57 protein-coding genes, 3 tRNA genes and 1 pseudogene (2 of these 61 running past the window's edge) are annotated in these 54,790 nt (G+C 69.7%); 30 read left to right on the top strand and 31 right to left on the bottom strand.

Annotated features, from left to right (window positions below; all coding sequences use genetic code 11):
• The 4 genes from ACIP6U_RS22255 to pdhA all read right to left on the bottom strand — a co-directional run.
• Window positions 1–1,021 carry the 5' portion of an NTP transferase domain-containing protein gene (locus tag ACIP6U_RS22255; protein WP_401720373.1) on the bottom strand. The gene continues 50 nt to the left of window position 1, outside the view, so the window shows 1,021 of its 1,071 coding nt (coding positions 1–1,021); its start codon is at window positions 1,019–1,021; its stop codon lies beyond the left edge, outside the window.
• Between the two features lie 313 nt (window positions 1,022–1,334).
• Window positions 1,335–2,786, bottom strand: coding sequence for a dihydrolipoamide acetyltransferase family protein (locus tag ACIP6U_RS22250; RefSeq protein WP_401720370.1), 1,452 nt, complete (start codon window positions 2,784–2,786; stop codon window positions 1,335–1,337).
• On the bottom strand, window positions 2,786–3,790 hold the full coding sequence (locus tag ACIP6U_RS22245) for an alpha-ketoacid dehydrogenase subunit beta (protein ID WP_401720367.1): 1,005 nt from the start codon (window positions 3,788–3,790) through the stop codon (window positions 2,786–2,788). Before ACIP6U_RS22245 ends, ACIP6U_RS22250 begins: the two co-directional genes overlap by 1 nt.
• Window positions 3,790–4,923, bottom strand: coding sequence for a pyruvate dehydrogenase (acetyl-transferring) E1 component subunit alpha (gene pdhA, locus ACIP6U_RS22240; RefSeq protein ID WP_401720364.1), 1,134 nt, complete (start codon window positions 4,921–4,923; stop codon window positions 3,790–3,792). Before pdhA ends, ACIP6U_RS22245 begins: the two co-directional genes overlap by 1 nt.
• Window positions 4,924–5,097: 174 nt before the next feature.
• On the opposite strand from pdhA, the gene ACIP6U_RS22235 reads away from it, so the two are divergent.
• Window positions 5,098–5,616 carry an Lrp/AsnC family transcriptional regulator gene (locus ACIP6U_RS22235; protein ID WP_401720362.1) on the top strand — a complete coding sequence of 173 codons (519 nt, stop codon included), beginning with the start codon at window positions 5,098–5,100 and terminating at the stop codon, window positions 5,614–5,616.
• 13 nt (window positions 5,617–5,629) lie between these two features.
• Here the strand turns inward: ACIP6U_RS22235 and ACIP6U_RS22230 are convergent, their stop codons facing one another.
• Both ACIP6U_RS22230 and ACIP6U_RS22225 read right to left on the bottom strand, forming a co-directional pair.
• On the bottom strand, window positions 5,630–6,220 hold the full coding sequence (locus tag ACIP6U_RS22230) for a TetR/AcrR family transcriptional regulator (RefSeq protein WP_401720359.1): 591 nt from the start codon (window positions 6,218–6,220) through the stop codon (window positions 5,630–5,632).
• Complete coding sequence (locus ACIP6U_RS22225) at window positions 6,217–7,734, bottom strand: 3-hydroxyacyl-CoA dehydrogenase (protein ID WP_401720358.1); 1,518 nt, start codon at window positions 7,732–7,734, stop codon at window positions 6,217–6,219. Before ACIP6U_RS22225 ends, ACIP6U_RS22230 begins: the two co-directional genes overlap by 4 nt.
• Window positions 7,735–7,904: 170 nt before the next feature.
• Here ACIP6U_RS22225 and paaN point away from each other — a divergent pair, with 170 nt between their 5' ends.
• Entirely contained in the window at window positions 7,905–9,596 is a 1,692-nt protein-coding gene (paaN, locus tag ACIP6U_RS22220) for a phenylacetic acid degradation protein PaaN (RefSeq protein WP_401720355.1), read from the top strand.
• Between the two features lie 90 nt (window positions 9,597–9,686).
• On the opposite strand, the gene ACIP6U_RS22215 is transcribed toward paaN, so the two are convergent.
• From ACIP6U_RS22215 to ACIP6U_RS22205, 3 genes are read right to left on the bottom strand one after another with little or no spacing between them, the layout of a single operon-like run.
• Window positions 9,687–10,448 carry a TrmH family RNA methyltransferase gene (locus ACIP6U_RS22215; RefSeq protein WP_401720352.1) on the bottom strand — a complete coding sequence of 254 codons (762 nt, stop codon included), beginning with the start codon at window positions 10,446–10,448 and terminating at the stop codon, window positions 9,687–9,689.
• Entirely contained in the window at window positions 10,445–11,674 is a 1,230-nt protein-coding gene (locus tag ACIP6U_RS22210) for an HTTM domain-containing protein (protein ID WP_401720350.1), read from the bottom strand. The genes ACIP6U_RS22215 and ACIP6U_RS22210 overlap by 4 nt, the downstream gene beginning before the upstream one ends.
• Window positions 11,671–12,528 (bottom strand): DUF5819 family protein, encoded by an 858-nt coding sequence (locus ACIP6U_RS22205; protein WP_401720347.1) that lies wholly within the window; start codon window positions 12,526–12,528, stop codon window positions 11,671–11,673. Before ACIP6U_RS22205 ends, ACIP6U_RS22210 begins: the two co-directional genes overlap by 4 nt.
• A gap of 290 nt (window positions 12,529–12,818) precedes the next feature.
• On the opposite strand from ACIP6U_RS22205, the gene ACIP6U_RS22200 reads away from it, so the two are divergent.
• Window positions 12,819–13,952 (top strand): acyl-CoA dehydrogenase family protein, encoded by a 1,134-nt coding sequence (locus ACIP6U_RS22200; protein ID WP_401720344.1) that lies wholly within the window; start codon window positions 12,819–12,821, stop codon window positions 13,950–13,952.
• 23 nt (window positions 13,953–13,975) lie between these two features.
• Here ACIP6U_RS22200 and ACIP6U_RS22195 read toward each other — a convergent pair whose 3' ends face one another.
• The 5 genes from ACIP6U_RS22195 to ACIP6U_RS22175 all read right to left on the bottom strand — a co-directional run bounded on the left by ACIP6U_RS22195 (window position 13,976) and on the right by ACIP6U_RS22175 (window position 17,891).
• Window positions 13,976–14,305 (bottom strand): rhodanese-like domain-containing protein, encoded by a 330-nt coding sequence (locus ACIP6U_RS22195; protein ID WP_401720611.1) that lies wholly within the window; start codon window positions 14,303–14,305, stop codon window positions 13,976–13,978.
• A 92-nt stretch (window positions 14,306–14,397) separates the two neighbouring features.
• On the bottom strand, window positions 14,398–15,243 hold the full coding sequence (locus ACIP6U_RS22190) for a J domain-containing protein (protein ID WP_401720341.1): 846 nt from the start codon (window positions 15,241–15,243) through the stop codon (window positions 14,398–14,400).
• A 155-nt stretch (window positions 15,244–15,398) separates the two neighbouring features.
• Window positions 15,399–15,872: a hypothetical protein gene (locus ACIP6U_RS22185; RefSeq protein WP_401720339.1), complete on the bottom strand. Its 474-nt coding sequence runs from the start codon at window positions 15,870–15,872 to the stop codon at window positions 15,399–15,401.
• A gap of 28 nt (window positions 15,873–15,900) precedes the next feature.
• Window positions 15,901–17,337, bottom strand: a complete 1,437-nt coding sequence (locus ACIP6U_RS22180; RefSeq protein ID WP_401720608.1) for a DUF2252 domain-containing protein — start codon at window positions 17,335–17,337, stop codon at window positions 15,901–15,903.
• A gap of 191 nt (window positions 17,338–17,528) precedes the next feature.
• Window positions 17,529–17,891 (bottom strand): winged helix-turn-helix transcriptional regulator, encoded by a 363-nt coding sequence (locus ACIP6U_RS22175; protein WP_401720336.1) that lies wholly within the window; start codon window positions 17,889–17,891, stop codon window positions 17,529–17,531.
• Between the two features lie 102 nt (window positions 17,892–17,993).
• Between ACIP6U_RS22175 and ACIP6U_RS22170 the strand changes: the two genes are divergently transcribed.
• Window positions 17,994–18,647: an FMN-dependent NADH-azoreductase gene (locus ACIP6U_RS22170; RefSeq protein WP_401720334.1), complete on the top strand. Its 654-nt coding sequence runs from the start codon at window positions 17,994–17,996 to the stop codon at window positions 18,645–18,647.
• Between the two features lie 112 nt (window positions 18,648–18,759).
• Here ACIP6U_RS22170 and ACIP6U_RS22165 read toward each other — a convergent pair.
• Window positions 18,760–18,846 (bottom strand) — tRNA-Leu (locus tag ACIP6U_RS22165).
• 524 nt (window positions 18,847–19,370) lie between these two features.
• Between ACIP6U_RS22165 and ACIP6U_RS22160 the strand changes: the two genes are divergently transcribed.
• The 7 genes from ACIP6U_RS22160 to ACIP6U_RS22130 all read left to right on the top strand — a co-directional run bounded on the left by ACIP6U_RS22160 (window position 19,371) and on the right by ACIP6U_RS22130 (window position 28,120).
• Window positions 19,371–20,246: an FhaA domain-containing protein gene (locus tag ACIP6U_RS22160; RefSeq protein WP_401720331.1), complete on the top strand. Its 876-nt coding sequence runs from the start codon at window positions 19,371–19,373 to the stop codon at window positions 20,244–20,246.
• Window positions 20,247–20,256: 10 nt separating this feature from the next.
• The gene (locus ACIP6U_RS22155) at window positions 20,257–20,769 is read left to right on the top strand and encodes an FHA domain-containing protein (protein WP_123998936.1); all 513 of its coding nucleotides are present in this window, start codon (window positions 20,257–20,259) and stop codon (window positions 20,767–20,769) included.
• 91 nt (window positions 20,770–20,860) lie between these two features.
• Window positions 20,861–22,423, top strand: a complete 1,563-nt coding sequence (locus tag ACIP6U_RS22150) for a Stp1/IreP family PP2C-type Ser/Thr phosphatase (RefSeq protein ID WP_401720605.1) — start codon at window positions 20,861–20,863, stop codon at window positions 22,421–22,423.
• Between the two features lie 27 nt (window positions 22,424–22,450).
• The gene (locus ACIP6U_RS22145; protein ID WP_401720327.1) at window positions 22,451–23,893 is read left to right on the top strand and encodes an FtsW/RodA/SpoVE family cell cycle protein; all 1,443 of its coding nucleotides are present in this window, start codon (window positions 22,451–22,453) and stop codon (window positions 23,891–23,893) included.
• Window positions 23,890–25,380: a peptidoglycan D,D-transpeptidase FtsI family protein gene (locus ACIP6U_RS22140; protein ID WP_401720324.1), complete on the top strand. Its 1,491-nt coding sequence runs from the start codon at window positions 23,890–23,892 to the stop codon at window positions 25,378–25,380. The genes ACIP6U_RS22145 and ACIP6U_RS22140 overlap by 4 nt, the downstream gene beginning before the upstream one ends.
• 169 nt (window positions 25,381–25,549) lie before the next feature.
• Window positions 25,550–27,529, top strand: a complete 1,980-nt coding sequence (pknB, locus tag ACIP6U_RS22135; protein ID WP_401720321.1) for a Stk1 family PASTA domain-containing Ser/Thr kinase — start codon at window positions 25,550–25,552, stop codon at window positions 27,527–27,529.
• A 63-nt stretch (window positions 27,530–27,592) separates the two neighbouring features.
• On the top strand, window positions 27,593–28,120 hold the full coding sequence (locus ACIP6U_RS22130; RefSeq protein ID WP_401720318.1) for a restriction endonuclease: 528 nt from the start codon (window positions 27,593–27,595) through the stop codon (window positions 28,118–28,120).
• 6 nt (window positions 28,121–28,126) lie between these two features.
• On the opposite strand, the gene ACIP6U_RS22125 is transcribed toward ACIP6U_RS22130, so the two are convergent.
• Genes ACIP6U_RS22125 through ACIP6U_RS22100 form a run of 6 tightly spaced genes read right to left on the bottom strand, consistent with a single transcriptional unit; the run spans window position 28,127 to window position 32,357 of the window.
• Window positions 28,127–28,882: a class E sortase gene (locus ACIP6U_RS22125; RefSeq protein ID WP_401720315.1), complete on the bottom strand. Its 756-nt coding sequence runs from the start codon at window positions 28,880–28,882 to the stop codon at window positions 28,127–28,129.
• A 6-nt stretch (window positions 28,883–28,888) separates the two neighbouring features.
• Entirely contained in the window at window positions 28,889–29,998 is a 1,110-nt protein-coding gene (locus ACIP6U_RS22120; RefSeq protein ID WP_401720312.1) for a class E sortase, read from the bottom strand.
• A complete protein-coding gene (locus ACIP6U_RS22115) occupies window positions 29,995–30,633 on the bottom strand; it encodes an aminodeoxychorismate/anthranilate synthase component II (RefSeq protein ID WP_401720309.1) in 639 nt (212 codons plus the stop codon). The genes ACIP6U_RS22120 and ACIP6U_RS22115 overlap by 4 nt, the downstream gene beginning before the upstream one ends.
• On the bottom strand, window positions 30,630–30,827 hold the full coding sequence (locus ACIP6U_RS22110; RefSeq protein WP_185146162.1) for a hypothetical protein: 198 nt from the start codon (window positions 30,825–30,827) through the stop codon (window positions 30,630–30,632). The genes ACIP6U_RS22115 and ACIP6U_RS22110 overlap by 4 nt, the downstream gene beginning before the upstream one ends.
• Window positions 30,828–30,843: 16 nt before the next feature.
• Window positions 30,844–31,542 carry a class E sortase gene (locus ACIP6U_RS22105; protein WP_401720306.1) on the bottom strand — a complete coding sequence of 233 codons (699 nt, stop codon included), beginning with the start codon at window positions 31,540–31,542 and terminating at the stop codon, window positions 30,844–30,846.
• A 23-nt stretch (window positions 31,543–31,565) separates the two neighbouring features.
• A complete protein-coding gene (locus ACIP6U_RS22100; protein WP_401720303.1) occupies window positions 31,566–32,357 on the bottom strand; it encodes a DUF881 domain-containing protein in 792 nt (263 codons plus the stop codon).
• Window positions 32,358–32,499: 142 nt separating this feature from the next.
• On the opposite strand from ACIP6U_RS22100, the gene crgA reads away from it, so the two are divergent.
• Complete coding sequence (crgA, locus tag ACIP6U_RS22095; RefSeq protein WP_123998946.1) at window positions 32,500–32,754, top strand: cell division protein CrgA; 255 nt, start codon at window positions 32,500–32,502, stop codon at window positions 32,752–32,754.
• A 257-nt stretch (window positions 32,755–33,011) separates the two neighbouring features.
• Here crgA and ACIP6U_RS22090 read toward each other — a convergent pair whose 3' ends face one another.
• Together ACIP6U_RS22090 and ACIP6U_RS22085 are read right to left on the bottom strand one after the other, a co-directional pair.
• On the bottom strand, window positions 33,012–33,902 hold the full coding sequence (locus ACIP6U_RS22090; protein WP_401720602.1) for a rhomboid family intramembrane serine protease: 891 nt from the start codon (window positions 33,900–33,902) through the stop codon (window positions 33,012–33,014).
• A gap of 147 nt (window positions 33,903–34,049) precedes the next feature.
• A complete protein-coding gene (locus tag ACIP6U_RS22085; protein ID WP_123998948.1) occupies window positions 34,050–34,583 on the bottom strand; it encodes a peptidylprolyl isomerase in 534 nt (177 codons plus the stop codon).
• A gap of 253 nt (window positions 34,584–34,836) precedes the next feature.
• Here ACIP6U_RS22085 and ACIP6U_RS22080 point away from each other — a divergent pair, with 253 nt between their 5' ends.
• Window positions 34,837–35,541 carry a DUF5324 family protein gene (locus tag ACIP6U_RS22080; RefSeq protein WP_401720298.1) on the top strand — a complete coding sequence of 235 codons (705 nt, stop codon included), beginning with the start codon at window positions 34,837–34,839 and terminating at the stop codon, window positions 35,539–35,541.
• 317 nt (window positions 35,542–35,858) lie between these two features.
• Window positions 35,859–36,491 (top strand): annotated as a pseudogene (locus tag ACIP6U_RS22075) (ScbR family autoregulator-binding transcription factor); the annotation flags it as partial.
• 111 nt (window positions 36,492–36,602) lie between these two features.
• On the opposite strand, the gene ACIP6U_RS22070 reads toward ACIP6U_RS22075, so the two are convergent.
• Window positions 36,603–36,675, bottom strand: a tRNA-Ala gene (locus ACIP6U_RS22070).
• Window positions 36,676–36,856: 181 nt separating this feature from the next.
• Between ACIP6U_RS22070 and ACIP6U_RS22065 the strand changes: the two genes are divergently transcribed.
• Window positions 36,857–37,405, top strand: coding sequence for a DNA-binding protein (locus tag ACIP6U_RS22065; RefSeq protein WP_280876032.1), 549 nt, complete (start codon window positions 36,857–36,859; stop codon window positions 37,403–37,405).
• 470 nt (window positions 37,406–37,875) lie between these two features.
• On the top strand, window positions 37,876–39,501 hold the full coding sequence (locus tag ACIP6U_RS22060) for a serine/threonine-protein kinase (RefSeq protein WP_401720295.1): 1,626 nt from the start codon (window positions 37,876–37,878) through the stop codon (window positions 39,499–39,501).
• A 25-nt stretch (window positions 39,502–39,526) separates the two neighbouring features.
• Here ACIP6U_RS22060 and ACIP6U_RS22055 read toward each other — a convergent pair whose 3' ends face one another.
• Window positions 39,527–40,963, bottom strand: coding sequence for a hypothetical protein (locus tag ACIP6U_RS22055; protein WP_401720292.1), 1,437 nt, complete (start codon window positions 40,961–40,963; stop codon window positions 39,527–39,529).
• A 230-nt stretch (window positions 40,964–41,193) separates the two neighbouring features.
• Window positions 41,194–41,322 carry a DLW-39 family protein gene (locus tag ACIP6U_RS22050; protein WP_003999697.1) on the bottom strand — a complete coding sequence of 43 codons (129 nt, stop codon included), beginning with the start codon at window positions 41,320–41,322 and terminating at the stop codon, window positions 41,194–41,196.
• 329 nt (window positions 41,323–41,651) lie between these two features.
• Here ACIP6U_RS22050 and ACIP6U_RS22045 point away from each other — a divergent pair, with 329 nt between their 5' ends.
• Together ACIP6U_RS22045 and ACIP6U_RS22040 are read left to right on the top strand one after the other, a co-directional pair.
• Window positions 41,652–42,011 carry a DUF6344 domain-containing protein gene (locus ACIP6U_RS22045; protein WP_401720289.1) on the top strand — a complete coding sequence of 120 codons (360 nt, stop codon included), beginning with the start codon at window positions 41,652–41,654 and terminating at the stop codon, window positions 42,009–42,011.
• 236 nt (window positions 42,012–42,247) lie between these two features.
• Window positions 42,248–43,096, top strand: coding sequence for an alpha/beta fold hydrolase (locus ACIP6U_RS22040; RefSeq protein ID WP_401720286.1), 849 nt, complete (start codon window positions 42,248–42,250; stop codon window positions 43,094–43,096).
• A gap of 297 nt (window positions 43,097–43,393) precedes the next feature.
• Here the strand turns inward: ACIP6U_RS22040 and ACIP6U_RS22035 are convergent, their stop codons facing one another.
• Window positions 43,394–43,654 (bottom strand): hypothetical protein, encoded by a 261-nt coding sequence (locus tag ACIP6U_RS22035; RefSeq protein ID WP_401720283.1) that lies wholly within the window; start codon window positions 43,652–43,654, stop codon window positions 43,394–43,396.
• A gap of 854 nt (window positions 43,655–44,508) precedes the next feature.
• Here ACIP6U_RS22035 and ACIP6U_RS22030 point away from each other — a divergent pair.
• Complete coding sequence (locus tag ACIP6U_RS22030; RefSeq protein WP_401720280.1) at window positions 44,509–45,129, top strand: nuclease-related domain-containing protein; 621 nt, start codon at window positions 44,509–44,511, stop codon at window positions 45,127–45,129.
• 7 nt (window positions 45,130–45,136) lie between these two features.
• Here the strand turns inward: ACIP6U_RS22030 and ACIP6U_RS22025 are convergent, their stop codons facing one another.
• A complete protein-coding gene (locus ACIP6U_RS22025; RefSeq protein WP_401720277.1) occupies window positions 45,137–45,895 on the bottom strand; it encodes a GntR family transcriptional regulator in 759 nt (252 codons plus the stop codon).
• A gap of 190 nt (window positions 45,896–46,085) precedes the next feature.
• Here ACIP6U_RS22025 and ACIP6U_RS22020 point away from each other — a divergent pair, with 190 nt between their 5' ends.
• The 11 genes from ACIP6U_RS22020 (at window position 46,086) to ACIP6U_RS21970 (ending at window position 52,400) form a co-directional block, all read left to right on the top strand.
• Complete coding sequence (locus ACIP6U_RS22020) at window positions 46,086–46,415, top strand: hypothetical protein (RefSeq protein ID WP_401720274.1); 330 nt, start codon at window positions 46,086–46,088, stop codon at window positions 46,413–46,415.
• 2 nt (window positions 46,416–46,417) lie between these two features.
• Entirely contained in the window at window positions 46,418–47,764 is a 1,347-nt protein-coding gene (locus ACIP6U_RS22015; protein WP_401720272.1) for an FtsK/SpoIIIE domain-containing protein, read from the top strand.
• 82 nt (window positions 47,765–47,846) lie between these two features.
• Window positions 47,847–48,029, top strand: coding sequence for a hypothetical protein (locus tag ACIP6U_RS22010; RefSeq protein WP_401720269.1), 183 nt, complete (start codon window positions 47,847–47,849; stop codon window positions 48,027–48,029).
• A gap of 21 nt (window positions 48,030–48,050) precedes the next feature.
• Window positions 48,051–48,686, top strand: a complete 636-nt coding sequence (locus tag ACIP6U_RS22005) for a DUF2637 domain-containing protein (protein WP_401720266.1) — start codon at window positions 48,051–48,053, stop codon at window positions 48,684–48,686.
• 19 nt (window positions 48,687–48,705) lie between these two features.
• Window positions 48,706–48,891: a hypothetical protein gene (locus ACIP6U_RS22000; RefSeq protein ID WP_401720263.1), complete on the top strand. Its 186-nt coding sequence runs from the start codon at window positions 48,706–48,708 to the stop codon at window positions 48,889–48,891.
• Window positions 48,892–48,893: 2 nt separating this feature from the next.
• Window positions 48,894–49,079, top strand: a complete 186-nt coding sequence (locus tag ACIP6U_RS21995; RefSeq protein ID WP_401720260.1) for a mobile element transfer protein — start codon at window positions 48,894–48,896, stop codon at window positions 49,077–49,079.
• A 16-nt stretch (window positions 49,080–49,095) separates the two neighbouring features.
• Complete coding sequence (locus ACIP6U_RS21990) at window positions 49,096–49,383, top strand: hypothetical protein (protein ID WP_401720257.1); 288 nt, start codon at window positions 49,096–49,098, stop codon at window positions 49,381–49,383.
• Window positions 49,384–49,491: 108 nt separating this feature from the next.
• Window positions 49,492–49,659 (top strand): hypothetical protein, encoded by a 168-nt coding sequence (locus ACIP6U_RS21985; RefSeq protein ID WP_401720254.1) that lies wholly within the window; start codon window positions 49,492–49,494, stop codon window positions 49,657–49,659.
• 4 nt (window positions 49,660–49,663) lie between these two features.
• Window positions 49,664–51,058, top strand: coding sequence for a replication initiator protein RepSA (repSA, locus tag ACIP6U_RS21980; protein ID WP_401720251.1), 1,395 nt, complete (start codon window positions 49,664–49,666; stop codon window positions 51,056–51,058).
• Window positions 51,055–51,243, top strand: coding sequence for a helix-turn-helix domain-containing protein (locus ACIP6U_RS21975; RefSeq protein ID WP_189771361.1), 189 nt, complete (start codon window positions 51,055–51,057; stop codon window positions 51,241–51,243). The genes repSA and ACIP6U_RS21975 overlap by 4 nt, the downstream gene beginning before the upstream one ends.
• Window positions 51,243–52,400 carry a tyrosine-type recombinase/integrase gene (locus ACIP6U_RS21970; RefSeq protein WP_401720248.1) on the top strand — a complete coding sequence of 386 codons (1,158 nt, stop codon included), beginning with the start codon at window positions 51,243–51,245 and terminating at the stop codon, window positions 52,398–52,400. The genes ACIP6U_RS21975 and ACIP6U_RS21970 overlap by 1 nt, the downstream gene beginning before the upstream one ends.
• A 109-nt stretch (window positions 52,401–52,509) precedes the next feature.
• Here ACIP6U_RS21970 and ACIP6U_RS21965 read toward each other — a convergent pair.
• The 3 genes from ACIP6U_RS21965 to gyrA form a co-directional block, all read right to left on the bottom strand.
• A tRNA-Ile gene (locus ACIP6U_RS21965) sits at window positions 52,510–52,586 on the bottom strand.
• 134 nt (window positions 52,587–52,720) lie between these two features.
• On the bottom strand, window positions 52,721–53,545 hold the full coding sequence (locus ACIP6U_RS21960; protein WP_401720245.1) for a DUF3566 domain-containing protein: 825 nt from the start codon (window positions 53,543–53,545) through the stop codon (window positions 52,721–52,723).
• Window positions 53,546–53,563: 18 nt separating this feature from the next.
• A protein-coding gene (gene gyrA, locus ACIP6U_RS21955) for a DNA gyrase subunit A (RefSeq protein ID WP_401720243.1) crosses the window boundary here: on the bottom strand, window positions 53,564–54,790 show its end. 1,368 nt of this gene lie beyond the right edge of the window; 1,227 of the gene's 2,595 nt are visible here — the last part of the coding sequence; its start codon lies beyond the right edge, outside the window; its stop codon occupies window positions 53,564–53,566.

Raw genomic sequence — 54,790 nt, 5'->3', positions numbered from 1 at the left:
AGCGCAGGGCGAGCGCGGCGGCCTTGCGGGCGGCCTCGGCGACGGCTTCCGGACCACCCCCGGCCTGCGCGGCCGCGTACCCGACGAGAAACGTCGTCAGCGGCGCCGCGGGCCTGGCCACACCATGGGCGGCGTCACGGGCGAGGTCGAGCAGAACGCCGGTGTCGACGTCCAGATCGAGCCCCAGCTCGTCCTTGACAGCGGAAATCCATTCATCCAACACGTGCCCATGCTCCCTGATACGTGCCCTGGCGGCGGCGATGTCGTCCCAGGTGTCGCAGTCGAACGACGCGACGGGGTCGGGGACGCGGGTAAGACGAAGACCACTGACCAGACGCCGGAGGGGGAGGCCGGTCAGGGGGGTGGGATCGGTGGCGGTGGAATCGGTAGAGGTGAGATCGGTAGAAGTGCAATCGGTGGAGGGCGGCGAGCCCGAGGGCGCGGCCGAGCGGGCAGACGTCACCGGGCCGGTGGAAGGGTCTGGTCCGGCGGGGCCCACTCCTGCGGACCGGGCGTTCGGAGCGCCGGACCCGCTCACCCCCGCCCCGGCCAGCGCAGCGAGCTCGCGGTGCAGGGCGTCCGCGCGGTACGCGGCGACCAGGGGTTGGTCGCGGCCGTCGGTGTCGGTGAGGAGGGCGCCCTCCGTGCCGCCCGCCCGCAGGACCGCCAACAGCCGCTGCACGGTCGTCGGTTCGAGGAACGGGAGGTCGGCGGAGAGGACGACGACGTGTTCCGCCATGGTGTGCGCGAGACCGGCGGCGAGCGCGGCGACCGGGCCCCCGCCGGGCGGTTCCTCCCGCGCCCACAGCACGGGCCGGGCGGTGGGGCGGACATCGGCGACGACCACGGTCGTACGCGCGTCGGCGCAGGCGGCGAGCACCCGGTCCAGCAGTGCCCGCCCGCCGACCCGCACCCCGGGCTTGTCGGCACCACCGAGCCGCCGAGCGGCACCTCCGGCGAGCACGACGGCGTCGTAGGCCGGGTCGGCACCGGGGCGGCCCGGGGGCTCGTACGAGGTCACCCCCCGAGTATGCGTGCCGTCACGATCACAGGGAACGTGCGGGCGGTGACGCAATCACGGGGTTGCGGGGGTCAGGACGGGACGGGTGGGGCAGGCGCGGGCCAGGCGGTGACGCCACGGGCCGCGTCACCGGGTGCGGGACGGGAGGCGCGGCCGGACCCGACCACACATCCGCACCCGCACCACGCACCCCGGCTCAACGCGAGCGGGACGCGAGGCGGCGGCCCGGCTCAGGCCACGCACCCGCACCCGCGCCCGCACTCACCCTGCCCCTCGCCCAAGCCCCTCGCCCGAGCCCCACGCACGGGCCCGCTCACAACGTCCGCAGCAGCACCGCCGGTTGTTCCACGCAGTCCGCCACGTAGCGCAGGAAGCCGCCCGCGGTGCCGCCGTCGCAGACGCGGTGGTCGAAGGTGAGGGAGAGCTGGACGACCTGGCGCACGGCCAGTTCGCCCTCGTGCACCCACGGCTTGGGGACGATGCGGCCGACGCCGAGCATCGCGGCCTCGGGGTGGTTGATGATCGGCGTGGAACCGTCGACGCCGAACACCCCGTAGTTGTTCAACGTGAAGGTCCCGCCCGTGAGTTCACTGGGCGTGAGCGTGCCGGCCCGCGCCGCCTCGGTCAGCCGGGCGAACTCCGCGCTCAGCGACTCGGCGTCCCGCCCATCGGCGTCCCGCACGACCGGTACGACCAGACCCCGCTCGGTCTGTGCGGCGAAGCCGAGGTGGACGTGCTCCAGTCGGACGATCTCCCTGGCCTCCATGTCGACGGAGGAGTTGAGCTCGGGGAAGCGGGCGAGGGCGGCGGTGCAGACGCGGGCCAGCAGGGCGAGCACGGAGATCTTCGGCCCGCTCCCGGCGTTCATCGCGGCCCGCGCGCGCATGAACTCCGTCGCGTCGGCGTCCACCCAGCAGGTCGCGTCCGGGATCTCGCGCCGGCTGCGGGAGAGCTTGTCGGCGACGGCCCCGCGAACTCCCTTGAGGGGCACGCGAGTTCCCGCGCGCGTGACACCCGACGGGGTGGGTGCGGCGGTCTGCGCGACAGGCGTGGCGGTTTGCGCGAGGGGCGCGGAACCCGTGGCCGTGACCATGGTCGTCACCGTGCTCGGCGAGACCCCGGTACGCATCGCCTGCTCGACGTCCGCCCGCAGGATCAGTCCGTCGCGGCCGGACCCCGTCATCGCCCGCAGATCCAGACCGTTCTCGCGGGCGAGCCGCCGCACGAGAGGCGAGATGACCGGCACTGGCCCGTCGGAGCTCCGGCCGGTCGACCCGTCGGCGGTCTCGACGGTGCCGTCGATCCGCCCCGGCCCGGCCGCGCCATTGCGAACCGGCGCCGTCGAAGCCGTCGAAGCCGTGGACACCGCAGGACCCGGCGAAGCGGCGGCACCCGTCGGCTCCGCGGGCCGGACCCGCCGTCGCCGCGCGGGTGCCTCCGAAGTGCCGTACCCCACAAGGACGTTGCCCGAGCCCTCCGCCGAACCACCGGAGGCCTCCGCCGGACCGCCGGACGGCGACCCACCGACCGCCACCGTCAGCAGCGGCGCCCCCACGGGCAGTTCCGCGCCCTCCTCGCCGAAGCGGGCCGTGACCACGCCGCCGTAGGGGCAGGGCACCTCGACCATCGCCTTGGCCGTCTCGACCTCGACGACCGGCTGGTCGATGGCGACGACGTCGCCGACCTGGACCAGCCAGCGCACGATCTCCGCCTCGGTGAGCCCTTCGCCGAGGTCGGGCAGTTTGAACTCCAGCACCTGTGCCATCAGCCCTCGGCCTCCCACTGAAGTCGGGCCACCGCGTCCAGGATCCGGTCCACGCCGGGCAGATGGTGCCGCTCCAGCATCGGCGGCGGGTACGGGATGTCGAACCCGGCCACGCGCAGCACCGGCGCCTCCAGGTGGTGGAAGCAGCGCTCGGTCACGCGGGCCGCGATCTCCCCGCCGGGGCCGCCGTAGCCGCCCGACTCGTGCACCACGACCGCGCGCCCGGTCCGCCGGACCGACGCGCACACCGTCTCGTCGTCGAACGGCACCAGGGAGCGCAGGTCGACGACTTCGAGGTCCCAGCCCTCGGCCCGCGCGGCCTCGGCGGCGTCGAGGCAGACGGGCAGGGACGGTCCGTAGGTGATGAGCGTGGCACTGGTGCCCGGGCGGCGCACCACCGCGCGGCCGATCGGCTCGACGGGCGACGGGTCGTCCGGGTTCCAGGAGTCCTTCGACCAGTACAGCCGCTTGGGCTCCATGAAGACGACCGGGTCGTCGGAGGCGATCGCGGAGCGCAGCAGTCCGTAGGCGTCGGCGACGGTCGCGGGCGTGACGACGTGCAGGCCCGGGGTCGCCATGTAGTACGCCTCGGAGGAGTCGCTGTGGTGCTCGACGCCGCCGATGCCGCCGCCGTAGGGGATGCGGACGGTAATGGGCAGGGGCATCGCCCCGCGCGTGCGGTTGCGCATCCGGGAGACGTGGCTGATCAGCTGCTCGAACGCGGGGTAGGCGAACGCGTCGAACTGCATCTCCACGACCGGCCGCAGCCCGTACATCGCCATGCCGACGGCCGCGCCGAGGATGCCCGCCTCGGCCAGCGGGGTGTCCGTGCAGCGGTCCTCGCCGAACTCCTTGGCGAGCCCGTCGGTGACCCGGAAGACCCCGCCGAGGGTGCCGACGTCCTCACCGAGGACGTGCACGGTCGGGTCGGCGGCCATGGAGTCGCGCAGCGCGCGCGTGAGGGCCTGCGCCATGGTGGCCGGCTTGAGGGCGACGGTGGTCATCAGTGCGCCCCTTCCCGCTCGGCGGCCAGCTCCGCCGCCAACTGCTCACGCTGCTCGCGCAGTTGCGGGGTGGGTTCGGCGTAGACGTGCGCGAAGAGGTCCATCGGGTCGAGCGCCGGGTCCTGGTTCATGCGCTCGCGCAGGTCGGCGGCCATGGTCTCGGCCGCGTCCCGGGCGGCCTGGACGCCGGCCTCGTCGAGCAGGCCGCGCTCGGTCAGCTCGTGCTCCAGGAGCGCGATCGGGTCGTGTGCGCGCCAGGCCTCGACCTCGGTGTCACCGCGGTAGCGGGTCGCGTCGTCGGCGTTGGTGTGGGCTTCGATGCGGTACGTGATCGCCTCGACGAGCGTGGGACCGCCGCCCGCGCGTGCGTGCCGTACGGCGTCGGCGAGGACCGCGTGCACGGCCGCCGCGTCGTTGCCGTCGACCAGGCGGCCCGGCATGCCGTAGCCGACCGCCTTGTGGGCCAGGGAGGGTGCCGCGGTCTGCTTGGCGAGCGGGACGGAGATGGCGAAGCCGTTGTTCTGGACCAGGAAGACGACCGGGGCCTGCCAGACGGCGGCGAAGTTCAGCGCCTCGTGGAAGTCGCCCTCGCTGGTGCCGCCGTCGCCGACCATGGCGAGCGCGACCACGTCGTCGCCCTTGAGGCGGGCGGCGTGCGCGAGCCCGACGGCGTGCGGGAGCTGGGTGGCGAGCGGGGTCGAAAGGGGGGCGATGCGGTGCTCGCGCGGGTCGTAGCCGGTGTGCCAGTCGCCGCGCAGCAGGGTGAGCGCCTGGACGGGGTCCAGGCCCCGGGCGACGGCGGCGAGGGTGTCGCGGTAGCTGGGGAAGAGCCAGTCGCGCTCCTCCAGGACGAGCGCGGCGGCGACCTCGCAGGCCTCCTGGCCGGTGCTGGAGGGGTAGACGGCGAGGCGGCCCTGCTTGGTGAGGGCGGTGGCCTGCGTGTTGTATCTGCGCCCGCGGACCAGTTCGGCGTACAGCCGACGCAGCAGGGCCAGGTCGGCCTGCGCGGCGGCGTCGGTGCCCAGAACGCGGAACGGGTGCGCGTCGGGCAGCAGCGGCGCGGGGTCCGTGCGGGGCTGCCAGGCGGGCGGCGGCGCGGGCCGGTAGGCGCCCCGCTGCTCCAGGACCGTCATGACGGCACCTCCTCGTGCGAACGGCTGTGGACGCGTCACGAGAGTGATGCGCCTCACCTACCGATTGTTCGGTCGTCGGCACATTTTGGCTACAGGCACCTCCAGGCTGTGGACAAACGGTTCTGCACAACCTCAAATGAACGCAGTACGTCCATGGTAGGGAGGCGGGGGGATATGGCACCTGAACAAATGGCCGAAGGATCAGAGGGCAGCGGGAGCAGCGGGGCCGGCGGGCCCCAGCCGCCCGCGCGCCCCCTCGACGCGATCGATCTGGACATCCTTCAGATGCTCCAGGCGGACGGCCGCGCGTCGATACGGTCCGTCGCCGAACGGGTGCACGTCTCGCGCGCCAACGCCTACGCGCGGATCAACCGCCTCCTCGAAGACGGCGTCATCCGGGGCTTCGGCGCCCGCGTCGACCACGAACGCGCCGGTCAGGGCACCTCGGCGTACATCACCCTGAAGATCGTCCAGAACTCCTGGCGCACGGTGCGCGAACAGCTGAGACAGCTGCCCGGGGCCTCCCACATCGCGCTGGTGGGCGGGGACTTCGACGTGCTGCTGCTGGTGCACACGCCCGACAACAAGGCGCTGCGCGAGCTGGTGCTCACCCGGCTCCAGAACATGCCGGAGGTGCTCAGCACGCGCACGCTGCTGGTGTTCGAGGAGGAGGACCTGGAGCCGCAGGGCTGACCCGTGTGGCGTGTCAGTCCTGCTGGCGCAGCCCCGAGAAGACCAGCCGTACGACCGCGTCCGCGACCTCGCGTTCGTTCATGCCGCGCCCGTCGGGGCGGTACCACTCGACGATCGAGTTGATCATGCCGAAGACCAGCCGCGTCGCGAGCCGCACCTCCACGTCGCCGCGCACCTCGCCGGCGTCGGCCGCGGCCCGCAGCAGGTCGGCGACCCGGTGGTCGAAGTCCCGGCGCCGGTCCAGGGCCCACCGCTCGGTGCCCGTGTTGCCGCGCACCCGCAGCAGCAGCGTCACGTAGGGCAGCTCGGTGATCAGCACCTCGACCATCCGCCGCACGACGTACTCCAGCCGCCCCTCGGCGCTGCCCACGCGCGCGGGCTCCTCGTCGAGGATCTCGAAGAGGCCGTCCAGGGCCCGGCTCACGGCCCGGCGCAGCAGCTCCTCCTTGCCGGCCACGTGGTGGTAGATCGACGACTTGGAGATGCCGGCCGCCTTGGAGAGATGCTCCATGGAGGTGCCGTCGTAGCCGCGCTCGTTGAAGACCTGGACGGCGACGGACAGCAGCGTCTCCGGGGTGTACGTGTCGCGCTTGGCGGTGGTCATGACGTGCTGCCCTCCCGCTTGTCGGTGGCGTACGCGTGTCGGTAGAGCGCGAGGGACGGCGCGTAGCGTCCGGACGGGTCGCGCATGTGCAGGTCGTCCAGGAGGGCGTAGGCCCAGTTGCGGCCGAGCCTGCGGCTCCATTCGAACGGGCCCAGGGGGTAGTTGACCCCCTGGCGCATCGCGGTGTCGATGTCCTCCTCGGTGGCCACGCCCTTGGCGACGGCGTCGTGCGCCAGGTCGACGATGCGGGCGACCGTGCGGGCGACGATCATGCCGGGGACGTCCCCGATGAGGCTGACGTCCTTGCCGAGCGCCTGGAAGAGGCCGGTGGCCTCGGTGAGCGTCTGCGGCGAGGTGTCCTGGGAGGCGGACAGGGCGATGCGGGTGGCCTTGCGGTAGTCGAGGGCCAGGTCGAAGTAGACGACGTCGCGGAACTCCACCGAGGTCTGGCCGTCGGCTAGCGCCAGCTGGCCGCCGCCGGGCAGCACCAGGCGGGTGCCGTGGTCCTCCTCGTCCTCGCGGACCTGGATGCCCGCCTCGCGCAGCAGCGGGAGCAGTTCGGCGGCCGGGCCCAGGTCGCCCTCGACGACGACGTAGGCGGGCGCCCGCTGCGGTTCCGCGGTGTGCGGCTCGGCGGGCTCGGCGTCCTTGCCGTGGTCGTACCAGCCCTGTCCGCTCTTGCGGCCGAGCCGGCCGGACTCCACCAGGCGGCGCTGGGCGAGCGAGGGCGTGAAGCGCACGTCCTGGAAGAAGGCCTCCCACACCGAGCGCGTCACCGCTTCGTTGACGTCCTGCCCGATGAGGTCGGTCAGTTCGAACGCTCCCATCCTGAAGCCGCCCGACTCGCGCAGCACGGCGTCGATGGTGGCGGGATCGGCGCCCTGGGCCTCGTAGACCGCGAACGCCTCGGCGTAGAAGGGCCGGGCGAGCCGGTTGACGATGAAGCCCGGGGTGTCGGCGCAGGCGACCGGGGTCTTGCCCCAGGCGCGGGCCATCTCGTACGCGCGCGTGGCCGACGTGACGTCGGTGGCGAAGCCGGAGACGACCTCGACGAGCGGCAGCAGCGGGGCGGGGTTGAAGAAGTGCAGGCCGACGAGACGGCCGGGGTTGCGCAGGGCGCCGCCGATGGCGGTGACGGACAGGGACGAGGTGTTGGTGGCGAGCAGACAGTCCTCGTCGACCAGGTCCTCCAGCGCCCGGAACAGGTCCTGCTTGACGTCCAGCCGCTCCAGCACCGCCTCGACGACCAGCGTGCAGTCCGCGAGGTCGGCGAGGTCGGCGGCGGGCAGCAGCCGCGCACGGGCCGCGTCCCGCTCGTCGGCGGAGAGCCGGTCCTTCGCGACGAGCCGGTCGAGACGGACGACGATCGCCTCGGCCGCCTCCTGGGCGCGTCCGGGGACGGTGTCGTACAACCGCACGTGGTGGCCGGCGACCAGCGCGACCTGGGCGATGCCCTGGCCCATGGTGCCGGTACCGACGACGGCCACGGGGCTGCTGAGGTCCAGTGCTGTCATGTGCGCGATCCTCCCGCACGGGGTTTTCCACAGATGCGGCGGACCCCCTTGTCCCGACCGATCGTTCGGTTACTCTAACTCTGAGCGGGTGTTCCCGCGCCTTGTTACTGCCCAGGTCATGAGCCCGGCAAAGAGTCACAGTGTTCGCAAGACGAGGAGATGGTCCCCCCATGGCTGCCGAACCGACCGCGCACGAACTGATCGCCAAGCACCGGCCCACACTCGACCAGGCCCTGGAAGCGATCCGTACGCGCGCGTACTGGTCGCCCCACCCCGAACACCCCAAGGCGTACGGGGAGAACGGCAGCCTGGACATGGCGGCGGGCAAGGCCGCCTTCGACGCCCTCCTGGGCACCCGCCTCGACCTGGACCAGCCGGGCACGGACGGCTGGACGGGCGGCGAGGTCTCGCCGTACGGCATCGAGCTGGGCGTCGAGTACCCGCACGCGGACCTCGACGTCCTGCTGCCCGCCATGAAGGCCGGACAGCGCGCCTGGCGGGACGCGGGCGCGGAGGTCCGCGCGGTGGTGAGCCTGGAGATCCTCAAGCGGATCGCCGACCGGACGCACGAGTTCGCGCACGCGGTCATGCACACCAGCGGCCAGGCCTTCATGATGGCGTTCCAGGCGGGCGGCCCGCACGCGCAGGACCGCGCCCTGGAGGCGGTGGCCTACGCGTACGCGGAGCAGGTCCGCACGCCCGGCACGGCCCAGTGGACCAAGCCGCAGGGCAAGCGCGACCCGCTGGTCATGACCAAGGAGTTCACGCCGGTCCCGCGCGGGATCGCCCTGGTGATCGGCTGCAACACCTTCCCGACGTGGAACGGCTACCCGGGCCTGTTCGCCTCCCTGGCCACCGGCAACGCGGTCCTGGTCAAGCCCCACCCGCGTGCGGTGCTGCCGCTCGCGCTCACCGTCGAGATCGCGCGCGAGGTGCTCGCCGAGGCGGGCTTCGACCCGAACCTGGTGGCGCTGGCGGCCGAGCGCCCCGGCGAGGGCATCGCCAAGACGCTGGCCACCCGCTCGGAGATCCGGATCATCGACTACACGGGTTCCACGGCGTTCGGCGACTGGCTGGAGGCCAACGCCCGCCAGGCGCAGGTCTACACGGAGAAGGCCGGCGTCAACACGGTCCTCGTGGAGTCGGCCGCGAACTACAAGGGCATGCTCGCCAACCTGGCGTTCTCGCTCTCGCTCTACAGCGGCCAGATGTGCACCACCCCGCAGAACCTGCTGATCCCCCGCGACGGCATCGGCACCGACCAGGGTCACAAGACCTTCGACGAGGTGGTCGCGGATCTCGCCCGCGCGGTCGACGGTCTGCTGGGTGACGATGCGCGCGCCAACGGGCTGCTGGGCGCGATCGTCAACCCTGACGTGAAGGCCCGTGTGGAGGCCGCCGCCGGACTCGGCGAAGTCGCCCTCGCCTCCCGGGAGATCACGAACCCCGAGTTCCCGGACGCGGTGGTGCGTACGCCGGTGATCGTGAAGCTGGACGGGGCGAAGCCGGACGACGAGGCCGCGTACATGAACGAGTGCTTCGGTCCTGTCTCCTTCGCCGTCGCCGTCGACTCCGCCGCGGATGCGGTGGCCTTGTTGGGGCGGACGATTCGGGAGAAGGGGGCGATGACGGTCGGGGCGTACACGACCGATGCGGGGGTCGAGGCTGCGGTCGAGGAGGTCTGCCTCGAGGAGGCGGCGCAGTTGTCGCTGAATCTGACGGGTGGGGTGTACGTCAATCAGACGGCTGCGTTCTCGGACTTCCACGGGTCCGGTGGGAATCCGGCGGCGAATGCTGCGCTGGCCGACGGGGCGTTTGTGGCCAACCGGTTCAGGGTTATTGAGGTGCGTCGGGACGCCTAAGGGGGTGGGGGTGCGGATTCTGCGCGGCTGACGGTTCGTTGTGGCTGGTCGCGCAGTTCCCCGCGCCCCTAAAAGCACTCGGCGCTGCCGTTAAAGGGGTGCCCCTGTTCCGATGCTCCAGTGGTACAAGGTCATCGCCACGCTCGTCGCCAAGTTGTAGCTGGAGACCTGCGGGCGCATCGGCAGGGACAGCAAGTGGTCGGCTCGCGCGCGTAGTTCGGGCGAGAGTCCGGCGCGCTCGGAACCGAAGGCGAGGACGGCGTCGTCCGGGAGTTTGATGCCCCGGATGTCGTCGCCCTCCGGGTCCAGGGCGAACAGCGGGCCCGGCGGCAGTTCTTCGACCGGCAGGTGCTCGACCGTGGTCGCGAAGTGCAGGCCCGCGCCGGCGCGCACCACCGTGGGGTGCCACGGGTCGAGCGTGCCGGTGGTGATCACGCCGGTCGCGCCGAAACCGGCGGCCAGGCGGATCACGGCGCCCGCGTTGCCCAGGTTGCGCGGGTTGTCGAGGACCACGACGGGCGTGGTGCGCGGCAGCCGCGTCAGCTTCTCCAGCGCGGCCTCGCGAGACGGTCGTACGGCCAACGCGGCGACCTCGGTCGGATGCGGGCGCGGCACGAGGTTCGCGTACGTCCCCGGCGCCACCTCCGTCAGAAGGCCGGCCAGCGTGTCCCGTACGTCCGGGGCCAGGTCGTCCGCGAGGGCCAGTGCCGCCGCCCGGTCCACCGCCACCGCCACCGGGATGTCGGCCCCGAAGCGCACGGCGTGCTTGAGGGCGTGGAAGCCGTCGAGCAGGACGGAGGCGTCGGCCAGCCGGTGCCAGGTGCTGAGCAGGTCCGGGTCGGAGGCGGTCATGGCGTGAAGCCTACGGGCGCGTGCTCGGGGTTCTCCGGGGCCTCCGGGGCGCGGGGCGCCGGCAGCTCCGTACGACCGCGTCGGACCCGGGCGAGGACGCGGTCACGCGCGCGTGCCGCCCAGCCGCCCGTGCGGAGCAGGAACGACGTCGGCAGGAAGACCGCGTCCGCCGCGATCATCGCCAGCGAGAAGAACGGCAGCCCCAGGACCACCGCGATCACGGCGTGCTCGAACATCATCGCGGCCAGCAGGACGTTCTTGACCCGCCGGTTGAACAGCGTGAACGGGAACGCGACCTGCACGATCACGGTCCCGTACGTCACCAGCATCACCATCGTGCCGCTGGAGGAGAGCAGGTCGGCGAGGGCGGGCCAGGGCGAGAAGTAGTCCAGGTGGAGCGGGTAGTAGACGGCGGTGCCGTCCTGCCAGCGCGAGCCCTGGATCTTGTACCAGCCGGCCGTCGCGTAGATCAGACAGGCCTCGGCCATGATCACGAACAGACCGGCGTTGTGCACGATGTTGCCGATGACGTCGAGCAGGATCCGCGGCTCGCTGCCCTTCGCCAGCCGCCCGACCGCCCACCACACGCCCAGCGCCGACCACATGCCCCACAGGATCACCGGCACGGTCGGGTCGACGCCGTCGAGCCGCCCGCCGGCGGTCACCGCGACCAGCGCGAAGCCGAGCACCGACCACAGGACGGGACCGGTCCGGTCCGTGACGTGCTCACCCCGCGCGCGTGCCTCGTCCGTGCGCCGCGCCCGCCGCGCGTCCAGCGACCACACCTGGCCGCAGCGGGTGAAGACGAGGTAGATCGACATCAGGTGCAGGACGTTGTCGCCGCCGTCACCCATGAAGACGCTGCGGTTCTGGAGCGAGAGCACACCGAGCATGAACAGCACGGACATCGTGCGGGTGCGCCAGCCCAGGAGCAGCAGCGCGCCGGTCAGCACGGCCAGCGCGTAGACGATCTCGAACCACGTCTGTCCGTCCGACCACATCAGGGCCGTGAACGCGTGGTTGTTGGCGATCAGCTGCTGGGCGAGGTCCCAGCTCCAGGGGCTGTCGGGACCGTACAGCTCCTGGCGGTGCGGCAGCTCGCGCAGCAGGAACAGCAGCCAGGTCGCGCTGAAACCGATACGGACCACGGCGGCCTGGTACGGGCCGAGCGCCGACTCGGTGATCCGGGCGATGGCCGCGGAGACCGACAGGGCGAAGCGGTTCACGCGGCGCCTCCGTCGCTGTCGGCGGCGGTGACCGTCCACCAGGGCAGCACGCGGTACATCGGTTGGTCCGAGATCTTCTCGTCACTCCACTTCGGCGCGGGCACGTTGGTGGTGCGTGCCCTGACCTGCACGTTCTCTATGACCCCGGTCCGCCCGGCCGCGCCCTCGCGGTCCAGACGCAGCACCACGATCCGCCGCAGATACGTCTCGGACAGGGTGCCGCGCAGGCCCGAGGGGCGGTTCTCGGCGTCGTGGGTGGAGGCGAAGAAGTCCCAGGCCCGGCGCAGTTCGTTCTGGTCGGTGTGGCTGGGCAGCAGATTGCCGTCTATGGCCCGGCCGTCCTCGGCGGACAGGTCGTACCAGCCGGTGGTGTTCACGTCCCCGTCCTCGGTGTGCACCTCGGCACGGACTTGGACGGCGATGTTCTGCTGGAGCGGATTGGGCGCGAAGAGCTTCCAGTTCTGCTCGAACTCCGGGTACACCCAGTCGTCTATCGCGTTGCCGTGCTGCTTGGTGACCGTGTTCGACGGCGCGACGTGCAGAAAGACCAGCGCGAGATGCACGCACACGGTCACGGCGACGACGGCCAGCGCGAGCGCGGCGGCGACCTGATAACGAGGGGAGAGCGCGGCCACGCCGGTACGGGGGTCGGGGGGCGGCAGGACGGCGGGGGGTACGGCGGCTGCGGGAGGTACGGCGGCTGCGCGGGGCACGACGTCAGGAGGTACGGCCGAGGGCGCTACCGCCGAGGTCGGCTCGGCCTCCGCGTCGGCTCCGGGAGTCGCCGTCCCGTCCGGCCCGCCCGGCCCGGCCGGCTCCCGCCGGGCGTCCGAGTCCGTGTCGTGCGTGTCCATTCCACCCCGTTTCCCGATCCCGGTCCGCGTTCGCGCACCGCTCCACCGCGCACTCGCACGGGAACGGTACTCAGGCCCGCCCGCCCGGCACAGCCCCCCTCGAACACCTGGTCGTGCCGGTCGTCCACAGCGAGGGACACCTTACGGGGCGCGGCCTCCAGGAGGTTCAGGACAAACCGGACGATCGGTCGGGGCGAATCCTGTGTCCACCCTCGACCATTCCCTTCTTCTAGAACCTGTTCTATCTTGACGCACCGTCAGATCAACGGAGCCGCCGAGAGGACTGGACCGTGGACTTCACCTTCACCGAGGAGCAGCAGGCGGCGGCAGAGGCGGCGCGGGGCGTGTTCGCCGGGGTCGCCCCCGACGCGGTGCCGAGTCCCGCGCTCGTCGCGGGCGCCGTCGCCGACGACTTCGACCGCGCGCTGTGGGCCACGCTCGCCGAGGCGGACCTGCTGAGCCTGCTGCTGGACGCGGAGTACGGCGGGGCCGGCCTGGACGCGATCGCGCTGTGCCAGGTGCTGCGCGAGTCGGCGAAGGTGCTGGCCAGGGTGCCGTTGCTGGAGAGCAGCGCGGCCGCGGCGGCCGTACAGACGTACGGCGGCGAGGAGTTGAGGTCGGCCCTGCTCGGGCCGGCGGGCCGCGGCGAGCTGGTGCTGACCGTCGCCTCCAGCGGACGTACCGGCCACGACGGGGCCGAACTCGCCGTGACCGCACGGCAGGACGGCGACGCGTGGATCCTGGACGGGGTGCAGACGGCGGTGCCGTGGGCCCAGGTCGCCGACCACATCCTCGTACCCGCGCACACGGCCACGGACCGGCCGGTGCTCGCGGTGGTCCCCCGCGCCCACGAGGGCGTCGGCCTGGGCGAGCAGTTCTCCACCAACGGCGAGCGGCTCGGCGAACTGCGCCTGGAGTCCGTCCGGATCGGCGCCCGTGACGTCATCGACGCCGACGGCGCCTGGGAGTGGCTGCGCGAGCTGCTGACCACCGGGACGTGCGCGCTGGCGCTGGGGCTCGGCGAGCGGGTGCTGCGCATGACCAGCGAATACACCGGCAAGCGGGAGCAGTTCGGGTTCCCGGTCGCCACCTTCCAGGCGGTGGCCGTGCAGGCCGCGGACCGTTACATCGACCTGCGGGCGATGGAGGCGACGCTGTGGCAGGCCGCCTGGCGGGTCGCCTCGGGGGCGCCGGGCGCGCTGCCGGTCTCCGGTGACGTGGCCGTCGCCAAGATCTGGGCCTCGGAGGGCGTACGACGGATCGTGCAGACGGCACAGCATCTGCACGGCGGCTTCGGGGCCGACGTCGAGTACCCGCTGCACCGGTACCACGCCTGGGCCAAGCACCTGGAACTGTCGCTCGGCCCCGCGGCGGCGCACGAGGAAGCCCTGGGCGACCTGCTGGCGGCGCACCCGCTCAGCTGACCCGCCCCGATGGGCCGAGACGTCTAGAGGACGAACCCGGTCCCGCCGTCGTCCGTCACGACGGGCCGGCCCGCCGCGGCCCACACCTGCATGCCGCCGTCGACGTTCACGGCGTCGATGCCCTGCTGGACCAGATACGTCGTGACCTGCGCCGAACGCCCGCCGGAACGGCAGATCACATTGACCTTGCCGTCCTGCGGCGCGGCCTCGGTCAGCTCGCCGTACCGGGCCACGAACTCACTGATCGGGATGTGCAGGGCACCTTCCGCGTGCCCCGCCTCCCACTCGTCGTCCTCACGGACGTCGAGCAGGAAGTCGCCGTCCCTGAGATCCCCGACCTCGACCGTGGGCACACCAGCTCCAAAATGCATGCCCCGACGCTACCCGACGCGCCCGACACCATGCCGGGCCGGTTGCTTCGCCCGCCGTCGGGCCGGCCCGGTGGCTACCCGACCAGCTCCGCCAACTCCCGCTCCCGCTCGGCGACCTGCGCCAGCAGCTGCTCGGCGATCTCGTCCAGCAGGTGGTCCGGATCGTCGGGCGCCATCCGCAGCATCGAGCCGATCGGCCCGTCCTCTAGCTCCTTGGCGACCAGGGCGAGGAGTTCCTTGCGGCGGGCGAGCCATTCGAGGCGGGCGTAGAGCTCCTCGCTGGGGCTCGGGCCGCGCTGCTCGGGCTCCGGTCCCTTGGCCCACTCCGCGGCCAGTTCGCGCAGCAGCGGCTCGTCGCCGCGCGCGTAGGCGGCGTTGACGCGGGTGATGAACTCCTCGCGCCGGGCCCGCTCGGACTCGTCCGTCGACAGGTCGGGGTGGGCCTTGCGGGCCAGTTCGCGGTAGAGCTTGCGGGCCTCGTCGCTGGGGCGCACCCGCTGCGGGGGCCGCACCGGCTGGTCGGTGAGCATCGCGGCCGCCTCCGGGAACAGTCCGTCCCCGTCCATCCAGCCGTTGAACAGCTCCTCGACGCCGGGCATCGGCATCACCCGGGCCCGCGCCTCGTCCGCCTTGCGCACATCCTCGGGGTCGCCGGTGCGGGCGGCCTTCGCCTCGGCGATCTCCGCGTCCAGCTCGTCGAGGCGGGTGTACATCGGCCCGAGCTTCTGGTGGTGCAGCCGGGAGAAGTTCTCGACCTCGATACGAAAGGTCTCGACCGCGATCTCGTACTCGATCAATGCCTGTTCGGCGGCCCGCACGGCCCGCTCCAGCCGCTCCTCGGGCCGCGGCGTACCGTCCTCGGGCACCGCCTGCGCCCCACCGGCGGCACCGGCACCCTGCTCAGCGTCTGGGCTCGTCACCCGCTCAGCGTAGGCCACGCGCGGGTCGCCCACGCCGCCCCACCGTCACGGGCCCTCACGACGACGGCCCGACACCGGTCCCAGGCCCCCGCAACCACCGGGGCCACGCGCGTCACTCACCACCACGGACACGGCGAACCGGCACGGTCACAGCCCTAGCCCGTCCCCGCCCCGGAGCACCCCGCCTCCACCCACTCCGCCGCCAGGTCCCGGCAGGCGACGACCAGCGTGCCCGGGCGGCAGGCGATCTCGTGGGTGCAGCCCTCGGGGTGCGGCAGGAGTTCGTCGAGGATCACGTCGCCCAGCGCCGAGACGTCGCAGAAGCCCAGGACGTCCACCTGGAAGCGCGAGACACCCTCGTACCGCACCAGGAGGTCCCCCTCGTGCTGCCCGCAGTCGTGGCCGAAGCGGATCTCGATCTCGTCGTCGCCGGTCCGGCGCACCGCCTGCGGCCTGAGATCCTTCACACACCGTCGGCCGGCGAGATCGTAGTGCCCGGGGTCGGTGGCGAACGCGCCTGCCCCCGGCGGCAGTTGGTCGGCGAGCGCCGGCAACCGCGCGAGATAGGGCCGCGGGTCGACGACCCCGGTCGCCTCACCGTCCCGCCCGTCGAGGTCGACGTACTTCACCCGGCGCTCCTCACATCCGTCACTTCCCTCAGACCCCCATCTCCGCCGGCACCTTCCCCGCCCGCACCGCGGCGACCAGGTCGGCGTGGTCGGCCTCCGTGCGGTCGGCGTAGGCGACGGCGAAGTCGGCCAGGGCCTCGTCCAGCTCCTCGCTCTTGCCGCAGTACCCGGAGATCAGGCGCGGGTCGGCGCTGTGGGAGTGGGCGCGGGCCAGCAGGGCGCCGGTCATGCGGCCGTAGTCGTCGATCTGGTCGGCGGCGAGGGCCGCGGGGTCGACGCTGCCCTTGCGGTTGCGGAACTGCCGTACCTGGAAGGGCAGTCCGTCGACCGTCGTCCAGCCCAGCAGGATGTCGCTGACGACCTGCATGCGCTTCTGGCCCAGGACCACGCGCCGGCCCTCGTGTTCGACGGTGGGTGTCTCGAAGCCGGCCGCCACCAGGTGCGGCACCAGCACGGACGGGCGGGACTCCTTGACCTGGAGCACGAGCGGTTCGCCCCGGTGGTCCAGGAGCAGCACCACGTACGAGCGCGTGCCCACGCTGCCCGTGCCGACGACCCGGAACGCGACGTCGTGCACCGCGTGCCGGGACAGCAGCGGGAGGCGGTCCTCGGAGAGCGTCGTCAGGTAGTGCTCCAGGGAGGAGGCGACCGCGGCGGCCTCCTCGTCAGGCACGCGGCGCAGCACGGGCGGGGCCTCCACGAAGCGGCGGCCGCCGTCCTCGGTGCGCTCCGTCGACTTCGCCGCGAACCGCCCGCTGGTGTTGCCCCGCGCCTTCTCGGAGACCCTCTCCAGGGTGCCGACCAGGTCGTGGGCGTCGGTGTGGGAGACGAGCTCCTCGTCCGCGATGGCGTTCCACGCGTCCAGCACCGGGAGCTTGGCCAGCAGCCGCATGGTGCGGCGGTAGGCGCCGACCGCGCCGTGGGCCGCCTTGCGGCAGGTGTCCTCGTCGGCGCCGGCCTCCCGGCCCGCGAGCACCAGTGAGGCGGCGAGCCGCTTGAGGTCCCACTCCCAGGGGCCGTCGACCGTCTCGTCGAAGTCGTTCAGGTCGATGACCAGGTCGCCGCGCGCGTCCCCGTACAGGCCGAAGTTGGCGGCGTGCGCGTCGCCGCAGATCTGGGCGCGGATCCTCGTCATGGGGGTCCGCGCGAGGTCGTGGGCCATGAGGCCGGCCGAGCCGCGCAGGAACGCGAAGGGGGTCGCCGCCATCCGGCCCGCCCGTATCGGCGTGAGCCCGGGGATGCGGCCGCGGTTGGACTCCTCGACGGCGGCGACCGCGGTGGGCCGGGAGCCGTCCAGGTCGAACGCCGCGTGCGAGCCGCGCGGGACCAGCCTGCGCAGCGCCTTGCCCTCGTCCTTGGGCGAGCCCTCGGCGGGCCCGTGGGCGAACCCCGGCACCCGCGGCAGCCTGCGCGCCGCGGCGACCGGCACCACGACCACCGTCGGCTCCGCGGCCGCCGGTTCCACAGCAGCCGTAGGCGCCGCGGACGCCGCAGCCTCGACTCCCGCCGTGTCTGTCGTCACCGCTCCGTTTTCGGTCACACCGACCGCCTCCCCCGCACGCACACGAACATCAACTCGTGCAGACCGTACAGCCGGTGGCCGAAACGCGTCAGACCCTGTGGACAACTCCACGCCTGTGGAAAACCGGACACCGGTCAGCAGTCCGGCGGCTGCGCCCCTTCGGGCAGGTGCACCTTCGCCCACTCCCCGAGCTCCTTGAGCGCGGGTTCCAGCGCGGCCCCGGCCGGCGTCAGCCGGTAGGAGACGCGCAGCGGCGGACCCTCGTCCACCTCGCGCACCAGCAGGCCGGCGGCGCCGAGTTCGGTGAGCCGGTCGGAGAGCATGCGCTCGCTGATGCCGGGGATGGCGCGGCGCAGGTCGGTGAAGTATCCGGGTCCGCCGGTCAGGACGGCCACGATCGGGCCGGTCCAGCGCTTTCCGAGCAGCTGGAAGACGCGCGTGATGCCGCCGTCGACCCGCTTGCACGCGCCCACATCGTGACCCTGCTCGACCGCCATGCACCCCAGGGTACTGCCCCCATCATGAGGGGATGAAAAAAAGTAAGTGACTGTGTTATCAATAGTCCAGTACGAATTCTCACCACCTTACGGGAGCTCCCCATGCCCACACTCCTGCACATCGACTCCTCCGTGTTCCCGGCCGAGGCCTCCGCCTCCCGGGCCGTCACGGAGGCCTTCCGCAAGGCCTGGGAGGAGCAGCACCCGGAGGGCACGGTGATCCACCGCGACCTCTCCGTGAACCCGGTGCCGCACATCACCGCCGACTCCCACACCGCGGGCTTCGCGGATCCGGCCACGCACACCCCCGAGCAGGCCGCCGCGTTCGCCGCGCGGCTGCGGCTGATCGAGGAGCTGGAGGAGGCGGACGCCGTGCTGATCGGCGCCCCGATGTACAACTTCGCGATCCCCTCGACCCTCAAGGCCTGGCTGGACAACGTGATCCTGATGGGCCGCACCGCCGGCACCGAGGACTCGAAGATCGCCGGCACCCCGGTCACCGTGGTCGCCAGCCGCGGCGGTTCCTACGCCCCCGGCACCCCGCGCGAACAGAACGAGTACGTGCAGAACTACCTCGCGGCGGTCCTCACCGGAACCCTCGCCCTGGACGTCGAGTTCATCGTCCCGGAGCTGACCATGGCCCCGCACAACCCGGCGATGGCCGAGCTGGTCCCCCTCTACGAGGCCTCGCGCGAGCGCGCCCTGGAGGAGGCCGCCACCAAGGCCAAGGCGGTCGCCGAACGCCTCGCCGCGTGACGCCCGCCGGGCGGTGGCGAAGCCGTGTGATTGTCCTCACCAGGTAATACGGCTCACACCGCCCCCGGACAACGCGAAGGCCCCCAAGTCCTGAGACTTGGGGGCCTTCGACTGGTGCGCGAGGGGGGAGTTGAACCCCCACGCCCTTTCGGGCACTGGAACCTGAATCCAGCGCGTCTGCCTATTCCGCCACCCGCGCATTGGGTGTGTCCTCGGGCTTTTCCCCAAGGGGTTGGCGCCTTCCGACATGCAGAAGATTAGCACGGGGGCAGGGGTGGGTTCACATCCCTTATCCGGGGGCAGCCGACGACCAGGGCAGTCGTCGAAGGCACCTCCGGACCGCCACCGGGCGGTGTGGTCGGCGAGTGATCCAAAAGTTCCCTGGCTCCGTATCAATGTGCGGCTGTTCACGTATCAACCTCGTACCGGTCCGGCCCGTCTCCCCAGGAGCCGGGCCGGGCGCACAGTCAGGTGCGGGACACTGGTCTGCGGCCGCCTCTACGATCCTTGCCAGAGGATGCGACGAGGAGTACGCGGGAGGAGTTCGCCAGGGGAGTGCACCGCGGGAGTTCGAAACAGGGCTCCGCAGGGAACTTCGCAGGCGTCGACACCCGTCGACAGGGCCGACAGGGGGAACCAGCCGATTCAGCGGCGCGTGGATACGATCAGTAAGCAGTACCAAGTACGCAGTGCCCAGGACGGCAGAGACGGAGGAGGTGCCCCATGGGAGTCCTGAAGAAGTTCGAGCAACGCCTCGAAGGTCTGGTCAACGGCACCTTCGCCAAGGTGTTCAAGTCCGAGGTCCAGCCGGTGGAGATCGCGGGCGCGCTGCAGCGTGAGTGCGACAACAACGCGACCATCTGGAACCGCGACCGGACCGTGGTGCCCAACGACTTCATCGTGGAGCTGAGCGCGCCGGACTTCGAGCGGCTCAGCCCCTACTCCGGCCAACTCGGCGACGAACTGGCCGGCATGGTGCGCGACTACGCCAAGCAGCAGCGGTACGCCTTCATGGGACCGATCAAGGTCAACCTGGAGAAGGCGGACGACCTCGACACCGGTCTGTACCGGGTGCGCAGCCGTACGCTCGCCTCCTCCACCAACCAGCAGGCCCCCGGCAGCGCCGCCCCGGCGGCTCCGCCCGCGGCCGGCCGGCCCGGCGGCGGTTACGGCTACCCGCCGGCCGCCGCACCCGCGGCCGCCCCGCCGATGCCCGCCGGGCCGCCGCCCGGCGGCGCGCGCCCCGGTGGGTACGGCTCCCCGCAGCAGGCCCCGCGCGCGGGCGGCGGCCCGGTCGGCGCTCCGGCGCCCGGCTCCCGTACCCGCCACTGGATCGAGATCAACGGCACCCGCCATCAGATCTCCCGCGCGACGCTGGTGCTGGGCCGCAGCACCGAGGCCGACGTGCGGATCGACGACCCCGGAGTATCCCGCCGGCACTGCGAGATCCGGACCGGATCGCCCTCTACCGTCCAGGATCTCGGGTCCACCAACGGCATCGTGGTGGACGGGCAGCACACCACCCGCGCTACGCTCCGCGACGGCTCGCGGATCGTCGTGGGCCAGACCACCATCGTTTACCGGCAAGCCGAAGGGTGAAGCGGGGGCAATGTCAGAGCTGACCCTGACGGTCATGCGGCTAGGATTTCTGGCCGTTCTATGGCTGTTCGTGATCGTGGCCGTGCAGGTCATCCGCAGCGACCTGTTCGGAACGCGGGTCACCCAGCGCGGGTCCCGCCGGGAGGCCGGGCGCCAGCAACAGCCCGCCCGCCAGCAGGCCGCGCCCCCACCGCAGCGTCAGCAGGCCGGCGGCCGCCAGCGACGCAACGCACCGACCAAGCTCGTGGTGAGCGAGGGCATCCTCACCGGCACCACCGTCGCGCTGCAGGGCCAGACCATCACCCTGGGCCGGGCGCACGACAGCACGATCGTGCTGGACGACGACTACGCCTCCAGCCGCCATGCCAGGATCTATCCGGACCGCGACGGCCAGTGGATCGTCGAGGACCTGGGCTCCACCAACGGCACGTATCTCGACCGGAGCCGGCTGACTACCCCCACGCCGATTCCGCTGGGCGCGCCGATCCGCATCGGCAAGACCGTCATCGAGCTGCGGAAGTAGATACGACAATGAGCGAGCGGAGCGAGCACGCAGCGGTGGCCCCCACCACGGGCCCCGGCGCGCTCCCGACCGGAGGGTGGGCACCGTGCGGATGTACCCGGAGCCGACGGGCGAGGTGCGCATGAGTCTGTCACTGCGCTTCGCCGCCGGATCGCACAAAGGCATGATCCGGGAGGGCAACGAGGACTCCGGATACGCCGGTCCGCGCCTGCTCGCCATCGCCGACGGCATGGGCGGCGCCGCCGCCGGTGAGGTCGCCTCCTCCGAGGCCATCTCCGTCATCGTGGCGCTCGACGACGACGTACCGGGCTCCGACATCCTCACCTCCCTGGGCACGGCCGTGCAGCGGGCCAACGACCAGCTGCGCATGATGGTCGAGGAGGACCCCCAGCTGGAGGGCATGGGCACCACGCTCACCGCCCTGCTGTGGACCGGCCAGCGGCTGGGCCTCGTCCACGTCGGCGACTCGCGCGCGTACCTGCTGCGCGACGGCGTGCTGACGCAGATCACGCAGGACCACACCTGGGTGCAGCGGCTGGTCGACGAGGGCCGGATCACCGAGGAGGAGGCCACCACCCACCCGCAGCGCTCCCTGCTGATGCGCGCGCTGGGCAGTGGCGACCATGTCGAGCCCGACCTCTCCATCCGTGAAGTCCGGGCCGGCGACCGCTACTTGATCTGCTCCGACGGTCTGTCCGGGGTGGTGTCCCACCAGACCCTGGAGGACACCCTCGCCAGCTACCAGGGCCCCCAGGAGACCGTGCAGGAGCTGATCCAGCTCGCGCTGCGCGGCGGCGGCCCCGACAACATCACGGTGATCATCGCCGACGTCCTCGACCTCGACACCGGAGACACCCTCGCCGGGCAGCTCTCCGACACCCCGGTCGTGGTCGGCGCGGTCGCCGAGAACCAGCATCAGCACCAGCAGCACGACAACGGCATCATGCAGACCCCGGCCGGCCGCGCCTCCGGGCTCGGCCGCCAGGGTCACGGCCAGGGCGGGGGCGGCGAGTTCGGCCCGCCCGGCTCCGGCGACACCACCGGCTACGTGCCCGCGGGCGGCTTCGGCGACTACTCCGACGAGGACTTCGTCAAGCCCGGCAAGGGCCGCAAGTGGCTCAAGAGATCCTTCTACAGCGTGCTCGCGCTCGCCGTCATCGGCGGTGGCCTGTACGGCGGTTACCGCTGGACGCAGAACCAGTACTACGTCGGCACCAAGGGCGAACACGTCGCGCTGTACCGGGGCATCAGCCAGGACCTGGCCTGGGTCTCGCTCTCGAAGGTGCAGAAGGACCACCCCGAGATCGAACTCAAGTACCTGCCGCCCTACCAGCAGAAGCAGGTCAAGGCCACGATCGCCGAAGGCGGGCTGAAGGACGCCCAGTCGAAGGTCGACGAGCTCTCCGTGCAGGCCTCCGCCTGCAAGAAGGAGTCGGAGCGCGAGGCCGCCGAGAGCGAGAACAGCTCGAAGACCGGTACGGGCGAGGCGGGTGGGACCACGGGAACCACAAACACCTCACTCACGTCCAAGGCCACGCCGAGCCCCTCGACCTCACCGAACCCGTCCACATCAGCGACCGCCCCGACCCCCAGCCCCGGCCCCAGCCTCTCGGAGGAGGAGCAGAAGGTCGTCTCGCTGTGCGGTAAGCAGTAGGCAAGCCGTGAGAGGCCCCGTCACACGATGAGCAGTACTACCAACCAACCGACGCACCACACGTCCACGATCGGCGCGATCGGAGCGCCGAGCAGACGCAACACCGAGCTCGCCATGCTCGTGTTCGCCGTCGTCATCCCGGTCTTCGCCTACGCCAACGTGGGGCTGGCCATCGACGACCAGGTGCCGGCGGGTCTGCTGAGCTACGGCCTGGGCCTGGGTCTGCTGGCCGCCATCGGGCATCTCGCGGTACGCAAGTTCGCCCCGTACGCGGATCCCCTGCTGCTGCCCCTGGCCACGCTCCTCAACGGGCTCGGACTCGTCGTCATCTGGCGACTGGACCAGTCGAAGCTGCTCCAGTCGCTGCCCAACTACGTCCAGGCCGCGCCCCGCCAGCTGCTGTACACCGCGATGGGCATCGCCCTGTTCGTCGTCGTGCTGATCTTCCTGAAGGACCACCGCGTCCTCCAGCGCTACACGTACATCTCCATGTTCGCCGCCCTGGTGCTGCTCCTGCTGCCGTTGGTGCCCGGACTCGGGGCCAACATCTACGGCGCGAAGATCTGGATCCGGGTCCCCGGCCTCGGCTCCCTGCAGCCCGGCGAGTTCGCGAAGATCCTCCTCGCCATCTTCTTCGCCGGCTACCTCATGGTGAAGCGTGACGCCCTGGCTCTCGCCAGCCGCCGCTTCATGGGCCTGTACCTGCCGCGCGGCCGCGACCTCGGCCCCATCCTGGTCGTCTGGGCGATCTCGATCCTCATCCTGGTCTTCGAGACCGACCTCGGCACCTCGCTGCTGTTCTTCGGAATGTTCGTCATCATGCTGTACGTCGCCACCGAGCGGACCAGCTGGATCGTCTTCGGTCTGCTGATGTCCGCGGCCGGCGCGGTCGGCGTGGCCAGCTTCGAACCGCACGTCCAGCAGCGTGTCCAGGCGTGGCTCGACCCGATGAAGGAGTACAAGCTCAGCCAGGCAGGCGTCGTCGGCCACTCCGAGCAGTCGATGCAGGCCCTGTGGGCCTTCGGCTCCGGCGGCACCCTCGGCAGCGGTCTGGGCCAGGGCCACTCCGATCTGATCCGGTTCGCCGCCAACTCCGACTTCGTCCTGGCCACCTTCGGCGAGGAACTCGGCCTGGCCGGCATCATGGCGATCCTGCTCATCTATGGCCTGATCGTGGAACGCGGCGTGCGTACCGCCCTCGCCGCCCGCGACCCGTTCGGCAAGCTGCTCGCCGTGGGCCTGTCCGGCGCCTTCGCCCTCCAGGTCTTCGTGGTGGCCGGCGGTGTGATGGGCCTGATCCCGCTGACCGGTATGACCATGCCGTTCCTGGCCTACGGCGGCTCCTCCGTACTGGCCAACTGGGCGCTGATCGGCATCCTCATCCGCATCTCCGACACCGCCAGACGACCGGCGCCCGCCCCCGCCGCCAACCCCGACGCCGAGATGACCCAGGTGGTCCGCCCGTCATGAACAAGCCCCTGCGCCGGATCGCGATTTTCTGCGGCCTGTTGGTCCTCGCGCTGCTCGCGCGTGACAACTGGCTCCAGTACGTCAAGGCCGACAGCCTCAAGGACGATCCGAAGAACCGCCGTGTCACCATCGCGCGCTACTCCACCCCGCGAGGCGACATCATCGTCGACGGCGAGCCGATCACCGGCTCCACCAAGACCAGCAAGTCGGGGCTCAACGACCTTGAGTACAAGCGCACTTACAAGAACGGCGCCATGTGGGCGCCGGTCACTGGGTACGCCTCCCAGGCCTTCGGCGCCAACCAGCTGGAGTCCATCGAGGACGGCATCCTCACCGGCGACGACGACCGGCTCTTCTTCCGCAACACCCTGGACATGATCACGGGCAAGGAAAAGGCCGGCGGCAACGTCGTCACCACGCTGAACGGCGCCGCCCAGAAGGCCGCCTACGACGGTCTGAAGAAGCAGGGCGGCAAGGGCGCGGTCGCCGCGCTCGACCCGGCCACCGGCAAGATCCTGGCGCTGGCCTCGTACCCCTCGTACGACCCGTCGTCGTTCGCCGGGAACTCCACAGACGTGGACTCCAAGAACTGGACCAAGCTCCAGAAGAAGAACAACCCCGACGACCCGATGCTCAACCGGGCGCTGCGCGAGACCTACCCGCCGGGCTCCACCTTCAAGGTGGTCACCGCCGCCGCCGCGCTGGAGAACGGCCTGTACAAGTCGGCCGAGGAGAAGACCGACTCGCCGCTGCCCTACATCATGAAGGGCACCACGACCGAGCTGAAGAACGAGGGGAACATCCCCTGCAAGAACGCGACGATGAGGGTCGCGCTGCAGTACTCCTGCAACACCGTCTTCGGCAAGATCGGCTCCGACCTCGGCAACGACAAGATGCTGGCGGAGGCGAAGAAGTTCGGCTTCGACCAGGAGCAGTTCACGCCGGTCCGCTCCAGCGCCTCGGTCTTCTCCGACGACATGAACTCCTCGCAGACCGCGCTCTCCTCGATCGGCCAGTTCAACACCGCCGCGACCCCGCTGCAGATGGCCATGGTCGCCTCCGCGGTCGCCAACGACGGCAAGCTGATGAAGCCGTACATGGTCGACAAGCTCCAGTCCTCCAACGTCGACACGATCGCGCAGACCGACCCCGAGGAGTTGAGCCAGCCCCTGTCGTCGGAGAACGCGCAGATCCTGCAGTCGATGATGGAGACGGTCGTCAAGGACGGCACCGGCAAGAACGCGCAGATCGGCGACGGCGTGACGGTCGGCGGCAAGACCGGTACCGCGCAGCACGGTGTGGAGAACAGCGAGAACCCCTACGCGTGGTTCATCTCCTACGCCAAGCTCGGCGACGGCAGCACGCCGGTCGCCGTCGCGGTCGTGATCGAGGACGACAACGCCGTCCGTGACGACATCTCCGGCGGTGGCCTCGCGGCGCCGATCGCGAAGAGTGTGATGGAGGCGGTCATCAACTCCAAGAAGTGACGCCGCTCACCTCCCCTTCACATCGGTGCACGTTGCGATACCGGTCCTGTATCGGGTGACGGGCTTGGCCAGATCACACAAAGCCAGCCGGGTACGGTAGGCCCGGACGGCAGCCTCCGACCGCACAGCCGTGCCGGTCGGGACCGACGGAGAGGGCTGGTAGGGAACTATGGAAGAGCCGCGTCGCCTAGGCGGCCGGTACGAGCTGGGCCAGGTGCTCGGTCGCGGTGGCATGGCAGAGGTCTACCTCGCCCATGACACCCGCCTCGGCCGCACCGTGGCGGTGAAGACGCTACGCGCCGACCTCGCGCGCGACCCGTCCTTCCAGGCCCGCTTCCGCCGGGAGGCCCAGTCGGCCGCCTCGCTCAACCATCCCGCGATCGTCGCGGTCTACGACACGGGCGAGGACTACATCGACGGGGTCTCGATCCCGTACATCGTGATGGAGTACGTCGACGGGTCCACGCTGCGCGAACTGCTGCACTCGGGCCGCAGGCTGCTGCCCGAGCGCACCCTGGAGATGACCATCGGGATCCTCCAGGCCCTGGAGTACTCCCACCGCGCCGGCATCGTCCACCGCGACATCAAGCCCGCCAACGTCATGCTCACCCGCAACGGCCAGGTCAAGGTCATGGACTTCGGCATCGCCCGCGCGATGGGCGACTCCGGCATGACGATGACCCAGACCTCCGCGGTGATAGGTACGGCTCAGTACCTCTCGCCGGAGCAGGCCAAGGGCGAGCAGGTCGACGCCCGCTCGGACCTCTACTCCACGGGCTGTCTGCTCTACGAACTCCTCACGGTCCGCCCGCCGTTCGTGGGCGACTCCCCGGTCGCGGTCGCTTACCAGCACGTGCGCGAGGAGCCGCAGCCGCCGTCGGTCTTCGACCCCGAGATCACGCCCGAGATGGACGCGATCGTCCTCAAGGCGCTGGTCAAGGACCCGAACTACCGCTACCAGTCGGCCGACGAGATGCGCATGGACATCGAGGCCTGCCTCGACGGCCAGCCGGTCGCGGCCACGGCGGCGATGGGTTCGGTGGGCTACGGCGGTTACGGCGACGACCAGGCGACCACGGCGCTGCGCGCCCAGGACGCCGGCGCGACGTCGATGCTGCCGCCGATGAACCCGGACGACGGTGGCTACGGCTACGACGACCGGCCGGACCGGCGCCGCCAGAAGAAGTCGAACACCTCGACGATCCTGCTGGTCGTGGCGGGCGTTCTGGTGCTGGTGGGCGCGATCCTGATCGGCAAGTGGGCGTTCGGCGGGAACAACGTCGGCAACGACGAGGTGCCCGTGCCGAACCTCGTCAGCCTGTCCCAGGCGGACGCCGAGAAACAACTGACCAACAGTGAGCTGAAGCTCGGGGACGTCACCAAGAAGCCCTGCGCCGACCAGGCCAAGGGCACGGTCTGCTCCTCGAGCCCGGCGAGCGGCACCACCATCAAGAAGGGGACCGCGGTCAGCCTCGTGGTCTCGACCGGCGCCCCGAAGGTCGCTGTACCGAGTGTCCTGGGCAAGAGCCTCGACGAGGCGACGGACATCCTTGAGGGCGACGACTACAAGTTCGTCATCAAGACCAAGACCCAGGTGTCCACGGAGGACCCGAACACGGTCCTGGAGCAGAACCCGGGGCTCGGCAAGGAAGTCGAGAAGGGCTCGACGATCACACTGACGATCGCGAAGGCCGAGGCGAAGTCCACGGTGCCCGACGTGGTCGGCCAGAGCTGTGATGCGGCCAAGGCCCAGATGACGGCCAACAACCTGGTCGGCACCTGCGTCGACGAGGAGACCGACGACAACAACAAGGTCGGCAAGGTCATCTCGACCGACCCGCAGGTGGGCACCCAGGTCGACAAGAACTCGACGGTCAACATCAAGATCGGCAAGGCCAAGCAGCCGGAACAGGTCCAGGTCCCACAGATCCAGAACCAGCGGCTCGGCGACGTCAAGCAGTTGCTGGCCAACGCGGGTCTGGTGGTCGGCAACATCCAGGGCTCGAACGACGACAACGCGATCGTCATCTCCTCGGACCCGGGCCAGGGCAACACGGTCGACAAGGGCTCCGCGGTCAACCTGATCGCCGTGAACAACGGCAACGGCAACGACGGCGGGACCAACTTCTTCGGCGGTACGAGCGGTTAGCGGTTGGCACCACCGGTGAACAACAGTGGGCCCCTGCCGGGGAATCCGGCGGGGGCCTCTCTATTGCCCGAGACGAGACCGCAGCGCCGCGTCCTGGAACGAACCGACGTACTCGACAGGGTCAAAGCGCTGTCACTGCTGCCGGACGGGATGCATGTGACGACGGCGATGGTGGCGACGTACTTCGGAGTCGGCCTCGAAGCCGTCAAGTCGCTCGTCAAGGATCACCGGGCCGAGTTGGAAGCCAACGGCTACCACCTGTTGACGGGCGAGGAACTGAGGTCCTTGAAGGACCTCAGTGGCATTCAGTCACGCGCTCGCTCCCTGGCCCTCTTCTCCCGCCGCGCCGTCCTCAACGTCGCCATGCTCCTCAGGGACAGCGAAGTCGCACGTCAGGTGCGTGTGTATCTCCTGGACATGGAATACCTGGCACGCACCACGCCTGTGGAAAACTTGTTCAACGCCCTGATCGAAACGTCGGGCGAGCACAGCAGAGAGCTGATCGCCCTTCGGGCAGGCGTCCAGCGGATCGAGAAGCGACTTCAGCAACACCATGCCCGACTGCGGCGGTTGGAGCATCGCCACAAGTGATTCGGGTCAGCGCAGTTCCTTCGGTGGAGTGCGCTTGTTGTCCACCTTCTCCACCCGGACCAACTCGCCCCAGACCACGTACCGGTACCGCGATGTGTAGACCGGCGTGCAGGTCGTCAGCGTGATGTAGTGGCCGGCCTTCTTCTTGCCGGATTCCTTCGGGATCTGGGTGAGGACCTGGACGTTGTACTTCGAGGTCTCCGGGAGGGTGGCGTAGACCTTGTAGACGTACCACTTGTCCTTCGTCTCGAAGACGATCGGGTCGCCCTTGCTCAGCTTGTCGATGTTGTGGAACTTCGCGCCGTGGCCGTCGCGGTGGGCGGCGAGGGTGAAGTTGCCCTTTTTGTTCGACGTGGGAAGCGTGGCCTTGGCGGGGTCCGTGTAGTAGCCGGCCACGCCGTTGTTGAGGATCTTCGTCGAGGTGCCCTTCTCGACCAGGACCTCGCCGTTCTTCATGGCGGGGACGTGCAGGAAGCCGATGCCGTTCTTGGTGTTCAGGGCACCGGGCCCGGTCGCCTCCTGGGACCAGTTGTCACGGACCTTGTCGGCTTCTTTGTCGGCCTTGCGGTCGGCGACGACGTTGGTCCACCACAGCGAGTAGACGACGAACAGGCCGAGCACCAGCCCGCCGGTGATGAGGAGTTCGCCGAGGACGCTGACCGCCTGCGCGACGGGCCCGGGCCCGCGACGGACCTCGGGCGGCGCGGGCGCATCCGTGTGCTCTTCGTGCTGTGTGCCGTCGGTGGTCGCTGCCACGTTCATCCGCCCCTACTCGACGAGCGCATCCGGCTTCCCCTTGCTGCGCGGCCGTTCCTCGACCATCTTGCCCCAGACGATCAGCCGGTACTTGCTGGTGAACTCCGGCGTGCAGGTGGTGAGGGTGATGTAGCGGCCCGGCGCCGTGAAACCCGATCCCTTCGGGACGGGGTCGATGACAGTCGTGTTGCTCGGCGCCGTCGACGGCAGCATCGACGCGACCTTGTAGACGTAGTAGTCGTCCTGCGTCTCGACGACGACCTCGTCGCCCGCCTTCAGCCGGTTGATGTACCGGAACGGCTCGCCGTGCGTGTTGCGGTGCCCCGCGAGCGAGAAGTTGCCGGTCTTCGCCGACGGCATCGCCGTCTTCAGCGGGCTCTCGCTGTAGTGACCGACCATGCCCTTGTCGAGCACCTTCTTGTTGCTGACGCCCTCGGCGATCGGCACCACGACGTCCAGCTTGGGGATGTGGAGGATCGCGAAGCCCTGCCCCGGCTCGAAACTGCCCGGCGCCCGCTTGCCACTGGCCCAGTCGTTCTGGAGGCTGCTCGTCTCCTTGTCCGCCTGCGCGTGCGCCCGGACGTTCGTCCACCACAGCTGGTAGCTGACGAACAGCAGCATCAGCACACCGGTGGTGATGAACACCTCGCCGATCGCCCGGCTGGCCATCACCGCCGCACCCGGCTTACGGGCCTTGGCCTGCCGACGGGCCTCCATCCGGGACAGCGGCGCCCCCGAACCCCCCTCGGCGGCCCCCGGGATCCCCGCGGCCTCCGACGCCGAGGGCGCACCCCCGTGCCGACCGTGTCCGCCGTGCCCTGCGTGGCCGCCATGACCCCCGTGCCCCCCACGACGGCCCTTCGCGGCCTTTCTGCGGGCCGCCCGGCCACCCGGGGTGGTTCCTGTGGCAGATGTGGTCGCTGAGGCGGCAGACGGCGATATGAACCCACCCGGCGGCGGCTCGGGTATCCGCAGCGCCACCGTCTCCTCGTCGATCGGCGGCTGGTACGCCTGCTCGGGCGCCTGCCGACCCACGGTCCAGTCCCCCAACGCCGATGACGCCTCGTACGACTCCTGTCCGTACGAGGCGCCTGACTCGCGCTCGGGGCGCAGCGCGGTCACGCCGAGGCCCTGCCCACCACCGGGGCGAGCCCGGCCGACCTGGCCACCGCGCCCTGGTCGCCGCACTCCACCAGCCAGTTGGCCAGCATCAGGTGGCCGTGCTCGGTGAGCACCGACTCGGGGTGGAACTGCACGCCCTCGACCGGGAGTTCACGGTGCCGCAGCCCCATGACGATGCCGTCGTGGGTGCGCGCCGTGACCTCCAGCTCGGCCGGCACGGTCGCCGGCTCGGCCGCGAGCGAGTGGTACCGGGTCGCCGTGAACGGCGACGGCAGGCCCGCGAAGACGCCCTTGCCGCCGTGCTCGACCAGGGAGGTCTTGCCGTGCAGCAGCTCCGGCGCGCGGTCCACGACCCCGCCGTACGCCACCTGCATCGACTGCATGCCCAGGCAGACGCCGAAGACGGGCACCCCGGTCGAGGCGCAGTGGCGGACCATCTCGACGCAGATCCCGGCCTCCTCGGGTGTCCCGGGGCCCGGGGACAGGAGCACGCCGTGGAAACCGTCCTGGGCGTGCGCGGTCGACACCTCGTCGTTGCGCAGCACCTCGCACTCGGCGCCGAGCTGGTACAGGTACTGGACCAGGTTGAAGACGAAGCTGTCGTAGTTGTCGACGACGAGAATCCGCGCTGTCACTGGTTGTCCACCGTCACATCGTTGAAGGGAAGCAGCGGTTCGGCCCACGGAAAGACGTACTGGAACAGGACGTAGACCACGACCATCGCCAGCACGAGCGAGATGAGCGCCTTCACCCATGCGTTGCCCGGCAGATGCCGCCAGATCCAGCCGTACATGCCGTCCCTTCCGTTCCACCACGGCACCAGACTCACGCCGTACCGCACCAGACTAACGGCGTAGAGCCTGTGGTCTCCCGGCCTCCACCGGCTGCGTGGAGTCCAGGTGCGCCCACACGATCAGCCGGTGACTGTGTCCCCACTCGGGATCGCACGTGGTCAACGTGAGATACCGGCCTTCCCGCGTATACCCCGACTTACGTGGGACAGGGTCGATCACCTCAACGTCCGTGGGGACGGTTTTGTAGGGCCCTTTGTCGATCCGATAGGTGAACCATGTGGTCCCGTCCGTCAACACCACCGCGTCGCCCTTGCGCAGCTTGGGGAAGTCCTTGAAGGGATCCCCGTATGTCCGCCGATGCCCGGCGACGGCGAAATTGCCCTCCTGCCCGAGCTGGGCGGTGCCCCGGTAGTGACCGAGCCCCTTCTTGAGGGTGCTCACCGCGGTGTCTTCGAGCACGGGCTTGTTCCACGTGAAACCAAGCCGCGGGATGTACATGATCGCGAAAGGCTTGCCCGGGCTGTAGGCCGCCGGCGCCTTCGGGCTCGCGGGCGTGGAAGCCGTGGGAGCCGCCGTGGTCCGGGGCTCCGCCGTCTGCTTCGCCCACTGCCCCTGGAGGACGTCGATCTGGTGGTTCATCGCGCCGTCCGCCCGGACCCCGGTCCAGAACAGTACGTAGACGACGAAGAGGACGATCAGCGCGCCGACCGTGATGCACAGTTCGCTGACGGTCCTGACGACAACGCGCACCGGCAGCTCCTGAACGGCTCAGTTCACCCCACGGGCTCGGCGTAGTGCAGATCCACTGTGCCCGAGTAGCCGGGCAGAGTCACCGTCCCGTCCTGGGTGACTTTCCAGCCGAGGCCGTAGACATTCACGTAGACCATGTAGTTCTGGATCGCCTTCGAATCGGACAGCGCCTTGTTCAGCCTGTCCGGGTCACCGACGGCGGTGATCTTGTACGGCGGTGAGTAGACCCGGCCCTGGAGGATCAGGGTGTTGCCCACGCAGCGCACGGCGCTGGTGGAGATCAGCCGCTGGTCCATGACCTTGATGCCCTGGGCGCCGCCCTGCCACAGCGCGTTCACCACGGCTTGGAGGTCCTGCTGGTGGATGACCAGGTAGTCGGGCTGCGGCTCGGGATAGCCGGGGAGCTTGGCGGTGGCGTCCGGCGGGGCGTCGTTCAGCGTGACGGTCATCGCCTTGCCCGTCACCTTCTGGGTGCCCGCGCTCTTCTCCAAGCCGGCGAGCTTGTCGTCCTCCGCCTTGGTGCTGCCGTCGTCGCCCTCGGCGAGCGATTCGACGTCGTCGCGCAGCGAACCGTTGGACTCGTCCAGACCCTTGTTCTTGTGGCTGCGCTCCTGGATGAGGTCGGAGAGCTTGAGCAAGGACGCGTCCGTGCGGATGTTGGTGCCCTTGGCGGTGTCGAAGCTGGTGAAGAAGATGAGCCCCGCGAGGGCGAAGACGGCCACCGTGAGCACCCGCATCGGCCGCAGCCGACGACGCGCGGGTTCGGGCGCGGAACCCGTTGTACCCGTACCGGGGGAGTCGGCAGAATTGGTCAACGTACCCTTATCTCCTTCGGCGCCGCGGAAGCACTACGCTAACGGACGCCCGGGGGAGCACTAAGAGTCCCCTTGTACGCTGCCCCGGAGCCCGATCCAGTTACCTGCGCGGCCACGCAGCGCATCGACAGGAGAGACCCTCGTGCCGAAGTCACGTATCCGCAAGAAGGCCGACTACACGCCGCCACCGGCGAAGCAGGCGACCGCCATCAAACTGAACAGCCGTGCATGGGTGGCACCCGTGATGCTGGCCATGTTCCTCATCGGGCTGGCCTGGATCGTCGTCTTCTACGTGTCCGACGGGTCGATGCCCATCGACAGTCTGGACAACTGGAACATCGTGGTGGGCTTCGGCTTCATCGCCGCCGGATTCGGTGTCTCCACGCAGTGGAAGTAGCGGCCACCACACGGTGAACGCAGCTCTGCCCACGGCTATCCGCTGAGTTATCCACAGCCGTTGTCCACATGGGGAAAAGAAAGACGATCTGTGGATAACCCATCGGGTGTTGACGCTGGTGTGACAGACCTACCGGCAACCGAAAACTCGTTCGCCCCCTGCCTGACCTGCAGAAATGCCGGTCAGTAACAGGGGGCGACGACGTTCCCCCACCGTGTGCACTAGATCCGCCACACGCTGTGGACAACGGTTCGGTATCAGGTGAGCTGTGCGGTCCTGATCAGGGTCATCGCGACCACGACGACGAGGACCACCGCGCACGTCCCGTACTGCACCAGGTTCCGCCGTTCGCGCGGGGCGTGGACCATCGCGTAGCCGGTGATCACGCCGGCCACGAGGCCGCCGATGTGGGCCTGCCAGGCGATGTTGCTCCAGCCGAAGGTGAAGATGAGGTTGATCACCAGCAGGGCGATGACCGGCCGCATGTCGTAGTTGAGCCGGCGCATCAGGACCGCGGTGGCGCCGAAGAGGCCGAAGATCGCGCCCGAGGCGCCCAGCGAGGGCTGATTGGCGGCGGCGATCAGATAGGTGAGCGCGCTGCCGGCCAGCCCCGAGACGAAGTAGAGGGCGAGATAGCGGGCGCGGCCGAGGGCCGCCTCCAGGGGGCCGCCGATCCACCACAGGCTCAGCATGTTGAAGAGGATGTGGATGTAGCTGCCGTGCAGGAACATCGCGGTCAGCATCCGGTACCACTGGCCCTCGGCGATCCCCTCGACCGAGCCGAGGACCGGGACGTAGGCCTGGCCGAGCAGCTCGAAGCGGGTGTCGAAGCGGTCGCCGACGGAGAGCTGGACCAGGAAGACCGCGAGGTTCACGCCGACCAGGATCTTCGTGACCAGCCGCGGGTCGGCGGCGACCGTGCCGCCGGCGAGGGTGCGGGGGCGGCTCGCGGCGGGGGCGTGGCCGGTACCGGAGTCGCCGCGGGCGTCATCGGGGCACTGGAAGCCGACGGACGCGTCGACCATGCACTCGGGGCAGATCGGACGGTCGCAGCGGGTGCAGCGGACGCCGGTCTCGCGGTCCGGGTGGCGGTAGCAGCCGGGCAGACGCTGGGCGTCCTGCGAGCTGTCGGCGGCTCGGTCGTCCATGACATCCCCCAGGTCGTCGCATAGGTGGTCGCGCGCGAGGGCGGGCACGAAATGCACCGCCCCGCCCAATCTTTACGGATGGGCGGGGCGTTTGGTTCCTGCCCTGCGGGGTTCCCGGTCTGTGCGGCTCGCTCTCGCGAGTCGGGTTCAGCTCTCGCGGGTCTCCACGACGACCGTCTCGATGACGACGTCGTCGAGCGGGCGGTCGGTGCGCGGGTTGGTCTGCAGGGCGGCGACGGTGTCGACGACCTTCTGACTGGCCGGGTCGGTGACCTCGCCGAAGATGCTGTGCTTGCGGTTCAACCAGGTCGTGGGGGCGAGGGTGATGAAGAACTGGGAGCCGTTGGTCGCCGGGCCCGCGTTGGCCATGGCCAGGACGTACGGCTTGTTGAAGGAGAGGTCCGGGTGGAACTCGTCCTCGAACTGGTAGCCGGGCCCACCGGTGCCGTTGCCCAGCGGGTCGCCGCCCTGGATCATGAAGCCGCTGATCACCCGGTGGAAGATCGTGCCGTCGTAGAGCTTGTCCGAGGACTTCTCGCCGGTCTCGGGGTTGGTCCACTCACGCTGGCCCTGGGCGAGCTCGACGAAGTTCCGGACCGTCTTGGGGGCGTGGTTCGGCAGGAGCCGGACTTCGATGTCGCCGTGGTTGGTCTTCAGGGTGGCGTAGAGCTGCTCGGCCACGATCTGCCTTCCGTTGTCTTCCTTGTGCCGCCCCGATCCTCCCACGCCCCGCGCCCTGCTCGCGGAAATCGGCCGAGTGCCTCCAGGGCGGGGGCACTCGCCGTCGATCCGTGGCATTGTCGACGACAAGCTCCCGTTGCACCGCATTCATCCTCTATTGGACTTGGCCGACATGCCCCGGGGTGTGCCGGCAGGCATGATCCGTAAAAGGGTGGAAAGTCGAATTACGTACGCCACCGAGGAGGAGGAACCAGTGACCCGCATCGACAGCGTGCGCGCCGCGACCGGTTCGGCGAAGGACAGCGTGCTGCACGCCGCGGAAGTGGTGGCGCCCTACGCCGACACGGCCAAGGACAAGGCCGCCCACTACGCACAGGAGGCCCGCGTCCGGCTCGCGCCGCGAGTCTCGCTCGCCGCCGACCAGGCCCGTGTCCAATACGACGCCCATCTCGCGCCGCGGCTGGAACAGGCGCGTACGCATGTGCCGCCGAAGGTCGACCAGGCCGCCCACGACGCCGCGATCCGCACCCGGCAGGCCGCTCGACAGGCCGCCGAGTACTCGCGGCCGAGGATCGAGCAGGCGGTCGCCGCCGCCGGGCCCGTCCGCGAGGAGGCCACCGCGCGGGGGGCGGCCGCGCTGGCCGCGCTGCGCGGACAGGTCTCGCCGAAGGAGATCCAGAAGCTGGCCCGCAAGCACCAGCGTCGGGCACGGGCCGGTCGGGCCGCGAAGGCGCTGCTGGTGGTCGGCGTGCTGGCGGGTGGCGCCTTCGCCGCCTGGAAGTGGTGGGACAAGCAGGCCAACCCGGACTGGCTGGTCGAGCCGCCCGCGGCGACCGAGGTCCCCGAGACCGGCCGGCTGACGTCGGTGGACGGCAGCCTCGGCGAGGCGGGCCTCGACCCCGAGGTACAGGTCAAGGAGGCCGAGGAAGAGGCCGCCCAGCGTGACGAGGGCCGGTAGACGTTCGATCGACCCTGACCTGGGGCCCCCGGCGCGGTAGCCGGGGGCCCTTCGTCGTCCTCACGACGGGCCGGACAAAGAAACGGTCCGGGCGGTTTCTTTATGCAGCCGATCCGAGACGCCTTCCCCCTTCATGCGTGACGCGTACACGGGAACAGGGCCTCACGGAACCCCTCATCCCGGATACAACCCCTACCCAGAACGTGACGAAACAGACCGTATGGTCGGGTAGAGTGCTCGTCACACCCTGTTAGACGGCGGTTCGACGAGGCGCCGCCGGCACGGAACGACGCAACGCACGCCTCGAAGGGGACGACATGGCCAAGCAGGCCCGCGCGGTGCAGACCCGGCGCTCGATCGTGGAGGCCGCGGCGAGCGTGTTCGCCGAGTTCGGCTACGAGCGGGCGGCCACGTCGGAGATCCTGCGCCGGGCGCATGTCACCAAGGGCGCGATGTACTTCCACTTCCCCTCCAAGGAGTCGCTCGCCCAGGCGGTCATGGACGAGCAGACCTCGCTGGTGAATGTGGAGCCACAGCTCTCGCCCCTGCAGTCGGTCATCGACATCACCCACCAGTTCGCCCACGTGCTGTGCCACGACGCCCTCGCCCGGGCCGGCACGCGACTGTCCATCGAGGGCATGCACGTCGGCGGCACGCACCCGTGGGGCGACTGGTTCGACCTCACCACCCGGCTGCTGGCCGAGGGACAGGAGCAGGGCGAGGTGCTGGCACAGGTCGAGCCCCGGGAGACCGCCGAGTTCGTCGTGGCCGCCTTCACCGGCGTCCAGTTGGTCTCCGAGGCCCTCAGCCGACGGGCCGACCTGCGCGTCCGGGTCGCCGGGATGTGGCGCCACATCCTGCCGTCCATCGCCCACCCGGCCACCATCGCCCGGCTCCGCCCGGAGGGCGCCACCGAGATCGCCGAGGTCACCGAGGCCACCGAGGAAGCCGGAGTCCACGCCGGTACCGCCTGAGGGCCACGGCGCACGGGAACACACCAGAACGCATGAGAAAACCCCCGCCCGACCGCGTTTCCGCAGGCCGGACGGGGGTTCTCGGTGTGGAGCCTAGGGGAGTCGAACCCCTGACATCTGCCATGCAAAGACAGCGCTCTACCAACTGAGCTAAGGCCCCGGAAAAGTAGCGCCCGCCGGAGGAAACCCACACCGGTCGGCGCCGCAGACCAGAGTACCGGGTCACCCCCCGTATCTCGCAAAAAGATTGGGGGTCCCCGCTGGCGACCACTCTCCGTAAGATGCTCGGCGTGGTTCGCGACAGCGAACCACCGTACTTGGGGAAGCGATGGGGAGACGCAATGGACGCCGCACAGCAGGAAGCGACCGCAAGAGCGCGGGAACTGCAGCGGAACTGGTACGGGGAGCCGCTGGGGGCGCTCTTCCGTAAGCTCATAGAAGATCTCGGCCTCAACCAGGCCAGGCTCGCGGGGGTACTGGGCCTGTCCGCGCCGATGCTGTCCCAGCTGATGAGCGGTCAGCGGGCGAAGATCGGCAACCCGGCCGTCGTACAGCGGGTTCAGCTGCTGCAGGACCTGGCGGGGCAGGTCGCGGACGGCAGCGTCAGCGCCGCCGAGGCCACCGAACGCATGGAGGAGATCAAGAAGTCCCAGGGGGGCTCGGTGCTCAGCAACACCACGACCACGACGAGCAGTTCGGGTGCGCCGACGGTCAAGCGGGTGGTCCGCGAGATCCAGTCGCTGCTCCGCTCGGTGGCCGCCGCCGGCGACATCATCGATGCCGCCGACACCCTCGCCCCGACCCACCCGGAACTGGCAGAGTTCCTCCGGGTCTACGGCGCCGGCCGCACCTCGGACGCGGTCGCGCACTACCAGTCCCACCAGAGCTGAACCGGGGGCCCGGTCGCCGAAGGGGGTTCGGCAGCCGGGCCGACGGCCACCGGCCGAGGAGGACACGAGGCGCGAAGCTCGGGTCACGGGGGTTCGGGACACGGGGCTCGTGTCACGAGGGCGAGTCACAGGGATTCAGGTATCGGGCGTTCGGGCCTCGGGGGAGGCTCGAAACACGGAGGCCAGGCTACGGGGGTGGCGGCCACGGGGGCGCGGTGTACGGGGGCGCGGGAACGCAGGGCGAGAGGGTCGTATCACTCATCACCGGCCGTCAACTGGCCGACATCGACCATCGCTGACCTTCGCCGACCACCGTTGACCATGGCCCGACCCAGAACCGACCGAGGACCGACCGAGGACCGACCGAGGACCGACCGAGAATCCGCGCGAGAGGGAGTCGTATCGCTCATTGAAGGGGAGGTGAGGGGGAAGCAAGGGGGTAGCCGTAGGGGGAGGAGCGACGCACAGCCATGGGTGAGGTCTTCGCCGGACGGTACGAACTGGTCGACCCGATCGGACGCGGTGGGGTCGGCGCAGTCTGGCGTGCCTGGGACCACCGCCGCCGCCGCTACGTGGCCGCCAAGGTCCTCCAACAGCGCGACGCACACGCCCTGTTGCGCTTCGTGCGTGAGCAGGCCCTGCGTATCGATCACCCCCATGTGCTCGCACCGGCCAGCTGGGCCGCCGACGACGACCAGGTGCTGTTCACCATGGACCTGGTCGCCGGCGGCTCGCTGGTCCACCTGGTGGGGGACTACGGCCCCCTGCCGCCCGTCTTCGTGTGCACGCTGATCGACCAGCTCCTGTCAGGTCTGGCCGCCGTGCACGCGGAAGGCGTCGTCCACCGCGACATCAAGCCCGCCAACGTGCTCCTCGAAGCTACCGGCACCGCCCGACCGCGCCTCAGGCTGTCCGACTTCGGCATCGCCATGCGACTGGGCGAGCCGCGCCTGACGGAGACCAACCTCGTGGTGGGAACGCCCGGTTATCTCGCGCCCGAGCAGATGATGGGCTCCGAACCCGACTTCCCCGCCGACCTGTTCGCCGTCGGCCTGGTCGCGCTGTATCTGCTGGAGGGCGCGAAGCCGGACGCCAAGGCCCTCGTCCAGTACTTCGCGGAGTACGGCACACCGAGCGCCCCCAAGAGCGTCCCCGAGCCGCTCTGGCAGGTCGTGGCCACCTTGCTGCAGCCCGACCCGGTCGCGCGCTTCCGCACGGCCACGGGGGCGCGCAAGGCCCTCGCCGCCGCCCGCGAACTCCTCCCGGAGCCCGGCCCCGACGACGAACTGATCGAGATCTTCGACCAACTCGGCCCTCTCCCAACGGGGTTCGTACCGGAGGGACCGCTCAAGGCCGCGGCGGGGGTGGACACGAGTCTCAGGACGGGGACCGGAACGGGGTCCGGGACAGGATCGAGATCCGGGTCGGGGGCGGGCACGGGGGCAGGCACGGGGCTTGGCTCGGACAGACGCCCCCGCCCGGGCACAGGCGGCGCCGCCACCTCCGTAGGCGGAGGAAGCCGTCAAGCGCCGTACCGGCCCGGCGATTCCACCACCGACCGAAGCGGGATGTCGTCCCGGCCGTCGGACCCTCGCCAGAGCACTGGCCCCCAACCGCCGTCCGACACCTCCGCGCCCTCCACCCCTTCCCCGTCCACCCCGTCCACCCCGTCCTCCTCCCAGCAGCCCAGCATGTCGGACACGGGCAGCTTCCATCTGCCGCCTCCGCAGGCCACCGGCTCCTCCCCTCACATCCCTGCCTCCGCCCCGGCCGCCCCTGCTCCCCACACGCACCCCGACCAGGGCCCCCAGCACCAGCCACACCAACCGAACCAGCCCGCCCACGTCTCCCCCCACGACCCCACGCATGTGCTCTTCTCCCCCCAGCCACCCGTCCAGCGTGCTGAACCCTCTACTGCTTCGTACACCGCCCAAGTCCCGCAGGTTCCACCTACCGCGCAGAAAACTTCGCGCCGGAGCCACCGGGCCACCCGCGCCGCACGCCGGCCCGGCCCACCCGCGAAGGTCGCGATCCCGCTTCTGCTGCTGGCGCTGACCTGCTACGCGGTCGGCTTCTGGGCCCTGACCCAGATCTGAACCGCCGCTCCGGCAACCGTCGCCGTCACAAGGCCCCGGCCCGGCGCCGAGCCACGACGGTCCACGCCCCCAGCCCCACCAGCACCGCCGTGCCGCCGCCGATACCGGCCACCGCGAGAGCCGTCATCGCGGTGTCGCCGCCTCCCCCCGCACCGCCTCCCCCGTCCCCACCGTCCGCAGGCGCGTCCGCTCCCTGCCCCGCGACCTCGAACATGTTCCGCGGCACGGACTGCCCCGCGTATCCGGGCCCGCCCCGCACCTCCCCCTTCACCCCGACCCGCAGGTTCAGTCCGAACGGTCCGTCGCCGAAGTCGTCGGCGACACCCTCGGCGAGGTGCACGACCAGGTAGTACGTGCCGGCGAAGCGCATCCCGTTCACCCGGTCGGAGAACGCGTAGCGGTTGACGTAGTCGACCGGCGGCACCGCGTCGAGGGAGGCGGTCTTCTGGCGGCCGTCGTAGCTGACGCTCGCGTCCTCGACGTCGGCGCGCACGGGGTTGTAGAGGGCGAGGTCCAGCGCGCCCGGCGCGAGCCCCGTGGGGCCGTCGGAGCTGCCCAGTTCGGCGGCGGCGGAGAGCTGTTGGCCCCAGCCGACCGGCACTTCGTAGAAGAGCGTCTGTCCGGGCGCGATGTCGGTGCGCCACACGCCCTGTCCCACGGCGGCGGCCTGAGCGAATCCGGCGCCTCCTCGGCGCTCCTCGGCTTCGCCCGTGGGGACGCTGGGCGAGGCGGAGTCCCACACCTTGGGCGCGCTGGTGGCGCCGACCGCCTTCAGGCGCGGCTCGGTCGCGGCGGTGAGCTCCAGGTCCCAGGCGCCGGGCGAGGTGTCCGTCGTACCGGAACGTTCGACGACGACGTAGTACGCGCCGGCGTCCTCGCACACCGCGTCGCGGGGAGCGGTCGTACGAGCGCCCCAGGTGGTGATGGGGTGCGGGCTGCGGGACGCGCCGAAGCTCGCGGTCTCGAAGGAGCAGGAGCGGCCGTCGGCGTTCTGCATCCACACCTTGATGCCGGAGGTGACGGAGAGTTCGCCGCCGGTGCGCGGGACGGCGGTGACGGAGACGTACGCGTTGGAGGTGCCGTCGAGGTCGAGGCGGTAGTAGACCTTCTCGCTCTCGGGCAGGGAACTGCGGTACGTCCTGCCGGACTCGACGAGGGGCGCGTCCGCAGTGCCCGACGCCCCGTCGACGGGCAGGGCACCCGGCGCGAAGGCGTAGCCCGAGGGGGAGTCGTCACCCGAGGCGGAGGTGGTGGCCGAGGGGGAGGTGGTGGTCAGGGGGGACGTGGTCGTCGAGGGGGAGGAGGCGTCCGGGTCCGGTATGGGGGCCGCCGTCGCGGTCCCCGCCGGCCAGGACGTGAGCGCCGCGGCCGTGCACAGCACCGCCGCGGCCGCCACACGCGCGCGTGCCGACGGACGACCGCGCCGTGCCCCGGCACGCCACCACGCCGTACGCCGCCCCATCCCGCGTCACCCCTAGTCGTCACGTCGTCACCCGGACCCGCAAGGCCGTGGCCCATCCTGCCCCGCACGGCCGCGCGTCATCCGCGCATTCCGTACGAGCGTCCGAAACGCCCTGCTCCGGCCCTGATGTGACGCCCTCTCCAGCCCCCGTCGACGCCCCTCGCCGCCTCCGGGTAACGCAAAACCCCGACCGCGAGGCGGCCGGGGTTTTCAGTATCGGTTGTCGGTGCTCAGGAACCCGTGGGCACGGAGTCGGTTGCCTCCGTCCACAGGTCCTGCTCCGCGCGATCCGCCTGGATCTGGCGGTACACGAGGAGCCCGCCGATGGCGGCCAGTGCGACCAGGAGAAGCTTCTTCACCGCGCGACCTCGTCTTTCTTTGACGTAGGGGACCTCTGGCGCCCGACTATACACACCGCCCGATATCGATCGGTGACCTGCGTGGACCCCCTCAACTCCCCTCCCACGCACCGCAGTAGAACCGGAGTTCACCACTCCGATCGGAGGGTGATCACACCTCCACAGCCGGTCACTTTGGACCCTCCCGACCCCTTTTCAAGCTCCTTGCACCCATCCGGGTGGTGTTCATCAGAAGATCGACGCGCCATGGGCGTCGGTCCACCACTTCGCGGTCTCCATACACATCATGAGGAAAGTACGCAAATCGCCCAACCCGAAAGTGAGGGGCCATGGCCCAGAACCAGGTCACGAAGCTGTGGACCACCATCGTCACCGCCTTCCTGGCGCTGTGCACGACGCTCGGACTCATCACGACGACCGCCGTCGCGGCCGTACCCCAGACCGGGACGACCAGCAACAGCGGCGCGTACACGATGACGCCGGCCACGGCCCACGAGCCCTGGGCCCTCACCAGGTCACTGCCCCCCACTATGAAGCAGCGCATCCGCGCCGAGGCCCACGGCAAGTCCCCCAGCTGCCGCCACCGCACCCCCGCGGACGCCGACGCGGAGACGAGCACGGACATGGACACGACGCTCACCGAGGCGACCGCCGCCTCCCCCGAGGAGACAGCTCCCCTTCAGCTCTGAGACTCCGGCCCTGCCCTGACACCACGGCGAACTGGCGAACTTGCGTACCCAATCGCCCACTTGGAGAGTCTCCGCAGACCCCTGACCGTGAATCGGTCGGGGGTCTCACTGTTGAGTCACGCATATACGAAGTTATCTTCACTTGACGAACCGTGGATTACGCCCCATTCTTCCCGATGTGACGACCTGACCGGCCCGACCACCCGCACTGACCGTTCCGCACCAGAGGACTGCTGATGGACGCCAGACCGACCCCCCTGCTCCTCGTCCACGGCTACTGGCACGGTTCCTGGTGTTGGAGCGAGGTCATCGCCCCCTTGGCCGCAGGCGGCCGTACGACTCTCGCGGTGGACCTGGCCGGCCATGGGCTGCGCGCACTGCGGCCGGCGTGCCTCAGCGCGCGCCCGTTCGACTCCGCCGCCCTGGCCACAGAGGTGTCGCCGGTCGCCGAGGTCGACCTCGACCAGGCAGCCGACCTGCTCGTCGCGCAGATCGAGCAGGTCGGGCACGGGGCGCCGGTCACCGTGGTGGCCCACAGCATGGGCGGCACGGTCCTGACGCGGGCCGCACAGCAGCGCCCCGAACTCATCGCCCACGCCGTGTACTTGACCGCGTTCATGCCGGCTTCGGACACTCCGGCCGCCGCCTACATCCAGAGCCCGGAGAACGCCGGTGAGCTCGTCGGCCCCTCTCTCCGGGCCGATCCCGCCGCGATCGGAGCGCTGCGCCTCGACGTCGCGTCGGACGACCCCGCCTACCGGCAACAGCTGCGGGACGCGTTCTTCGGAGACGTCGACCGGGCCGTCACCGACGCCGCCATCGGGCTGCTGACGCCCGACGCCCCGGTCGGCATCGCGCTGGGCACCACGAGCCTGACCCGTGAGGGCTGGGGCTCCGTTCCGCGCACCTACGTCACCTGCGCCCAGGACATGGCGGTCCGGCCGGCCCTCCAGCGGAAGTTCATCGCGGACGCCGACGCGGCCTTCCCGGACAACCCGACCTCCGTCGTGGCGCTCGACGCCTCCCACTCGCCGTTCCTGTCCATGCCCGGACGAGTGGCGGAGATCATCACGAAACTGGCCTGACCGCGGACGGAATGGCTTCCTGGTCCGACCGCCCGGGCACACATCCCGGCAGGCTGGTCGCACATGCAAGAGACCCCCAACCGCGATCGGTTGGGGGTCTTCTGGCTGGTGGGGCTAACAGGATTTGAACCTGTGGCCTCATCCTTATCAGGTCGATCAGGGCGACCCTTTACCCCTGCTCCTCGACTGCTGGGCAGCCATCGAGTAGTTGCACAAGTCCGCCCTGATCCACCTGCGTACGCGACTGTTGGTGTCAGCCGCTGGTGTCAGGCGCGTTGGCTAGTTTGACAACGCAGATCACATGTGGGTACGGAGCCACTTCACGACCTCGTCTTCGAGGTAGCCCGAGTAGTCATCGCTCGTCACGTTCACCACGAGGATGAGGTCGTTGGCATCCATGTAGGACTTCAAGGTGCCTCGCACCTGATCGGCCGACTTTTGGGTGGCGACCAGCCAAGTGGACTCCAGCGCGTGACACCAAGAACTACCGAGCGACTTGATTTGCTTGATCAATGTCGTGTAGTCCTGACCTGGCTTCTTCAGGTCGTACGAGATCATTTGGATCACTGCACACCTCTTTCTGAGGTGGGCATGCCGAAGGCGTGGGCTTGGAAAGCCTTACACCTCGTTATATGGTCCCCAGGCGCCTAGGAACGCACTGAAGCCCCATACCGGGATGCCCAACCTCGATTGAGCCCCGGTGTGGGGCTTTCTTCGTGTCTTGACGGACCATTAGACACCCATGACCGGAACTGAGCAACCAACACCCACATGGCGCAGAACACTACTTGTGGGGTACTCGATAGTAATGAACCCCAACATGTAGTGGTTGCTCGGACGTTGAAGCCAAACCACCAATTCTATCTGGTGGCACTGACAACAACTCGTTGGCCGAATCCAGCCTCAACCACAGACCACCCTGCTCCCATCCCGTCCGCCGTCGACCCACACACCGTGGAGCGGGCGTGGTTCCTGGCGTCCAGGTGGAGCGCGCCACTGTACGAACGACCTGGACGCCAGGGGCCTCGTCTGCTCGGCTCTGCCTGGGTCGATGGTGGTCGGGATGGGAGCTCCCCGCGCACGCCACTACGAACCGGTAGCCGGGAACGGCGCCCCTCCATCCCGGTGTCGGCCGATCCCCCGCCGGAGGCATCGCCCTGACTGCGACATGTGTACGGTGATCACCCATCACCCCGGGCCCCCACGTGGGCGCGCGTTGGCGCAGCCCGCCGGAGCGGGCCGAAGGCAGGAGCGGCGGCGGAGCGGAGCCAGGAGCGCGCCCGGCGGAGCGGAGCGTAGCCGGGGCTTGATGAGGTAGAGAAACCTGTAACAACGCCCTGGCCGATACGCGCCTTGGCCGCACTGCGCCTCTGTGGTGACCTGGGGAAACAGGCACTCTGGGGGAGGACTGCATGTCGGCTGTGCAAGGTGACTTAGCCCTGAACCGACCGGGAGACGCTGTTCGGCGCAAGATCTTGGAGCTACAGCCCAGCGCCTTCAAGAGGCTCGTGGGCCGGTGGTTACGGAACTCCGAGATCTACAGCTGGAGCAACGGACTCGTCGGTGAACGCGTGACCGGTCGACGGCTCAACAGGCTCAAGGGACGTGGCTGGCACATCCTGCACGCTGTCCAGTGGGCCAGCGGCTCGGACATTGATCACCTGGCGATCGGCCCGGCCGGCGTGTTCACGATCAACTCGAAGCGCCACAAGGGGAAGACGGTCTGGTACGGCGACAGGGCGATCACAGTGAACCGCGCGGCGACGCGGCACATAACCATCAGCCAGGGTGAAGCACTGCGTGTCTCCCGAGTCCTGTCGCAGCGCTGCGGGTTCCGCGTCCCCGTACGTCCAGTGATCGCCGTGGTGCATGCCGCGAAGCTCACGGTGAAGAGCGCGGCCCCGCCGGTCCTGGTCCTGGCGGCTGATCAAGTAGATCGCGCGTTGGCTGGGCTGTCACCAACGCTTTCAAGAGATCAAATCGATCGGATCTACGCCGTGGCCCGTGATCCGCGCACGTGGGCTACTGCCTGATCAGCACCTACGCGTCGAAGTCGTACTCAAGGACGTAGGAGGCTGCGTCGAGGGTCATTTCGTTGATCTCAACGGAGCGCCCCTCGTCGGCAAAAGCGGTCCGGCAGACCAAGATGACAGGGGTGCCGGCGGAGATGCTCAACTGCGCCGCTTCGTGCTTCGTGGGCATGCGGGAGCGGATCTCCTCGCGGAAGTGCACTGGTTTGTAGCCGAGTTCGGCCAGACGCGCGTACGTTCCGCCGGGGCCTGTGTCTTCTTGGGTGATCGCTGACCCTGCGACTACCGACATGGGGAGATAGCTCGTCGCGAGAAGAACGGGCTTCCCGTCCAGGACGAACCGCCGGCGTCGCACGCAGACGGTCTCCCCGTCCGGCAGGCCCAACACCTGCCCAATCTGTTCAGGCGCGGTCTCCTCCGACACCGCCACCTGATCCACCACGAGCGTCCGGTCCTCGATGTCGGCAGACCAGATGGACTGACCGCTGCCCCACTGCTCCTGCGAAAGTCGCTGGATCCCTCGACGCCTCAGAGGGCGGAAAGATCGGACGAAGACGCCGGCGCCCTTGCGAGACTCGGCAATCCCTTCGTCCTTGAGCACGCTCAAGGCCTGACGGGCTGTCATGCGAGCCACGCCGTGCTCGGCCATCAGGTCGTTTTCTCCCGGAAGCCGATCACCGGGACCGTACTCGCCCGACTGGATCGCCTCGCGTAGAGAGTCCGCGATCCGCTGGTACTTCGGCCGACGGTCGTCGTCGGTGGTGGTCATTCGGGAGCCCTCCCTTCTTCTCTAGACAGCCTAGGCCATAGGCCTACCGGTTGCCCTGTCGTGTGTCCTCGATCCCGCCCCTTCAACATCTCTATACAGATTCGCTTGACGTCTCTAGAGACGTACGCTCTACTGGAGATGTCTAGAGAGGTCGCCAGAGGGTGGCTTCCAAGAACTGAGGGATGGGCTCATGCCGTCGTTCAAGATCGATGTTTCGACCGCCCTGGTGTTTGTGGCGACCGCGCCGGCGCCGAAGCTCGCCAACAAGCAGACCGGGGAGCGGGCCATGGACCGGGAGACCGGGGCCGGCCTGTCGACGGTGGGTCTGCTGATCTCCGACGAGGGGGAGGGCAACCTGTACCAGGTCACCATCCCCGAGACGGGCATCCCCGAGGGCCTGATGCCGGGTACGCCGGTGCGGGTGATCGGGCTCAAGGCCCGTGACTGGGAGAACGAGTTCAACGGCCAGAAGCGGCACGGGATCTCGTTCCGCGCGGTCGCCGTGACGCCGGGGGCCTGACCATGACGGACCTGGTCGCCCTGTTAGAAGCCGGAGGTCTAGCGGCCGGCGCCGGTGGGCTCGGCTACGCGAAGTACCGCGCCCCCCGCGTGTACTGGTCGCTGGTGGGCCTGCCGGTCACGTGGGGCCGGTTCACCTGGACCTACCGCAGCACGATGGAAGTGTGCGGGCTGACGGTCCAGCCGTCCGGCTTCGGCGCCTTCGTCCGCCGCAACCTGGCCCGCAGCGAGGTCCGTCCGGTCCCGCCGAAGGTGCGCCGGGTCCGCCCCACCATGGTCGGCCTACGGATCACCCTGCGCCTTCCCGCCGGCCTGGAGCCCGCCGACATCACCGCCTCGACCGAGCGCCTTCGCCACGCGTGGGGAGTCCGCTCGGTCACCGTGGCGGAGACCAAGCCGGGCTTCGTCGAGCTGCGGATGACCGGCTACGACGTGCTGCGCCGCGTCCAGTTGCCGCGTAAGGCTCAGCCCCGTGACCTGATGGTTCCGGTCGCGCTGCGGGAGGACGGCACGGTGTTCGAACGCGACTACCGCGCGATCCCCATGGCGCTCACCCTGGGCGCGACGCTGTCCGGGAAGTCGGTGTACCAACGCAACCTGGTCAAGGGACTGGCTCAGCTCCCGGTCGGGCTGATCGGCATCGACTGCAAGCGCGGTGTCGAACACGGCCGCTACGCACCCCGCCTCTCCGCCCTGGCCACCGACCCGGAGTCCGCCGGCCGCCTGATAGACGCGCTGGTCGCAGAGATGGAGGAGCGCTTCGATCTCCTCGCCCTGTACGGCGTCTCGGACCTGTGGGAACTGCCGGCTGAGGTCCGGCCGGTGCCGCTGATCGTCCTCGTCGACGAAGTGGCGGAACTGTTCCTGATCACCTCCAAGAAAGATGAGCCCGCCCGCGACCGCACGGTCATGCAGCTCGTGCGCCTGGGACAGATGGCCCGCGCGATCGGCATCTATCTGGAGGTGTGTGGGCAGCGTTTCGGCTCCGATCTGGGCAGGGGCGCAACCGCCCTGCGCGCTCAGCTCACCGGCCGCGTGGTGCACCGCGTCAACGACAAGCAGACCGCCGACATGGGTCTCGGGGACATCGCCCCGGACGCGGTGACGGCGGTGACCGCGATCGCTCCGGATCGCCCGGGTGTCGCGGTGGCCGGTGACACCTCCGGTGGCTGGTCCCGCATCCGCACCCCCGAGACCACTCCTGACGAAGCCGCAGCCGTCTGCCGCGCCTTCGCCCACCTCACGCCGGCGCTGCCGTTCCTCGCGCCGTTCCGCCCGGTCGCGCAACTCTCCGTCCCGCCGATGCCAGCCGTACCGCCACTGGTACAGCCCCGGCCCGTCACTGAATAGCGCTCCCGGTTCCACGGTCGGCGTGACCGCCTCGCGCCAGGTCCCTACCCGATCCATGCCCAAACCCGGACGGAGATCGCTCATGGCCGCACGCAAGACCACCAAGACGAAGATCGCCCCGCCCACCGTGCTGTGTCCGGTCTGCCACGGCACCGGTGAGGTCTCCCGCACGGTCCGCGTTGGACGCAAGCGTCGGCCCGTCGGTGACCAGACCGGGTTCTGCCTGAACTGCCTGGGTGCCGGCGAGATCCCCGCCACCGACTGACCTGGAAGGGAGGTGAAGAGCATGCGCCGCTCGCTGCGCCTTGACGCCGTACTCGTGCAAGCCGTGATCGCTGGTGCGCTGTCCTTCGCCCACCTGCACGACCTGGCCCTAGCCGCGGGGCAGACCGGCTGGAAGGCCTGGGCCTACCCGATCTCGGTTGATCTGCTGATGGTCGCCGCATGGCGCCGGCTTCGCGCCCAGTCCTCCCGGCTGGCCTGGTGCTGGTTCCTGGTCGCTCTGATCGCCTCGCTGGGCGCGAACATCGCGACCGCCGGCTTCCTCGACCTCGACAACCCGCCCGCCCTGCTCCGCCTCGGCGTCGCCGGCTGGCCCGCACTCGCCTTCCTGGGCGGCACCCTGCTCGCCCACCAACACACCGACCCTGCAACCGAGTTGGAGCCTGAGCCCCGACCGGCACCGATGGTCGACCGCCCCGAGCCTCCCGCCCCGGTCGTGGAGATCACCAAGCCCAAGCCTGCGCCGGTACTGCCCGAAGCGACCGTGCCGAGTGTGCCGCCCGCGTTGATCGACCACGCCCGGAAGATCGCCACCGAGCACCGCACGCGGACCGGTGCCGACATCGACACCGCCACCCTGCGCACTCGCCTCAGCATCCCGGAAGCCCTCGCCGGCGCAATCGTCGCCCAACTCACCTGATTCCAAAGGAGATTCGCCCATGGCTCTGTTCACGTTCAACCGCGCGGCTGACTACCTCGACGCCGCACGCGAGATGGCCGCAACCGGACGCCCGACCTTGGCCCGCCTGCTCGCAGAGGAAGCCGCCGACCGCACCCCCGACCCGGACACGGCTGCCCGCATCCGTGCCGAATTCCCCGGTCACAGCTTGCGCCAGGAGGACTGAGCGTGCGTCCCAACCGCTTCTACGACGTGATCCGCATCGGCCCCGTGCAGGTCGGCACGTTCAACAACGGACGCGGCCAGACCAAGCACACCGCCGCATGCACCGCGCCGGACTGCGGATTCTCCACCGAACACGGAGACCGTTCCGCGGCTGAACTCGCCGCCCGCACCCACCGCTGCACCACCTGACCAGGAGGACGATCCGATGCAGTTACCCGAAGACCAGTGGCGCGCAGGGCACATCCCAGCCGAGGTCTACCGGCAGCTTCCGACCGGAAGCGACCTGCACAAGATCGTGATCGTGCGGGAAGCCCCACGCTCGTACAAGGGCCCGATCGCCATGACCCTGCTGATCATCGTCGGGTCCATCGCGGTCCTGCTCGTGATCGCGTTCGTCGTCCAGATCATCGCCGGCGCGGCCGTCTCGATCCTCTCCGCCACCGGCGGACTGAGCTACACGATCAACCGCAGCAAGAACCGCTACCGCAAGTAGCGCCCTCCGGGGCGGCCTCAACCGCCAAGTCAGTGCCGCCCCGGACGGCTCCACACCTTCCCGATCTTCCGACCCGAAAGGGCTCCACTCATCATGCCTGCCCACACCATGCCCCGTGCCATTTGCCGTGAATGCGGTGGCTTCCCCGTCGTCAGCATCACCACCGGTGAACGCCACCTCGACGGCTCCCGGGTCCTCCTGCACGTCGTCTGCCGGACCTGCAACGGCACCGGCCTCATCCTCCCCGCACCCGCCCTCAGCCAGACCGGGAGGTGACTGCATGAGCGACACCGCCACCGCGGCGGGCCTGGATGCGGCCACCCTCACCGACCTGTTGAGGGTGGCCGCATCCGACGGCTTCGACCGCATCCAAGAACAGATCCGCCGCACCGGCGGCTGCTCGGACCCGATCCACCTACACGGCGCCACCGTGACCCGTGACGCACTCACCGGACAGGTCCTGCACTCCTACAGCACCGACACCGAACCCGGCGGACGGCTGCGCATCGCGTGCGGAAACCGCCGTGCCTCGCGCTGCCCCTCCTGCGCCTGGACCTACGCCGGCGACACCTACCACCTCATCCGCGCCGGCCTCGTCGGAGACCCCACCAAGGGCACCCCCTACACGATCCGGGATCACCCCCGGGTCTTCGCCACCCTCACCGCCCCCTCGTTCGGACCCGTCCACAACCGCCCCGGCAACCGCCCCTGCCGATGCGGACGGCGCCACGGCGAGGACGCTCCCGAACTCGGCACCCCGCTCGATCCGGCGACGTACGACTACGCCGGCGCGGTCCTGTGGAACAACCATGCCTCGGAGCTGTGGCGCTACTTCACGATCTACCTGCGCCGCGAGATCGCCAAGCGGGCCGGCCTGACCCAGAAGGCTGCCCGGGAAGCCTCCCGCGTCGCCTTCGGCAAGGTCGCTGAGTACCAGAAGCGCGGGGCCGTGCACTTCCATGCCGTGATCCGCTTCGATGGAGCCGACGGGCCTGACGATCTGCCCCCGTCCTGGGCCACCCTCGCGCTCCTCGACGATGCGATCCGCGCAGCCCGCAAGCGCGTTGCCGTCGACGTACCTGCGGCCGGTGACCAGCCTGCCCGCACCCTGCGCTGGGGCGTCAAGCTCGACGTCCAGCCGATCAAAGCCTTCGGCCACGGCGAAGAGATCACCGAACTCGCGGTCGCCTCCTACGTCGCCAAGTACGCCACCAAAGCCGCCGAGACCACCGGCACCGTGGACCGCCGGATCGGCAACAAGGAAGCGCTCGTGCTCCTGGGCGTGCCCGACCACCCCAGTCGGCTGATCGCGGCGTGCCTGGATCTGCACGCGCTCTACCCCGACCGGAAGTTGCAGGACTGGGCGCACATGCTCGGCTTCCGGGGCCACTTCTCCACGAAGTCCCGCCGCTACTCCACCACCCTGGGCGCCCTGCGACAGGTCCGAGCCGACTACCGCGCAGCCCAACAACGCGCCTCCCTCGGCCTGCCCGACCCCGACGACAACCCGGAGGCAACCACGCTCACCCTCGCGCACTGGGCGTATGCCGGGCACGGCCACACCCCCGGCGAATCCTGGCTGGCAGCCAACATCCGCCGAGAGATCCAACTCAACCGCGAGACCGCACGCGACGAACTACCCGCCCTGCTCGACCTGGAAGGAGCTGCCACATGACCACCGCCGCACCCGAACTGCTCAAGGTGCCGGAGGTCATGGCACAGCTCAAGGTCGGTCGCTCCAAGGTCTACGACCTGATCCGCACGCATCGCCTCGTCTCGATAAAGATCGACGGATGCCGCCGTATACCGGCTGATGCCGTGCGGGACTTCATCAACGGTCGTCTCGGAGAGGCCGCCTGATGACCAAGAGGCGCCCCAATGGCGGGGGCACGATCTCGAAGCGCGCAGACGGCCGCTATATGGGCCGCGCGTACGTCACCGACACGGACGGCAACCGCGTCCGTAAGACGGTCTACGGCGCCACGTGGGACGAAGCGAACGAGAAGCTCGGCAAGCTCCAAGACCAGGAGCGCAACGGCGTCCCTGTGCCTTCTCGTTCCTGGTCGCTCGGGGAGTGGCTGGCCTACTGGCTGGAGCACATCGTTGAGCCGGACTCCGAGCACAACACGTACGTCAAGTACGAGTCCAAGGTGAGGCTGTACCTGGTGCCGCACCTCGGAAAGAAGTCGCTGATCAAGCTGACTCCTGCCCAACTGCGTTCCTTCATGGCCACGTTGAAGCGGGACAAGGTGCCGGCGCCCACGCGCTTCGAGGTGCTCCGCGTGCTCCGCAACGCCCTCAACCGGGCCATCCGCGAAGAGCTGCTGACGCGCAATGTCGCGCTCCTGGTCGACATGCCCAAGGTCAGCAAGGACAAGGGAAGAGCCTGGAGCGCTCGTGAGGCGATCACGTTCCTACGGACGGCCCGTGCTCACCGCTTCTACGCAGCCTGCGTCCTGGTCCTTGTCCTCGGCCTCCGCCGCAGTGAGGTGCTGGGCCTGCGCTGGCAGGACATCGACTTTGAGAACCGGCAGTTCACTCCGGTCAAGCAGGTCCAGCGAGAGAAGGGCAAGGGCCTGATTCTCAAGGATCTCAAGACGGAGTCCTCGACGGCCGTACTGCCGCTGCCTGAGTTCTGCGCCCGTGCCCTGGAAGAGCGCCGCGAACTGCAAGATCTAGAGCGGCAGATCGTCGGTGAGGCCTGGCAGCAAGAGCCAGACCATGACGTGATCTTCTCGGCGGAACGTGGCGGGCTGACTGACCCGGTGGGCTTCTCCCGAGCCTTCAACGCCCTGGTGAAGCGAGCCGGTGTGCGTCGGATCACGGTCCGGCTCGCGCGGCACACCTGCGGGACCCTGCTCGCCTTCCTGAAGGTCCACCCCAAGGTCGCTCAGACGATCCTCCGGCACAGCCAGATCAGCATGACCATGGACGTCTACACGCACGTGGTGGGCTCGGACCAACGGGAAGCCGCCGCGATGCTGGCCGATCTCCTGGAAGATCCGCTCATCGGCTGACCGACCTGGCGGGATAGTTCCGGGATAACCCGGCAGTAACCCGCACGCCGTTGGTGTCAACCGGTGGTGTCAAAAAGACCCCCTGCCTGATGGCAGAGGGTCTTTTGACTGGTGGGGCTAACAGGATTTGAACCTGTGGCCTCATCCTTATCAGGGATGCGCTCTAACCAACTGAGCTATAGCCCCGCCGCGCTCTGCGGTGTGTGTCCCGCGCGCTGACCCCTGAAGATTAGCGCACGACGTGGGCAGTCCCAAAATCGATAGTCGCCGGACCGTCCGCGGAGGTTTGAACCCGTGCCGGGCTCCCTGCGGACGGCCGGTCACTCGTCCTCGGCGAGCGTCAGCTCGATGCCTCCGACGAAGCCCGCGGAGAGGTTGTAGATGAACGCGCCGAGGGTCGCGAGAGCCGTCGCGAGGACGACGTCGATGACCGCGATGACCGACGCGAACGTCAGGACGTGCGGGAGGGACAGGAACGACTGCAGGTCGAAGCCGTTCGACTCGTTCGAGCCGGTCGCCTCGGAGATGGTGCCGCCGACCGTCGAGAAGACGCCCATCGCGTCCATGACCATCCACAGCACGGCGGACGCGACGATCGTGCAGATGCCCAGGGCGATGGAGAGCAGGAAGCTCACCTTCATCACGGACCACGGATCGGCCTTCGACACGCGCAGACGTGCCTTGCGGATCCGCGGAGTGGTGCGTGCCCCGGTGCGCGGCCGGCGGACTGCGCCGGCCGGAGCGGGGGCCTGGGGCGCGGCCGGAGCCGCCGGGTTCTGGTAGGCCTGCGGCGGGTGGTACGGCCCGGCTGCCTGCTGCTGCGGCTGCCGCTCACCGGGGAGCGGGGAGGCCGGCTGCTGCGGCGGTGCGGGCGGTGCGGCGGCCTGCGAGTGCGGCTGGGCGCCCGGGGCTGCCGGACCCGTCCCAGCCGCGTGCTGCTGGGTCTGCGGGCCTCGGGTGTCCGTCACAGTTCCCCCCTGGGATCCATGAGTGTCCGGCGAGCGCGGCTCGTTCGCGGGTGGCTTGATCGCTTTGAGCTGGGTCGTATGCGAGTCCGTCACCTGCGCGGCGGAGCCACGGCCGCCGCCGTCAGTTTCAGTACCCCTGGGGGTACCGGCCGACCCGGCGCCCGTGGCTCCGCTCACGATGTCTCTCTCCTCGTGCTACTCGGAGGAGGGCGACTCGCCCTCTTCCGTGCCGGTGGTCGTGACGTCCTCTGCGGCCTCGTCCACGGCGTCCTCGCCGTCGACTTCCTCCGCCTCGCGCCCCGCCTCGGCGTTACGAGCGATACCGACGACGGCATCGCGCTTGCCCAGATTGATCAGTTGGACGCCCATGGTGTCACGGCCCGTCTCCCTGACCTCGTTGACTCGCGTACGAATCACACCGCCCGACAGCGAGATGGCGAGGATCTCGTCGAGCTCCTCGACCACCAGCGCGCCGACGAGAGAGCCGCGGTCCTCGACGATCTTGGCGGCCTTGATGCCCAGGCCGCCGCGACCTTGGACGCGGTACTCGTCGACAGCGGTCCGCTTCGCGTACCCACCGTCTGTGGCAGTGAACACGAACGTACCGGGTCGAACAACATTCATCGACAGAAGTTCATCGCCTGAGCGGAAACTCATGCCCTTGACACCCGAGGTAGCACGCCCCATGGGGCGCAGAGTCTCGTCGGAAGCAGTGAACCTGATCGACTGTGCCTTCTTGCTGATCAGAAGCAGATCACTGTCGGACGAAACGAGTTCCGCTCCGATCAGTTCGTCGTCGGAACCGTCCTCGCGCTCCCGCAGGTTGATCGCGATCACACCGCCGGAGCGGGGCGAATCGTAATCCTTCAGAGGCGTCTTCTTGACCAGACCGCCCTTCGTGGCCAGCACCAGGTACGGCGCCGCCTCGTAGTCGCGGATCGCGAGGATCTCGGCGATCGACTCGTCCGGCTGGAAGGCCAGCAGGTTCGCGACATGCTGCCCGCGCGCGTCACGGCCGGCGTCCGGCAGCTCGTACGCCTTCGCGCGGTACACCCGGCCCTTGTTGGTGAAGAACAGCAGCCAGTGGTGCGTCGTCGACACGAAGAAGTGGTCGACGATGTCGTCTTCCTTGAGCTTCGCGCCTCGTACGCCCTTGCCGCCGCGCTTCTGGGAGCGGTAGTCGTCCGTCTTGGTGCGCTTGACGTAGCCGCCGCGCGAGATGGTGACGACGATGTCCTCTTCGGCGATCAGGTCCTCGATGGACATGTCACCGTCGAAGGGCACCAGCATCGTCTTGCGGTCGTCGCCGAACTTCTCGACGATCGCGGCGAGTTCCTCGCTGACGATGCCGCGCTGGCGGACCGGGGAGGCCAGGATCGCGTTGTACTCGGCGATCTTCGCCTGGAGTTCGTCGTGCTCCTG

The sequence above is a fragment of the Streptomyces sp. NPDC088794 genome (assembly GCF_044750545.1).
In the GTDB taxonomy this organism is placed as follows: domain Bacteria; phylum Actinomycetota; class Actinomycetes; order Streptomycetales; family Streptomycetaceae; genus Streptomyces.
This window is presented reverse-complemented; position numbering and strand designations above follow the sequence as displayed.

Excerpts from the sequence above, each read along its gene's own strand:
- ACIP6U_RS22215 (WP_401720352.1), bottom strand. The coding sequence starts at position 10,448 with ATGACCGCCTCCGACCCGGACCTGCTCAGCACCTGGCACCGGCTGGCC.
- ACIP6U_RS22030 (WP_401720280.1), top strand. The coding sequence starts at position 44,509 with ATGTCGGCTGTGCAAGGTGACTTAGCCCTGAACCGACCGGGAGACGCT.
- paaN (WP_401720355.1), top strand. The coding sequence starts at position 7,905 with ATGGCTGCCGAACCGACCGCGCACGAACTGATCGCCAAGCACCGGCCC.
- ACIP6U_RS21990 (WP_401720257.1), top strand. The coding sequence starts at position 49,096 with ATGCAGTTACCCGAAGACCAGTGGCGCGCAGGGCACATCCCAGCCGAG.
- ACIP6U_RS22010 (WP_401720269.1), top strand. The coding sequence starts at position 47,847 with ATGGCCGCACGCAAGACCACCAAGACGAAGATCGCCCCGCCCACCGTG.
- ACIP6U_RS21975 (WP_189771361.1), top strand. The coding sequence starts at position 51,055 with ATGACCACCGCCGCACCCGAACTGCTCAAGGTGCCGGAGGTCATGGCA.
- ACIP6U_RS21970 (WP_401720248.1), top strand. The coding sequence starts at position 51,243 with ATGACCAAGAGGCGCCCCAATGGCGGGGGCACGATCTCGAAGCGCGCA.
- ACIP6U_RS22025 (WP_401720277.1), bottom strand. The coding sequence starts at position 45,895 with ATGACCACCACCGACGACGACCGTCGGCCGAAGTACCAGCGGATCGCG.
- ACIP6U_RS22040 (WP_401720286.1), top strand. The coding sequence starts at position 42,248 with ATGGACGCCAGACCGACCCCCCTGCTCCTCGTCCACGGCTACTGGCAC.
- ACIP6U_RS22170 (WP_401720334.1), top strand. The coding sequence starts at position 17,994 with ATGCCCACACTCCTGCACATCGACTCCTCCGTGTTCCCGGCCGAGGCC.
- ACIP6U_RS22160 (WP_401720331.1), top strand. The coding sequence starts at position 19,371 with ATGGGAGTCCTGAAGAAGTTCGAGCAACGCCTCGAAGGTCTGGTCAAC.
- ACIP6U_RS22230 (WP_401720359.1), bottom strand. The coding sequence starts at position 6,220 with ATGACCACCGCCAAGCGCGACACGTACACCCCGGAGACGCTGCTGTCC.
- pknB (WP_401720321.1), top strand. The coding sequence starts at position 25,550 with ATGGAAGAGCCGCGTCGCCTAGGCGGCCGGTACGAGCTGGGCCAGGTG.
- ACIP6U_RS22005 (WP_401720266.1), top strand. The coding sequence starts at position 48,051 with ATGCGCCGCTCGCTGCGCCTTGACGCCGTACTCGTGCAAGCCGTGATC.
- repSA (WP_401720251.1), top strand. The coding sequence starts at position 49,664 with ATGAGCGACACCGCCACCGCGGCGGGCCTGGATGCGGCCACCCTCACC.
- ACIP6U_RS22145 (WP_401720327.1), top strand. The coding sequence starts at position 22,451 with ATGAGCAGTACTACCAACCAACCGACGCACCACACGTCCACGATCGGC.
- ACIP6U_RS22090 (WP_401720602.1), bottom strand. The coding sequence starts at position 33,902 with ATGGACGACCGAGCCGCCGACAGCTCGCAGGACGCCCAGCGTCTGCCC.
- ACIP6U_RS22175 (WP_401720336.1), bottom strand. The coding sequence starts at position 17,891 with ATGGCGGTCGAGCAGGGTCACGATGTGGGCGCGTGCAAGCGGGTCGAC.
- ACIP6U_RS22150 (WP_401720605.1), top strand. The coding sequence starts at position 20,861 with ATGTACCCGGAGCCGACGGGCGAGGTGCGCATGAGTCTGTCACTGCGC.
- ACIP6U_RS22055 (WP_401720292.1), bottom strand. The coding sequence starts at position 40,963 with ATGGGGCGGCGTACGGCGTGGTGGCGTGCCGGGGCACGGCGCGGTCGT.
- ACIP6U_RS22155 (WP_123998936.1), top strand. The coding sequence starts at position 20,257 with ATGTCAGAGCTGACCCTGACGGTCATGCGGCTAGGATTTCTGGCCGTT.
- ACIP6U_RS22015 (WP_401720272.1), top strand. The coding sequence starts at position 46,418 with ATGACGGACCTGGTCGCCCTGTTAGAAGCCGGAGGTCTAGCGGCCGGC.
- ACIP6U_RS22205 (WP_401720347.1), bottom strand. The coding sequence starts at position 12,528 with ATGGACACGCACGACACGGACTCGGACGCCCGGCGGGAGCCGGCCGGG.
- ACIP6U_RS22140 (WP_401720324.1), top strand. The coding sequence starts at position 23,890 with ATGAACAAGCCCCTGCGCCGGATCGCGATTTTCTGCGGCCTGTTGGTC.
- pdhA (WP_401720364.1), bottom strand. The coding sequence starts at position 4,923 with ATGACGGTCCTGGAGCAGCGGGGCGCCTACCGGCCCGCGCCGCCGCCC.
- ACIP6U_RS22245 (WP_401720367.1), bottom strand. The coding sequence starts at position 3,790 with ATGACCACCGTCGCCCTCAAGCCGGCCACCATGGCGCAGGCCCTCACG.
- ACIP6U_RS22020 (WP_401720274.1), top strand. The coding sequence starts at position 46,086 with ATGCCGTCGTTCAAGATCGATGTTTCGACCGCCCTGGTGTTTGTGGCG.
- ACIP6U_RS22225 (WP_401720358.1), bottom strand. The coding sequence starts at position 7,734 with ATGACAGCACTGGACCTCAGCAGCCCCGTGGCCGTCGTCGGTACCGGC.
- ACIP6U_RS22235 (WP_401720362.1), top strand. The coding sequence starts at position 5,098 with ATGGCACCTGAACAAATGGCCGAAGGATCAGAGGGCAGCGGGAGCAGC.
- ACIP6U_RS22000 (WP_401720263.1), top strand. The coding sequence starts at position 48,706 with ATGGCTCTGTTCACGTTCAACCGCGCGGCTGACTACCTCGACGCCGCA.
- ACIP6U_RS21985 (WP_401720254.1), top strand. The coding sequence starts at position 49,492 with ATGCCCCGTGCCATTTGCCGTGAATGCGGTGGCTTCCCCGTCGTCAGC.
- ACIP6U_RS22065 (WP_280876032.1), top strand. The coding sequence starts at position 36,857 with ATGGACGCCGCACAGCAGGAAGCGACCGCAAGAGCGCGGGAACTGCAG.
- ACIP6U_RS22250 (WP_401720370.1), bottom strand. The coding sequence starts at position 2,786 with ATGGCACAGGTGCTGGAGTTCAAACTGCCCGACCTCGGCGAAGGGCTC.
- ACIP6U_RS22035 (WP_401720283.1), bottom strand. The coding sequence starts at position 43,654 with ATGATCTCGTACGACCTGAAGAAGCCAGGTCAGGACTACACGACATTG.
- ACIP6U_RS22045 (WP_401720289.1), top strand. The coding sequence starts at position 41,652 with ATGGCCCAGAACCAGGTCACGAAGCTGTGGACCACCATCGTCACCGCC.
- ACIP6U_RS22125 (WP_401720315.1), bottom strand. The coding sequence starts at position 28,882 with ATGAACGTGGCAGCGACCACCGACGGCACACAGCACGAAGAGCACACG.
- ACIP6U_RS22060 (WP_401720295.1), top strand. The coding sequence starts at position 37,876 with ATGGGTGAGGTCTTCGCCGGACGGTACGAACTGGTCGACCCGATCGGA.